Source organism: Nesterenkonia flava (assembly GCF_031432335.1).
In the GTDB taxonomy this organism is placed as follows: Bacteria; Actinomycetota; Actinomycetes; order Actinomycetales; family Micrococcaceae; genus Nesterenkonia; species Nesterenkonia flava.
The window spans coordinates 1-55560 of the sequence record NZ_JAVKGT010000016.1 but is presented as its reverse complement, the minus strand read 5'-3'; the positions used below and the strand labels follow the sequence as shown (position 1 = coordinate 55560).

The window sequence follows — 55560 nt, the reverse complement described above, 5'->3', positions numbered from 1 at the left end:
GCGCCTTCAGGTCATGCTGCTGCAGGGCGAAGACCGCCCCGATGACCGTGGTGATCAGTCCGACGGCGACCAGCACGGTGGTCCACCACCAGAAGTCGGTGAAGGGCTGGGAGAAGCGCATCAGCACATAGATCCCTGCCTTCACCATGGTGGCGGCGTGGAGGTAGGCGCTCACCGGGGTGAGAGCCACCATGGCATCCGGCAGCCAGAAGTGGAAGGGGAACTGGGCGGACTTGGTCATCGCCGCGTAGATGATCAGTCCGCCGATCCACGGGGCGTAGGGGGAGGAGGTGACGGTGCCGGCGTCGTCGAGGATCTCAGTGAGATTGGTGGTGCCGGTGACTTGCCACAGCAGCAGCACCGCGGCCAGCAGCGCCAGCCCGCCGGAAATGGTGATCACGAAGGCCCGGGTGGCCGGCCGGGCCTGATGCAAGCCCTGGGCACCGATAAGGAAGAAGGAGCACAGTGTGGTGATCTCGAAGAAGACGTACAGGGTGATGATGTCCGCAGAGAGGACCATCCCCAGCATGGCGGTGGCGAACAGGCTCAGCAGCATGTAGAGCCTGCCGTGGTCGTATTCCTCGCTGAGGTAGCGGGCGCAGTAGGACATAATCAGCGCACCCACACCCAGGGCGAGGACCGCGAAGACCAGACTCAGCCCGTCCAGATGCAGCCGCAGAGCGATGTCGAAGCTCTCAATCCACATCCACTCACCAGTGATTGTCTCTCCGGCCAGCACCTCGGGCGCATTGCTGAGCACCAGCGCAAGGGAGACTAGGAACAGTCCTGCGATGGGATACCCGGCATTGCGGCCCCACCGATAAGACAACGGCCGCGCAAGAAGCACTGCTGCAATCATCGTGATAAGCCCAAACAGCAGCGTCAACAGCACGTCCTTCCGTCAGGTTCGGCGGGGTGTCGTCCTGGTAGCGCTGCACATTCGCGGCAACGCATCAAAACATCATCCAGGGAATACCAAGCTACAACGGACGGGACAGTTCCTCTATTCCCTCCCGTCCAAATACCCCCGATGTGGTTGAGAGATGGCTAGCAGGAGGGACTGATGCAGGAACAGGTGAAAGCCAATGATGCCGCAACAGTGGAACGCCCTGGCCCGTTGGTGGTGCCCACACATGAGGTCGTTCATCTATACCCGCAACGCCGCACCCAACATCGCACAGCGACACCAGCATTATAAACAGTGCAAGACCATCGCCGAAGAACACCAGCACGAAGTGATCGGCACAGCACACGACGACGGGTGCGAACGCTCAGGACTGGCCACCCTCATCGAAGGGCTCGGGTGACCCTTAGTTCGGGTATCGGTACCTGGCCGATGAAGTATCCGAAGCCGGGTACCCCATGGCCCATCGCACCGCCTGGCGGCTATGCAACACCCAGGGCGTGTTCTCGGTGATCAGCCGCCGCAAGAAGTGCAAGGGCACCCGCCCAGGACCACCGGCCCACGATGATCTGCTGCAGCGTCAGTTCAGCACCGTGAAGGCGCTGAACGAGATCTGGCTGACCGACATCATGCCCAGCCGTGGCGGACCCGAGAGGAGCTGCGGCTGCGGATCGTCCGGTGGATTGAGAGGACCTATCACCGCAGGAGGAAACAGAAGGTTCTGGGGGAGTTGCCCCCGATCTCCTAGAGGAGAAACTGCTCACGCAGGCGCTGACATTAGCGGCCTGACCAGGAAACCCAACCTGTTACCCGTTCTTGCATCAGCCCCCAGCGTCTTGATTGGCTTCCTGGGGTTTGAGAAGTATCTACGAAGGTCCACCAGGTCGTCGTTGATCTGCAGCAGTGCCTCGATGCCCAGTGCTTAGTGAGGCCTTCAGCCGTGTGCTGTTCTCCGTTGCGTGTCAGGAGCTTCTCGCTCGGGTGCTCGCCGAGAGGCCCGCGCCGTAGTCTGGGCCGGTGATCTGACCCCCGAACCAGTACTCGATCAGTGCCCTGGAGATCGAGCCGCGTGGCGGGATGATCACCTCACCGGTGGACACCGCGTGCGCCAGCCCCTGACGAGTGAACCAGCGCACCGAGCGGATCTCGTCGTCGTCGGGTCTCGCCTGTTCCGCGTTCTCTACGCGGGTGAGGAATCCCAGCATGAGCTGAGCAGGAAACGGCCAGGGCTGGGAGCCCAGATACTGGACATCGCGGACGACGACGCCGGCCTCCTCCCGGACTTCGCGGGCTACCGTGTCCTCCAAGGACTCGCCTGCTTCGACGAAACCGGCGAAAGTTGAGAACCTGCGCTCCTCCCACTGGTAGGCGGAGCCCAGAAGGAGCCGGTCCTGACCGTCCACCACCGCGGTGATCATTGCAGGGTTCATTCGTGGGAAGTGGTCCGTCGAGCAGTTCGAGCAAAAGCGCATCCAGCCAGAGGACCTCACCACGGTGCGGTGCCCGCAAGTCCCGCAGAAGGTGGCGGTCGCATGCCAATTGGAGATGGCCACGGCCTGGGTAAACAGGCCCAGATGGAACGGGTCCAACAGTGCCAACGCAGTGCGAAGAGACAGCCAGGAAACCTCGGGATCGTCCTCTGGGCCTTGCCCGGAAGCATCAAGAACAAGATGCACCCGCTCAGACTGATCGTGCCCGGCCCCATAGAGCGTAGACTCTGGCGCCGCGCCGAGATAGACCATGCCCGCCGGAAGGGGGCCACTCGGGCGTTGCAGAATGAGTGCCGATGCGGCACTGGAATGCCGCGCAGGGACCGGCGCTCGCCGGTTCCGCAGAGTAAGAACCAATGTACGGGGAGAGTCCCACACCTGCTGCAACCAGCCAGGTTGCTCCCGGTCACTGATCCGCCGGTCCAACAGATGCTGAGAAGCAGGAAGCTCAAGCTTCGCCTGAGGGCGTCCAGTGGTGGGAGGTGGCGTCGACATAGCCGTCACATTAGCTGTGACGCTTGCGAGAATCCGTAAGTGGTGACCGTTTCCAAGGTGTGGCGTGCCCAGTGGTGCAGGACGAACTCTTCATGGGGAACCACGGGCTCGGGCAGAGCCATCGGGTCTGCCCACTGTAGTGCGGCGGCTTTCTCCGGCTCCTGGATCTGCGGCTCGCCCTGCCATCTGTGCGCCGCGAAGAAAAAGTCAGCCCGCTCGTCAGTCGGTTTGCCGTTTCCCACTGTGCGGTGCATGACGGTCAAGGGGCGCAGGTCCTCTTCGTGGATGATCACGCCGAGCTCTTCCCGGGCTTCGCGTACTGCGGCCTGAAGCACCGACTCTCCGGCCTCCACGTGACCGGCGGCCCCCGCGGACCAGTACCCATCCATGTACCCGGTGCCCTGCCGGCAGGACAGGAGTACCCGATTACCCGATTCTGCTCGTCGACCAGCCATACATAGGCGGCAGGGATGACCTGGAACCGGTGGTGCACTGTGGGCCGGGCGGGCGCGATACTGTCCATTGCGCCACTGTAGAACAGCGAGTTGCTGTCGGCATCGCGGGCCCGTAAGAGCTCGCCCCTAGAGTGGTGCCATGCGTCGTCGTTCCCCCGGGCTTGCTGAGGTTCCGTGGAACGCTCCCTACTACCGACGTCTGGGGTTCGTTGAGCTGCCCCAGGATCAGCTCACGCCCGGGTTGGTGGCGATTCGCCGCAGGGAGGCGGAGCTTGGACTGGATCGATGGCCCCGCTTGTGCATGCGTATGGCGCGGGTCCGCGGAGCTAACGAGGCGGTCACCTACGAAGCGAGTGCCCTGCTATCCCAATTGCTGTTCCTAGAGGAGGTTCAGAGCGCGCAGCTTCGTTTCGACGTCGTCGTTGCTGGGCTCCACGTGATGAGTGGAGTCCGGGTAGACCACCACGGGGATGTTCATCCGCCCGGAAATCTCCTGGGCCACCTGGGCGGCGTCAGGCTCCGCCTCCAGGTCAATGTAGGTGTAGGCCACACCGAGCTCATCCAGCTGCGCCTTGGTGCGGCGGCAGTCCCGGCACCAGTCTGCGCCGAACATGGTGATCCTCTGGTCTGCGTGATCGCTCATGGCACCAGAGTCTATGCCTCTGCGCCGCGAGCCCGGCGCAGACGACTGATGATGAACCAGAGCACCGCCAGCACCAGGGCCGCCAGCACCACGTACTGCAGGACGCTGGCGTAACGCTCCACCACGTGCCAGTTCTCCCCCAGGAAGTACCCGGCCAGGATGAAAATCGCGTTCCAGATGAGGCTTCCGGCCGTGGTCAGCAGACCGAAGCGCCACAGCGGCATCCGCGCGACGCCGGCGGGGATAGAAATCAGGCTGCGGAAGATCGGCAGCATCCGGCCGAAGAACACCGCCCACGGACCATGCCGCTGGAACCACGCCACAGTGCGCTCCACATCGGAACCATCCACCAGAGGCATCCGGTCGGCGATTCGGCGCAGGCGCTCGGCACCCAGCAGGGCCCCCAGGCCGTAGAGCACATAGGCGCCCACCACTGACCCGAGGGTGGTCCACAGCAGCGCCTCCGCCAGGGTGAAGCTGCCCCGACTGGCGGCCAGTCCCGCCAGCGGAAGGATGACCTCACTGGGGATTGGTGGGAAGAGGTTCTCCAGCGCCACCGCTAAACCGGCGCCCGGGGCCCCGATCATCTCCATCAAGGAGACTGCCCAGTCGGAGATGCGGGTCAGGACGGACTCAGATTCGGTCGTGTTCATCACGGTTGCGTTCCTTGGTCAGTCGGCGGTATCGGCATCCCCCGGCGCTGCCCGCAGATCGCCCCCACACTCCCGCGCGCCGCGTGATCTCATCCTGCGGTATGAGCGGAACTCACGCTTACGTACTACATGGGGAGGGGCCCTCCCCATGTCCATAGACCTGACGGGGAGAAATGTCCCTCACACAATACCCCAGAGGGGGGATCGAGAAACCCCCTGAGGCCGATGTGCACGTGGTCCTCGACTGCCAGGCTGTAGCCAGGAAGAAAGGAACACCGTGCACACTCTCACATCATCCGGCAGGTCCGTAAAGCCCTCCGCGTCGCCCCAGGTGTCCGGGGGCGGCCGGCGTATCCTCATTGGCGCCGATACGTTCCCGCCGGATGTCAACGGTGCCGCGAGATTCTCCCGAGACCACGCTGTGCGTCTGGCCCGGAAAGGACACAGCGTGCACATCGTCGCACCGGCCACTGGGCGCCGCGCCTCGGCGGGATACGAGCAGTTCGACGACGTTTGGCTCTTCGTCCACCGTCTCCCCAGTCTGAGATGGCCCCTCCATGACTGGCTGCGGTTTGCGCCCCCTTGGGAGGCGCGCACGCGAGTGCGCAGCATCCTGAAGACGGTCAAGCCCGACGTCGTCCACATTCAGTCTTTCCTGGGGATCGGCCGTGCGCTGGCCATTGAGAGCCACAGCCGGGAGATCCCCACGATCGCGACCAATCACGTCATGCCCGAGAATGTCCTGGAATACAGCGGGCTTCCGCAGCCCATTCACCCGGTGCTCACCCGGTACGGCTGGAGCCTGGCCCGCTCGACCTATGCCCGAGTGGGGGCGGTGACCAGTCCCACCCCCATCGCGGCGCGGTATCTGCAGCAGCACACGGGGCTGGGCCGGGTGGAGCCGATTTCCTGCGGCATCGACACCGGACGCTTCACCCCCAAACGCTGCAGACCCGAGACCAGCAGTGTGCTCTACGTGGGCCGCCTCGACCGGGAGAAGAACCTGCACACTCTTGTGGAGGCCTTCGCCCTGGTGAGACAGAGTCAGCGCGCCACCCTGGACATCGTGGGCAAAGGCTCCGAACGCGAGGGCCTGGAACAGCGCGCACGCTCCCTCGGCATTGCCTCCGACGTCAGGTTCCACGGGCTGGTCTCCGACGATCAACTGGTGCGACTCCATCACCAGGCCAGCGTGTTCGTCATGCCCTCACCCGCCGAACTGCAGAGCCTGGCCACACTGGAGGCGCTGTCCTCAGCCACCCCCGCCGTCGTCGCCGATGCCATGGCCCTCCCGCATCTGGTGACCGACGGTGTCGAGGGGTTCCGCGCCGCAGTCGATGACCCCGCGAGCTTCAGCACCGGCATCACCCGCATCCTTCAGGCCTCGGCCGCCGAGTATGAGCGGTACATGCAGGCTGCACTGCGCAGGGCGGCCCAGCACGACTCCCACCATGTCCTCACTCAGTACGAGCACCTCTATGACCGTACTGCCAGCCTCGTCTGATCGGACCCTGCGTCCCGGAGAGGGGTGTTGATCTCCATGTCGCTCTTCCCGGGTCAGGAATCCCTGCAGAGCCTGCCGCTGCTGGGAGGCCTCGCCGTGGCCATTGGCGGGGCAGTTCTGATGTCCTTGGGCGCGCATTATCAGCACAAGGGCGTGGGCTCCCTGGCAGTACCGGGCGACGACGACGGCAGATCGCTCACAGCTTTGAGCATCCGGCACCTGCTGGGAAGTCGCGTCTGGCTGTTCGGCACGGTGCTGCTGTGCTGCGCGGTGCTGGCTCAAATCCTCGCGCTGGCCCTGGCTCCCCTGGCCGTAGTGCAGCCGTTGGGAGTGCTGGCCCTGGTGGTTTCCACACTGCTTCACGCGCGCACGCACGGGGTCCGCACCTCGCGCGCTGCCGTGTATGCCATGTCCCTGTGTGTTACCGGCGTGGTGGTCTTTGTCATGGTGGCAGTCGCCTTCACTTCGAATCGCCCCGTGACTGGACAGCATTCCCTGACGCTCTCAGTGATGCTGGGCGCAGTGCTGGCCGCGGCGCTGCTCGTCTCACTGGTGCTGCGCCGCATCAGACGAGTCGGGGTGCTCTACTTCGTTGCCGCCGCCGGAGTGATCTATGGCCTGGTGGTCACGCTCGCCAAATCAATGATCAGCACGTTCCAGACCGGGTCGGTTGATGTGAGCATCGTGGTGCACGGCCTGGTCCTCGTGGCGGGAACTGTGGTCGGCGGATACTTCGTCCAAGCAGCCCATGCCGTGGGCCGGCCCCACATTGTGGTGGCGGGGCTGACCGTGATTGACCCAGCGGTAGCGGTCGCCGTCGGCCTGTACCTGTTGGGGGAGGGCAGCGAGCTCCCCGCTTGGGGGTCAGCGGTGTTCGTGGTGGCCGGGGCCTGTGCGGTCTACGGGGTCGTGGAGCTGTCGCGGCACCAGCAGGGACCGCCGACGGAAGAAGCCCGCGAGAAGTGTCCCCAGCGCGACGAGGTCCCCTGCCCTGCGCGGTGATCACGGCACGATGATCAAGTTTCACGTTGCGCCCAGGCTCCCGCCGTAGGGTGGCCGGACAGTCGACTACTTCTAAGGTGCGCCGATGAACGCTGCTCGATGGATCCCGCTGCCTCGCCTGATCGAACCGACTTTCACCCTAGTCGCTCAGCTGCGGTCAGGGCGTGCCGTCCACCGCGGTGGGGAGGTGTTCCAGGGAAAACTCCACCTCGACGACGCCGGCTCGCCCACGGTGCGTGCCTTAGGAGGTCCGGCCGAGCTCCCCGCGCTGGTCCGGCTCTCCAAGGGGCTGGGAACACCTGGCGAAGCCCCCGACATTCTTGGCATCGCCTTGCGGCTGCGCCCAGACAGCGACGATCCGATCGACATTCTCACCTCCACGGTTGGCCGTCGAGGATGGCGACGGATGCTGCCTGCCGCGTCCCGGGGGTGGAGGAGTCAGCCGTACAGCACCGTCCTGCCCTATCGGGCGCAGGGCCAGACAGTGATGCTCGGCCTGCGCCCACGGTTCTATGACGACGCCGGAGCCTCCCCTCAGACCGCCGCCGCGCTCGCCGGCAACGCGGCCCTGGAGCTTCTGCTGGAGGAACGACGCGGTGGCGCCTGGCACGCGGTGGGGCGCCTGCACGTGGGCGCCGTCGTCGAACGTGACCTCGCCTTTGACCCCTACCTGGTCAACCTGCCCGACTTAGCGCCCGTGCCGTTTCTCGCTGCGACCAGGCGACATGCCTATCGCGGATCCCGGCGGGGCCGAGGCGCGGCCCTCGGCATGGCGCGCAGGCCCCGTGCGGCCCGTCGCTGAGAAAAACACCCGAGAGCTCTGCCCAGACCAGGGATCTGCATCCTGAAAGGAGGATCCCGGAAGGAAACCACACTCCGGGGCGTTGAGCCAGACGTGCATGGTGAATACAAAGTCCCCGAGGGCAAGCTCATAGTGGCCGACGTCGACGTCGAGGAGGGGCGCCTCCGCAACGTCAGGCTCTCCGGAGACTTCTTCCTCGAACCTGAAGACGCCCTCGGGCGCATGTCAGACGCGTTGGAAGGGCTCCCCGCGGATGCGCCAGCCGCCACCTTTGAGTACGCCGTGGAGCAGGCCCGGGGTGACGCGGTGATGGTCGGATTCGATGCCCATGCCGTAGCCATCACTGTTCTGCGCGCTCTGAACCGCAGCTCCAGCTGGCATGACCACGACTTCGAACTCGTCGACACCGGCGAGCAGCACCCCGCCATGCAGATGGCCTTGGACGAAGTCATCGCCCGCCAGGTCGGCAGCGGTGAGCGCGACCCCACTCTGCGTGTGTGGGAATGGGCCTCCAACGCCGTGATCATCGGGTCCTTCCAGTCGCTGTCCAACGAGGTAGACCTGGAGGCGGCAGCTCGCCACAACACCACCGTGGTGCGCCGCATCTCCGGGGGCGGGGCCATGTTTGTAGAACCAGGCAACACCATCACCTACTCGCTCTACGTGCCGGGCACGCTGGTCGAAGGCATGAGTTTTGTGGAGTCCTACGCCTATCTGGATGCCTGGATCATCCGCGCCCTGAAGGAGCTGGGCGTCGATGCCTCCTACGTGCCCATCAACGACATCGTCTCCCCGGCGGGAAAAATCGGCGGAGCCGCCCAGAAGAGGTTCTCCAACGGGGCGGTCCTGCACCACGTGACCATGTCCTACGACATGGACGTCTCCAAGATGATGGACATCCTGCGCATCGGCAGGGAGAAGCTCTCCGATAAGGGCCACATCAGTGCCGGTAAGCGGGTGGACCCCATCCGTTCCCAGACCGGGCTGACCCGGGTAAAGGTGGTGGAGGCGATGCTGAAGACCTTCGACGGCAGCTACGGGCTGCGTCATGTGGACCTGGATGAGCCGACTCGACGTGCCGCCGAGGAACTCGCCCGCGAGAAGTATGAGTCTGAGGCCTGGTTGGCGCGAGTGCCCTGATCGGACTCTCCGGGGCCATGGTGATGCTGGTGGCCTGGGCGGGGGTTCTCCTGACATGGGTGGCGCTGCTGGGTCAGGCGATGCTGCGCGACTCCCCCCGGCGTGACGGCTGCACTGGAGCAAGTCCGCAGAAAGAAGGCTCCGGCGCTGCTGGAGGAGGTCCGCTGGGAGCTCCTCCTTGAGGGCACTGCCGTGCAGACCCTGCACATTGGTCCCTACGACGACGAGGCTGAGGTGCTGGCCGCCATGCATCAGAAGGCGATCCCCGCTCGGGGGCTGAGCATGCCTGGCAGGCACCACGAGATCTATCTCAGTGACCCTCGCAGAACGGTCCCGCAGAAGCTGCGGACCATCCTCCGGCAGCCCGTCGCGACGCTCCCGGCGGCCCACGCCGCGTCTTGAGGGTCAGTGCTCCTCGGGGGAGCGTGCCAGGTGAATGATCGAGGCGATCAGGCTGCCCCAAACCGTCACCAGTGCCACAACCATCATCACAATCGCAGGCGTCTCCATCAGACGGTCTCCTTTCCTGCTTCGTCACGGTCGGGGTCTTCCATATGCATGGCGGAACCGCTGCGCCAGGGCACAAAGCTCAGCACCACGGCGACGACAAGCACTGCAGCCAGTGCGCCCCAGCCGAAGGTGGTCACCACCCACGTGTCGAAGCCGCCGTAGCCTTCGCGCACCTTGTCCACAATGTCCATCACCAGCAGGATGCCCAGTACCACCGGCAGCACGATACCGATGAAGAACTTCCAGATCGGCCCCACCTTGAAGGAACCGAAGGCATTCAGCGCATTGGCGAGAGTGTCGAGTTTGCGGTAGACCCAGGTCACCAGCAGCACGGTAAGGAAGGCGCCCATCACAATGCCGATGTTGTTCGAGAAGGCATCGACCACGTCGAGGATCGTCACGCCTGAGACGCCACCGATCAGCACCACCGACAGCACGGCCGCGGCACCGCCGGCCACCGCGACCGAGACGGGGCGGGACCAGCCAGTCTTGTCCTTGACGGAGGAGACGACGACCTCAAGGATGGAGACCAGCGAGGTCAGGCCCGCCAGCGTCAGCGCACCGAAGAAGAGCACGCCCACGAGAGCGGAAGCAGGGGCCTCGGAGATGATCGTGGGGAAGGCGATGAATGCCAGGCCCAGACCGGAGTCGGCGACCTCCCCGACCGCGGTGCTCTGAGCCAGCGCGAGGAAGCCCAGGGCCGCGAAGACGCCGATGGCTGCCAGAAGCTCGAACGAGGAGTTCGCAAAGCCCACGACCAGACCGGAACCGGTGGCATTGGACTTGCGCTTCAGGTACGAGGCGTAGGTGATCATGATGCCGAAGCCCACCGACAGGCTGAAGAAGATCTGGCCGTAGGCCTGAATCCAGACGGTGCCGCTGGTCAGTGCTGACCAGTCGGGAGTGAACAGGGCGTTCAGTCCCGTGGCAGCGCCCTCGAGCGTCAGGGAGTACCCCACCAGCACCACGAACATCAGCACCAGGACCGGAAGCCCGATCATGGAGGCCATGGTGATGCCCTTACGCACACCGGTGGCCAGGGCCACCAGCACCAGGACCCAGACCGCGATGAGCGGCCAGCCCACCTGCGCCACAAAGTCCAGCGAGATACCGGTGCCTCCGGCGCCACCTTCGTCGTACTGCAGGTACTCGCCGAAGAAGAAGCCGGCGGCGTCGTCACCCCAGGCCTGGTTCAGCGAGAACCACGTGTACATGGCCGCCCAGGCAATGATGGCCGCATAGTAGACCGCGATCAGGAAGCAGATGCCTACCTGAAGCCAGCCGATGACCTCGGCACTGGGGTGCAGACGCTTGAAGGCCAGCGGCGGGGAGCCCCGGAACTTGTATCCGATGGCGTAGTCCAGCAGAAGAATGGGGATGCCGGCGGTCAGCAGGGCGATCAGATAGGGGATGAGGAAGGCGCCGCCGCCGTTCTCATAGGTGATGTAGGGGAAGCGCCAGATGTTGCCCAGCCCCACGGCCGAGCCCATGGCCACCAGAATGAACGCGGTGCGTCCCGAGAAGCTCTCGCGGATGCGGAACTTGGGTGCTGCGTCAGTGCTCGCAGACATCTCTTCCTCCAGATCGGGCACCGCCACGGCGCCCCGCACGACGCCGTCAGGCAGGTACGTGGTGGGCAGATCCGATGGGTCCCGGGGTGCGGTCAGCAGTTCAGGGGATCAGCATAGCCCTGTTGTGACGATCACATTAACGGCATCTCACACTCTGGATGCCCAGGTCTTGGACCCCGGAGGGTCTCAGAATCGACGGCGCCCGTTAGCTGATCTCGCCCTGCCCCCGGCGTTCACGATGGAATTCTCGGACTAGGAACTAGCCGGCCCAGGCGTGCAGCTCCTCACCGGAGAGCACCTCCCCGGGGTGCGGGCCCGCTGCCCACATCATCTGCAACTGCTGCTCGGTAAAGCCCCGGCGCGAGAATGCGAAGACCAGATTGCCTTCCTCGCGTGCGGCAAGCACAGAGCCGGGTGCGCTGACCAGCGTGGTGGGCCTGCCGTCGTGGTGCGCGTGGCTGTTCCGCGCAGAGGCTTCCTCGGCCGCGGCGAGCATGGTGCGGGTGATCCCGCGGGCAAAGCCCATATCGGCGTCGTCACCGAAGTTCACCATCATGACTCCCTCCGGGCTCACCGCACTCAGCACGTGGGCAAAGAACTCTCGCGAGGTGAGGGAAGCCGGCGCCTGCGAGGAATTGAACAGATCCACGACGACGACGTCGAACCGTTCCTGGGAGAGCGCGCCACCGGGTGCCAGAACCTCGGCGGCATCAGCGACCACATTGCGCGGATGCGGCTGCATGGGCAGGTGCTCCAGCACGAACTCGACGAGCTCAGGCTCAATATCCACCACGGTCTGGCGCACTGAGGGGCGCCACCACTGGAACCATCGTGGCAGGGTCAGGGCTCCGGCGCCCAGGTGCAGCACGGACTCAGGCCAACCGGGGGCTGCACGGGAGTCGGCTGCCGCCGAAGACCTCAGGGCGGTGAGCACTGAGCGCATCCGGCGCAGATAGTCATGCAGCAGAAACCCGGGATCGGCGATCTCCACGTGGGACTGTTCCGCCATTCCGGCCTCCGGAGTGCCTGTGGTGAGCACCACCCCGGTCTCGGTGAGGGTGTCTCGAGTCAGCTCCGCCGTCATTCCCGACCAGCTCAGACGCGTGCGGCGGGGCAGCTCAGGAAGTGATGACATGCCACCAGCCTACGGCGCACCCCAAGCGCACGAGGACGGCCCCGCTCCGCCGGTGGTCTGTCGCCACGAGCAGAACGGGGGCCGCTGTTTCCTCTATCCAGTGCGTCTTAACACCGTGGGGCGTGAGGCGAGCCTCATGCCGCGAGGCGATGGGGAGGACGCCGGGCCGGGCTCCGGTGCGCTAGTGGGTAGCGCTGGGAGCACGGGTGCCGGCGGGGTAGCGGATCTCCTCCACCATCTCCTGGACCTCCTCCGACGGCGGGGCCGTCAGCTTGGAAACCACGATGGTCACTACGAAGTTCAGCAGCGCACCGATAGTGCCGATGCCCTCCGGGGAGATGCCGAACACGTGGTCGTTGGCGCCGGTGCCGAAAATCTCCAGGGTGTAGATCATGTAGCTTGCGCTGAAGATCAGACCGGAGAGCATGCCGGCTGCTGCACCTGTGGCGTTGGCCTTCTTCCAGAAGATGCCCAGTATGAGGATCGGGAAGAAGGTCGAGGCCGCCAGGCCGAAGGCGAAGGCCACCACCTGGGCCACGAACGCCGGTGGGTTCAGACCGGCGAAGATCGCGATGATCACCGCGCCGGTCATCGCCAGGCGGCCCACCAGCATCTGCGTCTTCTCGGAAGCCTTCTCCTTGGAGATCATCCGGTAGTAGATGTCGTGGGAGGCGGCCGAGGAGATCACCAGCAGCAGGCCGGCTGCGGTCGAGAGCGCCGCAGCCATACCGCCGGCAGCCATCAGGCCGATGATCGGGGCAGGCAGGCCACTGATCTCCGGGGATGCCAGCACCAGAATGTCGTTGGAGACAATCAGGTCGGCGCCGGAGGCGGCCTGGTTGGAGACCGTCTGGATGATACCGTCCTCGGCGTTGAGGGTGACATATCCGGCGTCGGCCCAGGGGGTGATCCAGGCGGGCAGTTCGTCCGCCGTAGAGCCCTCTGCGGTGCGCAGCAGGTTCAGGTTCGTGAAGGCGCCCACGGCGGGAGCCGTGAGGTAGAGCAGGGAGATGAAGAACAGTGCCCAGAACGCGGAGAATCGTGCGCCGCGCACCGTCTTGGTGGTGTAGAAGCGGATGATCACATGCGGCAGGCCCGCCGTGCCCAGCATCAGCGATGCGGTCACGAGGAACACATCCAGCTGGCCGCCGGCGCGTCCGGCAAACGCGTCGGTGAACTCGTGCAGACCGAACTGCGTGCGCAGCTCATCCAGCTCAGCCAGGATGGTGCCGTAGGTGACCTGCGGGATCGGGAATCCGCCGATGGCCTGAGAGACCGCCACGGCGGGGATCAGGTAGGCGATGATGAGCACAATGTACTGCGCCACCTGGGTGTAGGTGATGCCTTTCATGCCGCCGAGCACGGCGTAGAAGAAGATCACCGCCGCCGCAACGACGACGGCCCACTCGGCCGACAGGCCGAGGAAGCGGGCGAAGACCACGCCGCCACCGGTCATCTGGCCCACCACGTAGGTGAAGGAGATGACGATGGCGCAGATGGCTGCGATCACCCGGACGGTGTCGTTGTAGCGGTCGCCCACGAACTCCGGCACCGTGAACTTGCCCCACTTGCGCAGGTAGGGGGCCAGCAGCAAGGCCAGCAGCACGTAGCCGCCGGTCCAGCCCATCAGGTAGACGGAGCCGTCGGATCCCAGGAAAGCGATCATGCCGGCCATGCCGATGAAGGAGGCTGCACTCATCCAGTCGGCGGCTACTGCCATACCGTTGTAGATCGTGGGCACGCCCTGGGAGGCCACGTAGAACTCTTTGGTCTCCTTCACGCGGGAGCGCCACGCGATGAACATGTAGAGACCAAAGGTCAGAATCAGGAAGAAGAACGTCCAGAACTGCATATCGCTCACAGTCGTTCACCATCCCCATTGCGCTCGGAGACTCCGAACTCGTCGTCGATGCGGTCCATCCACAGGGCGTAGACCAGAATCAGAATCACGAAGGTGTAGATCGATCCCTGCTGGGCGAACCACAGGCCCAAGGGGAAGCCGAGAATGACAATGTTGTTCAGCGGCTCGATCAGCAGCACGCCGAATCCGAGCGAAACCACAGCCCAGATGGCCAGGAGGATGACAAGCATCCTCACGTTCTTCTTCCAATAGCGACGACGCCAGCTCAGGTCCTCTCCTGGCGGTCCGCTGGAAGTGCTCTCATGTGCCACGTCGGACATGTGAGGCTCCTATCCACTTCTGATTGCGAGTCACATCCGCGCCCGATGCGCGAATGCCGTGGCGGCATCTCCACCTGATGGGCGTGACATGCCTGTGCACACAGCACACCCTGAATGTGAGCTGCATCACAAGTGAACGGACGCAAGTGGTCCAAATGAGTTGGCGAACGGTCATTTGAAAGGTCTTAGCGGCTAGCTAGACGTTTATCGGCCATTCATCGCGCTATAGCGACCGTTCATCCCCGGAAAACCCGCCGTTGAGTAACGGTTGCCGCTCAGCAATAGATTATGTGACGCAGGTCACCCTAGAATGAGCCGCATGACGACGACCTCGAAAAATTCTGCCCACGCCGTCGAAGACAAAGGCCTCGCGGGCATCGCCGCACGGCTCAAGGCGGGCCGGGCCTCCGGCTGGGGAGTCTTCCACCCCGGCAGCTGGCCCATGATGATCGGCGGGATGATGCTTATCGTCTCCGCCTTCCTGCCCTGGGTCTACCTTCCTTTCATTCAGGACATCACCGGGGAAACGTTCGCTTTCCGCGGCACCGACGGCCCCGGGGTGATCACCCTGTCGGTGGGTTGCCTGGCCTTCGCCGGTGCATTCGTTCCCCGACGCCGACTGGCCATTGCCCACGCCGGCATCCCCGGACTGGTGGTGGCAGCCATTGTGCTGCTGCAGTGCTGGAACCTGGTGGCATTCTCGGCGCAGCTTGATGCCTGGGGTGGACTGCTGCCCGGCATGGGGCTGGTGCTGGCCGGCGGTGGTGCGGTGATCCTGCTGAAAGTCACGTGGCGGATGTGGTCAGCATGGTCACCGCGTTAATCCTGGACCCGGATCCGCTCGCCCGCGGCAAGCTACGCCGCGTGCTGGAGCGGGTCGATGGTGTAGAGGTACTGGGTGAAGTGACCGGTCCGGAGGAGGCCGTGGCGCTGCTCACGCGGCTGGACTCCGAAGGCCATGAGCTGAGCATGAGCTCTGTCTCTGGGGTTCAGTCCACCGGGCTTGATGACGGTAGAGACACGCGCAGCCAGGGCCGTAACTCGGCGACGCGGGAGCAGTCCAACTCCAGGCAGGATGACGACGTCGAACCATTGGTGCGCATTCCCGTGCACAAAGACGGTCGCACGGTCCTGGTCGAGTCGGATGCCATTGTCTACGCCTCAGCCGCGCGGGGTTATTCGTCGCTGAAGCTGGCTGATGAGAAGGTCCTGGTGTCGTTCTCGCTCAACGAGCTCGAGCGCCGTCTGCACGGACACTTCTTCCGTGTGCATCGTTCCTCTTTGGTGAATCTGCGCTACGTCAGGGAACTGGTGCCGGACTTCCGCGGCTCCCTGGTGCTCGTCATGGGGGATAGGCAGCGATCTCGGGTCGAGGTCTCGCGCCGTCAGGCCCGTGAGCTGCGCCGTCGTCTGGGGGTCTGACCTACTCGTCAGGGCGAGGAGGCCGTCGTCGTGCGTGGTGACCGTGTTTGCCGGAAGTTCACCTGCCAGTGCGGAATGAACCCGCAGTCCGGCGAGTTGCTAGACGAGCGGAAGCCTAAGGCTCCCAACTGACTCACCGAGAGGACAAGGCATTCATGACTGCAGTACCCACTGTGAAGCTCAATGACGGTTACGAGATCCCGCAGCTTGGCTTCGGCGTGTGGCAGGTTCCTGCCGAACAGGCCGAAGAAGTTGTGGCCAAGGCGCTGGAGGTCGGGTACCGCCACATCGACACTGCGGCTATCTATGGCAACGAGGAGGGCGTGGGCACGGCGATTGCCAAGTCTGGTATTCCGCGCGAGGAGCTCTACATCACCACCAAGCTCTGGGTGTCGGACTTCAAGGCCGGCACTACCAGGGAGGCGCTGCGCACCTCCCTGGAGAAGCTGGGGCTGGAGTACGTGGACCTCTACCTCATTCACTGGCCCTCTCCGAATGACGAGAAGTACCTCGAGGCCTGGAAAGCCCTGGAGGAGCTGAAGGAGGAGGGGCTGACCCGAAGCATCGGTGTTTCCAACTTCCTGCCTGAGCACCTGGACAAGGTGGCCGAGGTGGGTTCTGTCACCCCGGCGGTCAACCAGATCGAGATCCACCCCCTGTTGCAGCAGCGTGACGTGCAGGCCTCCAATGAGAAGTACGGCATTGCTACCCAGGCCTGGAGCCCGCTAGCCCAGGGGCAGGTCTTTGATGAGGAGCCCGTGAAGGCTGCTGCGCAGGCGCACGGTGTGAATCCGGCGCAGGTGGTGATCCGCTGGCACCTGCAGCAGGGCCGCATCCTCTTCCCCAAGTCTGTGACGCCGGAGCGTATTGCGTCGAACTTCGACGTGTTCGGCTTCGCGCTCACTGACGAGGAGCTTTCCGCGATTGACGCGTTGGAGCGCGACGGTCGCATCGGCGCGAACCCCGCGGAGTTCAACCCCGCCGGATGAGTCCGTCGTTTAAGGACCCCGCCCCTTCAGCCTGCAGCGGGCGGGGTCCTTGTCTGTCCCGGGATCGAATGCATCCGCTGCTGGTGTGGTCGTCGCTTCAGCGCGATATTCCGTCGATAACACCAGCGCTCGTCTCTTATCCAGAGACGAAAGCGCCCCGGTGCCGCTTTCTTGCGGAAGCCACCGGGGCGCTGAGCGTCACTCAGACGATCAGGCGTCGTCGTTCTTCTTGGGCTCGTTCTCCGGCTCCACCACGGGGATGGTACCGGTGGCCAGCGTCTCGTCGAAGAACTCCTCGGACTCCTGCTCCCAGCCCACGTAGGACTCGGAGAACTCGGGAGTCTCGAAGGTGGCCTCCTCGAGCGGGTCGCGCCAGCCCATGGAGCGGTCCCAGCCGAGCACGCCGGTGGACTCATCCACCGTGGTGGCATGAGCAGGCACGTCCTCCACCGCGATCACCAGATCATGGCTGGCCTTGCCCTCAGCCAGCTTCCGCGTGCCGGAGGACGCCGGCAGGCCGGCCAGGGTCGCTGAGGCGCTGCCGAACATGCTGCGCAGCGAGCGGGTCTGACGGTTGAGCAGCTCCAGCAGGTTCTTCTGCACGGCAGCCTCCTCGCCCGTCCCTGCGGCCTCGCGAGCAGTCTCCACCAGCGCTGCCTTGGTCGCGTGGCGACGGACCCGGACGTACCGGTTCATGGTCCGGCCCTCGTACAGGAACAGCCGGATCTGAGAGATCATCGCCAACGCGTAGACGATCGACAGCGGCGCCGCCGCGGCAATGGAGGACACCTGCAGCACCCTCAGGGAGGCCGCCGGGTCCTGCGCCGCAGCCAGCAGCACAATGGCGGTCAGGGCGATCAGTGCGGTCCAGAAGACACGCGTGAGCTTCGGGGTCTCGGTGCGGCCGCCGTAGGCGAGCACGTCGGTGACCAGCGAGCCGGAGTCGCCGGAGGTGATGAAGAAGGTCGTGATCACGATGATGGCGACCACTGCCAGGATCGAAGTCCAGGGCAGGTTCTCCAGCAGGAGGAAGAGGGATTCGTCGTTACCCACGGTGTAGGTCGCGTTTCCGGCCTCGTCGAGGACCACATTGCCGTCGTCGTCGAGCACCTCCACCAGCATGGATTCCTCACCACGGGTGATGAGGTACCACAGGCCAGCGTTGCCGAAGATGGAGAACCACACAATGCCCACCAGGGTGGGGGCAAGCAGCACGCCCAGGACGAACTCGCGGATGGTGCGGCCGCGGGAGATGCGGGCGATGAACATGCCCACGAACGGGGCCCAGGACATCCACCAGCCCCAGTAGTAGATGGTCCAGTCAGCGGACCAGCCGCCCAGCAGGGTCCAGCCGCCCTCCTCGTCCTCGCCGATGCCCGCACCGGTGCCGGCGTAGTCGGCCCCGGTCTCGAAAAGCAGCTGCGGGAAGGCCATGAGGTACTCGCCGATGTTTCCGACGAAGGACTGCAGCAGGAACAGGGTGGGGCCGGCGATCAGGACGAAGAAGGCCATGAGCGCGGCAATCACCATGTTGACGTTCGACAGCCACTTCAGGCCCTTGTGCACGCCCGTGACCACAGAGATGGTGGCGATGGCCATGATGACGACGACCAGGCCGGTGAGCAGCCACTCGTTGTCGGTATCGGCCCAACCCATGAAGCCCAGACCGGCGGCGATCTGCTGTGTGCCCAGGCCCAGCGAGGTCACCACGCCAAAGACCGTGCCGACGATGGCGACAATGTCGATCACGTGACCGACCCAGGACTCGATGAGCTTGCGGCCGAAGATCGGCTCCAGCAGCCAGCGGATGGACAGCGGGCGACCGCGGCGGAAGGTCATGTACGCCAGGCCCAGGCCCACAATCACGTACATGGCCCAGGCGTGAAGACCCCAGTGGAAGATGGTCAGACCCATGGCGTCGCCCATAGCGGCGGACTGCGTAGCGGCGATCGGTTCGCCCGCCTCGTTTACGCCCAGGTCACCGGTGACCTCCGGGGGAGAGGTGAAGTGCCACAGCGGCTCTGCTACACCCCAGAAGACCAGGCCGATGCCCATGCCGGCGGCGAAGAGCATGGTGAACCAGGAGCCCAGGGAGAACTCCGGCTTCTCGTCATCGCGGCCCAGCCGAATGTTGCCGGCCTTGGAGAGTCCAGCCCAGAGAGCGAACGCGACGAAGGCGGCGCCGAGGATCACATACCACCAGCCGATGCTGTTGACGATGGTGGCGTTGAGCTCATCGAAAGCTGCGGCAGCGTCCTCACCTGCGGCGTTGCCGTACAGGGTGGCGGCCACCAGGCCGCCGAGAATCAGAATCACAGAGATGAGAAACACGGGTTTGTTCAACCCGCGCCACACATCCGTGAGGGACCAGTCCCTCAGCTTCGCTTCCGGTTGAGAAGCCATTTACATTCCTCCTGTTGCATACCCAAACTGAAGCGTGTAGCACGTCAGTTCCTCAAGTAGTAAAGCGACACTATTAGTTCAGAGATAGTGCGGGGGCGCAAGCGCTCATGACTAGCGACGGAACTGAGAATCCATGCGTGATAAATGAGAGATCACGCCGTAGCGCGGGTGCGCAGCAGTTGGGTTACGCCTTCATAACTGTTTTCCCTCATGCCGCGACCTGGTTTGACTTGATTGAACTGGCGGTTACGGTAGTGGGCATGCCCAAAGGCTTGATCAAGCCTGCGCACCGGGTGAGGGGAACTCGGCGAACCGGCGTCACCGCCGTCGTCGCCTGTGCTCTCATCCTCACTGGCGCAGCCGGGGCGCATGCTGCGCCCACCAGCTACGAGGCAGGGATCGCCCTGACCTCCAGCTCGGCCTACCCCGCACCCGGCCAGCCCGTGGAGCCCGCCCCGAGTCCTTCCGCTGAGCAGACCACCACGGTAGAGAAGGCGGAAGGTGACCTGCGCGTGGCCACGCTGCACGCCAACCTCACCGCCGAATCCTTAGACGGTCTCGTGGCCTCCTTGGCCACCGGCAACGACCCCCGGGCTCGAGTCCTGGCCGAGACCGTGCAGCTGAACGATCCGGACGTGCTGCTGCTCACGGGCGTAAGCTTCGACGAGAATCACCAGATCGCTCAGGCGCTGCAGCAGCACTTCCACATCGGACAGAACAACCAGTCCGGCGTGGACTACCCCTACTACTTCACCGCTCCCACCAATTCGGGGATGGACTCCGGCGCGGATCTCGATCGCGACGGCGTGATCGGTGGTCCCACCGACGCCATCGGCTACGGAACCTATCCCGGGCAGTACGGGATGATCGTCTTTTCCAAGCACCCGATCCTTGAATCCGAGATCAGGACCTTCCAGAACTTCCTGTGGCGGGACATGCCCTCCAGCTCGATGCCCGCAGAGCGCTACTCCGAGCTGGAGCAGTCGGTGATGCGTCTGGCAGAGACCACCCTGTGGGATGTGCCGGTGCTCCCCGAGGGCAGCGACGAGCCCCTCCACGTGATCGCCAACTCCGTGGCCACACCTCCCGTGGCCGAGGAGATCGACGTGGACCGCGGCAATGACAAGCGACGCATGATCGCCGATTACTTCTCCGGCCGCGGAAGCTACATCTACGACGACGACGGACGCACCGGACCCCTGAGCCCTGACGCCGAGTACGTGGTCGTGGGACAGCCCGCTTCCAAGCAGGGGACGCTCGGGGATGAGGAGGACCTGTCGGTTCTGCTGGACTCCGGGCTGGTGCAGGATCCTGCCCCCGAGGCGGTCACCGAGGCACCCCTGAGCGCTCGTCCCGGCGGCACCGCCATGACCGATGAGACGGCGACGCGCGCGGTGTCCGGCGGCCACGATGTCCGGGCCTCGTTCATCCTGCCCTCCTGGGGGCTGGAGATCAGCGAGTCCGGAGTCTTCTGGCCCAGCGAGGGCGAGGTTGGATACCGCTTGGTGGATCCCTACTCCACGTCCAATCCCGCCGACCGGCTGGTCTGGGTAGACCTCGAGCCGTAGTCGGCCCTCCGGACGGGGAAGTGGCGGGCACGTCGACACCCCGCGCGCCGGACACCTAAAGTGGAGACCATGGCCTCCAAGAGCATTCAGCCCTACGGGGCATCCGACCGTACGTCCCAGGATCTCGCTGTGCCGTCCCCCGGGCCGATGACCGGGCCCGGCGGCGGCAAGGCTCCCAAGAAGGGCAAGAAGGCCTCGGGCGGACAGTCCTCCCTCATGCGTTCGGCAGCCACCAGCTACGTCGCGACCAAGGGCATCTCCCTGGTCTCGAAGCAGGCGTTCAACGAAGACGGCACTCTGACACCGAGCGCGGAGACATTCCTGACCCGCGCCGTGACCGTACAGCGCCCCATCGTGCTGGCGAATCTGCGGCGCCTGCGCAAGGCCCACCCCACCCTGACCAACCGTCAGCTGGCTCACCAGTTGGACAAGGAGTTCAAGCGCTCCATGACTGGGGGAGGGGCGCTCATCGGTGCCACTGCCGCCGTGCCGGCAGTAGGCACCATCGCCTCCCTGGGGATCTCGACCCTGGCCACCAGCAGCTTCTTGGAGCTCTCCGCCCTCTATGCCCAGTCAGTGGCCGAGCTCTCCGGGGTGACCACAGAGAACCCCGACCGGGCCAAACTGCTGGTCATGGGCATCATGCTCGGCGAGGAGGGGCGGAAGCTGCTGGCTGAGCTCTCCGATCAGGCCGGCGGTCGCGGCACCGGCCCCTACGGCTCCCTGGTGCCGATGAACTCTCTGGCCAGCGGCGCAGCCGCGTCCTCCTCCATGGCTGGGCTGATCGTGGATCAACTCAAGCGCCAGTTCATCAAGCGCTTCTTCATCCGGCAGGGCACCTCCATGGTGGGCCGGGCGTTGCCCTACGGCATCGGCGCGGTCGTGGGCGGGACTGCCAACCGGGCCTTGGCCAAGCAGATCATCGCCAGTGCGCACAAGACCTTCGGCGAACTGCCCGAAGAGACGCCGCCCTCCTTGGTGGAGGACTTCAAGCGCGGACTGGAGCGAGAGAAGCAGCGCGCTGACCGCAAGGAGCGGCGCCTGAAGAAGAAGGAGCTGAAGGCGCAGGGCGCTGAAGAGCGCAAAGAGCGCAAAAGGCTCCGCAAGGCCGAGGCTGAGCAGAACAAGGCGTTGAAGCCCTCCGGCTCGGACTCTTAAGGACGTTCACCGAGCGTTCACGCAGTGTTCCACCCGGATTTCGCCTGTTTGTCGCCTGCAGTTCCTCAGGCCTGTCTAGCGTGGGGCTCGTGGCGATCACACACGCACGTCCGCTGGGCCGCATCCCTGCTGCGGCGCTCCACACCATTCCCGAGGACCTGGACCTCGCAACGGGACCGGAGCATAGGCTCCGCCGTCGTCGTCCCCGGGTTTTCGCCCACCGCGGTGCCTCTGGGCTTTTCCCGGAACACAGCCGCGCGGCCTACATGCGAGCCATCGCTGAGGGAGCCGACGGGCTGGAGATCGACCTGCACCTGAGCCGGGACGGTGAGGCGATCTGCCTGCATGATCCTACGGTGAACCGCACCAGCAACGGTCACGGTGCCGTGGCGGATATGACGCTGTCACAGCTCCGGGCGCTGGACGTGGTCTCCTGGAAGACGCCCAGGCTTCCCGCCCACTACGGCAGCACGTCCCAGCAGCTGATGACCCTGCAGGACACCCTGGAACTGCTGGTCGACGCCGGACGGGACATCGGGCTGGCCGTGGAGTTCAAACACCCTTCGCCCTACGGCAACCGACTCGAGGAGCGGGCCCTTCAGGTGCTGCTGAGCTTCGGATGGGACCCTGAAACCTCGACCATCCCCGCTGGGGACCAGGGTCAGTACCGCGTCTACGTGTCCTTTATGAGCTTCTACCCTGGTTCGCTCCGCTACCTGGCCGAGACGGTCTCCACCGAAGCGCTGTGCGCGCTGTTCACCACTGTCACCGAGTCACACGTCACCAAGCGCATCCATCACCTGCGCTTCTCCGCGGCGCTGCGGCCGGTGGTCGCCGCCGTCATGCGCGGCACCGTCAAAGACTCCGAGTCCATGGTCTGGAACCGGCAGGCAGGCCTGGCGGGCCCCTCCGTGGAGTACTCCCTGGAGCATAAGGCCGAGATCAAAGCCTGGGTTGCTCGCGGCACCCGGCTGCGGGTCTGGACCGTGGACTCCGTCAGCGACGCCCAGGCTCTGGTGGAGCTGGGGGTCCAGGAGCTGACCACCAACTACCCCGCACGCATCTTGCGCACCGTCGCCGCCTGAGCCTGGCAGCCCCTCTACGCCTGAGGGGGACGAGCCGCTCTGGCAGAGGGCCTCGTCAAGGTGCCCGCGGCTGGGTACCATGTGGGCACAGCCAAGGGAGGTCAGCATGTCGCAAGCATCGGCAGAGAACAAGCGCTACGGCGTCGTGGTCGGAGTGGATGGTTCGGAACAGTCCCTGCGAGCGGCGCACTGGGCCGCAGCGGAGGCGCACCGGCGCGGACTGGATCTGACGGTGGTCACCGCCTACTCGCTGCCGGCGTTTGCCGCGTCCTCCATGGACGGCGGGTACGCAATGATGGACGACTCCACGCTCCGCTCGGGAGCCGAGAAGGTGCTGGATCAGGCCCGGCAGTTCCTCCGCGACTATCCGGGGCCGGTGAACTACACGATTGAATCCGGTGATCCCGCCGGGGTCCTGCTGGAGTATTCGCAGCGCGCGGAGATTCTGGTGGTGGGCTCCCGGGGCCGCGGAGGGTTCTTCGGCCGGCTTCTGGGATCAGTGTCGGTGAACCTCCCGGCCCACGCCCACTGTCCCACCGTCCTGGTGCCGCTGAAGTTCTCTTCCCAGGAGTCCAACGCGGTGACCACCGCCACCGGAGCGATCCCGGTGGTCTCGGCCCATGACGAGCCGGGTGCGGCTACCCAGGACCTGATCGACCAGGGAGCGCATCCGTTGGGGACCTCCGACACTCGGCCCGTGGTGGCCGGTGTGGATGGTTCGGACTACGGGCGCGTGGCCGCGCTGGTCGCCGCGCAGGAGGCGCAGGACAGGGGCACCACGCTGCGCCTGGTGTGTGCGCTGCCCCCGCTGGGGGCCACGCTGGTGTGGATCCCCACGCACATCGAGGACTCCGGCGCGGTCAACGAGCTCAAGGAGAAGCTTGAGGCAGGCCGGCGCTGGATCAACTCCCACTACCCGGACCTGGCGGTGGAATACGAGGTCATCGACGGCACCGCGGTCGATGTTCTGGTGCGGGAGACGCGCACCGCTCAGCTGACGGTGCTGGGCACTCGGGGCCGGGGCGGATTCGCCGGGATGCTGCTGGGCTCCACCTCACAGGGCGTTATTCAGCACGCTGAGGGTCCCCTGATGGTGGTTCCGGAGAGCGACGACGAGCGTTTGGAGAACCGGGCGGAGTTCCAGCCGGTCCTCTGACGACTCCCGCGGTTGCGGGCCCCGGGCAGGCGTGACGTGGTCCGATGACGCCGGTGGCCAGGTGACGTCGGGTGGCCGGTGGCGCAGTGCAGGCATGAGAAAACGGGTGAGCCCCGGTGACCATCACGGTCACCGGGGCTCACCCGTTGGAGAGACTGGCGTGGATCAGCCCGGCCGCACCGCGGTGGGGTTGAGCTGGTTGGACATCAGGAGCGGTCCCACACGCACGCCTATGGAAGGGTTCAGGGCTTCCACTACCTGGCCGTTGCCCAGGTAGATGCCCACGTGGAAGATGCTTCCGTTGCCGCCCCAGAAGATCAGGTCGCCGCGGCGAGCCTGGCTGAAGGGAATCTGCGTGCCACCGTTGTTGAACTGCTGCTGGGCGGTGCGGGGCAGGTTGATGCCTGCCTGGCGGAAGGCTGCAGAGGTCAGACCGGAGCAGTCGAAGCCGTTGGGGCCGTTACCGCCCCAGCTGTAGAAGCTGTCGCCGCGGTTGACGGTAGCCACGGCCCAGTCGGCTGCCACAGCGCCGCCACCGCCGCCGCTGGAGGCCGGCTGGGGGTTGGGGTTCTGCGCGGGAGCCTGAGTCTGCGTCTGAGTCGGGCTGGGAGCCGGTGCCTGGGTGGTGCGGGTTGCCGTCGGCGTCGGGGAGGGCGCCGGAGCGTGCTGACGCTCCAGGTAGTCCACGTGCCAGCGCAGGGCCTGCTGAGAGACCGTGCCGTCAGCGTTGGTCAGGTCAGGATTGCGCAGCACGGCTCGGTAGTAATCGCCACCAGTCCCGCTGAAGCCGGGCTCAAGTCGCGCGCCCTTGTTGAGCAGATCCTGCACCGACTGGCTCAGCCCGTTCCAGCCAGGAATCGAGGGCGTGGGAGCCGGTGCCGGGGTCGGCGTGGGTGTCGGAGTCCGCGTGGGTGTGGGAGTGGGCGTCGGGGTCGGCGTGGGCGTCGGGGTCGGCGTCGCCGAGGGAGTAGGAGTCGGGGTAGGCGACGCGGTGGGGCTCGGAGTCGGGGTGGGAGTCGCGGTCTCCTCCGGCTCGGCCTGGGAGCGCAGGTAGGACACATGGGAGCTCAGGGCTTCCCAGTTCACGGCACCGGACTCAGTGGTCAGCCCGTCGTTGTCCCGGACCAGGGCGTAGTAGTCGCGCGCCCCGCCGCTGAAGCCGGACTCCAGCTCGGCGCCGTCGGTCAGCAGAGCCTGCTGATCAGAGCTGAGCTCATCGAAGGCTGGCACACTCGCGGTCGGCGTCGGCGTCGGAGTGGGAGTCGGCTCAGCCGACTCGGTCGCCGTCGCGGAGGGCTCCGGCTCGGGGGTGGGCGTCGCGGAAGGAGTCGGAGTCGGCGTGGCCGAGGGGGTGGCCTCGGGCTCTTCGGAAGGTGCGGCTTCCCCTTCCGCGCCTTCCGAAGAGCCTTCAGCGGTCTCGTCCTCCGCCTCGGCGGCTGCCTCTTCAGCGTCCTCATCCGTCACACGTGCCTGCTCAGCCTGAGCACGCAGGTGCTGGATGCGGTAGGCCAGCTGCTCGTGGTCTACCTCGCCGTTTTCGTCAATAAAGTCTGAATTGCCCAGCACATGCTCGAAGAAGGACTGCAGATCGCCTTCCCAGCCCTCGAGCTCCTTGAGTGCCACCAGCAGATCGTAGAGGCGCTCACCGACCTCGTCGACGTCGGTGCTCAGCTCCTCCGCGTTGGAGGCGGCAGCCTGCACGGCACGATCAGCCTCGGCAGCCTCGCGCTCAGCCTGAGCGGCGAGCTCCTCAGCCTCACGGGCTGCCTGCTCGGCTTCGACGGCTTCCTGTTCGGCCTGCTCGTCGAGGTACTGATCGGTGGCATCCTCTGCCAGCACGTCCTCGTCGGAGAGCAGCACATCGGCGGCGGAGGTGTCCTCCTCTCGGTAGCCCTCGGCCGCTGCGGAGGCCTCAACCTGGGCCGCGGCCTCACGGGCCTCCTCGGCCTCGCGGGCGGCTTCGTCGGCAGCCACCTGGCGCTCAACAGCCGCGGCGTGCTCCATTTGGATCTGAACTTCGATCTCCATGGCGCGGTCGCTGGCCTGAGCGATGCGCTCGGAGATATCGGCCATCATCTGATCGGTGGCCTCGGCGGACTCCCGTGCCGTGGAGATTTCCTTGGCGGAGGGGATGTCGGGCAGCTCGGTGACCACCACAGAGTCGGAGAGGTTCTGGTCCTGACTGTCCTGAACGGCGTTGGTGGCGCGGTCAGCGACCAGGTCGGGCAGAGTCGTCCCGACAAGCGCTGTCGTCACGACAACGGCAGTCACGGCCGCCACCGCGAGATTGCGACGGTAGTTCACGGTAGTTCCTCACTTTTCCTCACTTGTGCAGCACGCACACGGTCTGAGCCTTGGGTGCGCAGGCCGTGGCAGTCCTCAGGCAGGCAGACGCTTTCCAGGAGGAATAAAGGTGGGAACCCCTGGTGAAGCGACTAGCGATGGGAAACGCGTAAACCTGATGACCCTTCGTGGTGCTACGCCGGTAACGATAGTTGCGCAATCGCAACCTTGGCAATAGCTCGTGTCGTTTCTGTGACGAAGCTGTGAGGGCTACTTCCGTGTGATTCCGGGGGAGTAAGGTCACAAAACGGTCTCAAGCAACCTTCAACCTACTTTAAGGTTGAGGTTCCGGGACTTCTTTTCCACCCTGTGCTATTAGCCCCATCCCAGCCGGTGCAGGGTGGCGTCGTCGATGCCGAAGAAGTGGGCGACCTCATGAATAACAGTAATGGTCACCTGCTCGACGACGTCCTCGTGGGTCTCGCAGATCGCTTCAATCGCCTCCTTATACAGAGTGATGCGATCCGGCATGGCCCAGGGCTCGGCTCCGCGCTCGGTCAGCGGTATACCCTCGTAGAGTCCCAGCAGAGTGGTGTGGGGGTCTTCCCAGGGCTGAGGGGTGTAGCGGTCCTCAACAAAGATGGCTACGTTATCCAGCTGCGCAGCGAGCTGCTGGGGGATGAGGTCCAGGGCCTCGGCGACGGCGTCGTCGAACTCCTCGTCGCTCATGCGGTAAGCCATGCGCCCCAGTCTGTCATGACCGTGGCGTGTGCAAGCTGGGGGATTTGCCGACTCGCGCGCAGTGCTACTAGACTTTTACAGGTTCCCCCATGGGGCTGCTCGTTCAGCCCTGATGAGGGTTCGGGCCCCCATCGTCTAGCGGCCTAGGACACCGCCCTTTCACGGCGGCGGCACGGGTTCGAATCCCGTTGGGGGTACAGGTTGGGACGATTTGGACCAGCCGGAGGAACTCTGATAGAGTTTCTCCTCGTGCCGAGCGGCACAAAACAGAATAAGGCCCTGTAGCGCAGTTGGTTAGCGCGCCGCCCTGTCACGGCGGAGGTCGCGGGTTCAAGTCCCGTCAGGGTCGCTCGACGCCGGTTCTTAGTCAGGCTCTGTAGCTCAGTTGGTAGAGCGTTCGACTGAAAATCGAAAGGTCACCGGATCGACGCCGGTCGGAGCCACGAACCCGGTGTCACGGAAAGCCTCGGACCATCTGGTCCGGGGCTTTTCTGTTTCCTGGGAGTCCCCCGGAAGGCCATTGACGACGCTTTATTGTGCCTGGGGCGTGGGGTAAGTTGTGAGCAGGCAGAATACCTTGAGTTTCCGCCAGGATACGGACTCTTACAGGAGGGAATACGATGACGCAGCAGCCAGAAGGTGCACCCCAGCAGCCCGGACAGCCGGCTCCCCAGTACCCGCAGCAGGGCTACCCCCAGCAGGGATACCCGCAGCAGGGTGGATACGGCTACTCCCAGCAGCAGCCGGCGCAGAACAAGGGCCCCAACGGCTTCTCCGCCCTCTTCGACTTCAGCTTCAAGACCCTGCACGCCGAGCGCTTCGGCAAGGTTTTCTTCGGCCTCATCGTGGCCCTGGCCGGCATCTGGTGGCTGGCTAACATCATCGACGCGCTCGTGCGCGCCTCGATGGCCAACGACTTCGCCGTGTGGACCTTCCTCGAAGCCGTGCTGCTGAGCTGGATCATCCCGGCGCTGGTGGTCATCTTCGGCCGCCTCCTCACCGAGCTGACGGTGGCAGCCATCCGCACTTCCGAGAAGAAGTAGCCACTTACTTCGTTACGACAGAGCCCGCCGCCCCGGTGAAGGGGTGGCGGGCTCCGTCGTAATTCTGCCGGACCGCTGTTTGCGTGGGCTGGTCTCAGGCCAGATCCACGACGACGGGAGCATGATCGCTTGCGCCCTTGCCGCGGCGTTCGTCCTTGTCGATAAACGCGTTCTCGACCCGCTGCGCCACCGCGGGGGAGCCCAGCAGAAAGTCGATGCGCATGCCCTGGCGCTTCTGGAAGCGCAGACTCGTGTAGTCCCAGTAGGTGTAGACCCCGGGACCCTCGGCGTGAGGACGCACCATATCGGTGTAACCGGCCTCGAGGAACTCCCGGAAGGCACTGCGCTCGGGTTCCGTCACGTGGGTCATCTGGTTCTTCTCGAAGAACTCATTGTCCCAGACGTCCTCATCCTGGGGTGCGATGTTCCAGTCGCCGGCCAGCACAATCTGGGCCTGGGGATCATCAGCCAGCCACGACTGCGCGTGCTCGCGCAGCTGGCGCAGCCAGGCGAGCTTGTAGACCATGTGCTCGTCCTCGCGGGTGCGCCCGTTGGGCACATAGAGGCTCCAGATCCGCACGCCGTCGCATGTGGCCCCGATGGCCCGGGCCTCCTGAACGGGATCCTTCCCGCCCTTGCCGAAGGGCGGCTGGTTCTGGAAGGTCCGCTCGACGTCGGACATCCCCACCCGAGAGGCGATGGCGACGCCGTTCCACTGGCTGAAGCCGAAATGGGCGACGTCATAGCCGTTGTGCTCGAAGACCTCCCACGGGAAGTTGTCGTCCTTGCACTTGGTCTCCTGGATGGCCAGGACGTCGACGTCGGACTTCTCCAGCCATGCCTCCACGCGGTCTGCCCGCGCGCGCATTGAATTCACATTCCATGTTGCAATTCGCACGCGGTCCACCGTATCAATCGCGCCGGTGTACGGCGCCTCAGCGCCACCACTCGTCAAGGATGCTCACCGGCACCGTGCGCTTATGGCGGGTCACCAGGTAGCGCTTCTCCAGCTTCTGCGCCTCGGACTCGGGGATCTCGCGACCCTCCAGGTAGTCATCGATATGGTCGTAGGTGATGCCCAGCTCGGTCTCATCCAGCTGACCGGGGGTCTCGTCCAGCAGGTCCGCGGTCGGAGCCTTCTGCCACAGCTTCTCGTCAGCGCCCAGGTGCTTCAGCAACTGCCGGACCTGGCGCTTGTTCAGAGTGAACAGCGGCAGCACATCGGCGCCGCCGTCGCCGTACTTGGTGAAGAAGCCCGTGATGGACTCGGCCGCGTGGTCGGTGCCGACGACCAAGGCGTCCTTCTCACCGGCCACCGCGTACTGGACGATCATGCGCAGGCGAGCCTTGACGTTGCCCCGGTGGTAGTCCAGGAGGTTCCTGCCGAAGCCCTCGGCGAAGGCCACGTCCACGCCCGTGACGGCCTTCTCGATGTTGAAGGTGTGGGTGAAGTCGGGGGAGATGAACTCCAGTGCCCGGACCGCATCCTGCTCATCGTGCTGGATGCCGTGGGGCAGGCGCATGGCGTGAAAGTGGGCCTCTGCGCCCTCTTCCCGCAGCTGCTCCACCGCAAGCTGGCACAGCTTGCCGGCCAGCGAGGAGTCCACGCCGCCGGAGATGCCCAGCACCAGACCCTTGGCCCCGGTGGACTTCAGGTAGTCCGCCAGGAAGTCCACGCGCCGGGAGACCTCCTCGGCAGGATCGATCTGGGGCTTGACGCCCATTTCTTCGATGATGGTCTTCTGCATCTCACGCATGCCAGCGAGTCTACTCAGCGCCGTGTTGCCGGAAGGTGAATGTTCCCTGAGTATTCCCTGAAGGTGGGACGGCGTGCTGGCGATGCCCGCGGCGGGGTCCGGTCCGGGAACCCTGGCCGGAGGGCACTTAGGATGGTGCCCATGACCTCCACCCCCGCCACCGCAGCCTCTGACCCCGCCGCCGACCGTTCCCGCCTGCAGCAGCTCATCGATGAGCTGGCCGTGGTGCGCGGGAAGGTCACGCTCTCCTCCGGTAAGGAGGCTGATTACTACATCGACCTGCGCCGCATCACGCTTCATCATGAAGCAGCCCCGCTGGTGGGCCGGGTCATGCTGCAGATGCTCGACGACGCCGGGGTGGAGTGTGTGGCCGTGGGCGGCCTGACCATGGGCGCGGACCCGGTGGGTACCGCCATGCTGCACGCGGCCGCGGGCCAGGGACGGTCGCTGGACTCCTTCGTGGTCCGCAAAGCAGCCAAGAGCTACGGCATGGGACGCCAGGTTGAGGGCCCCAGCGTGGAGGGCCGCAAGGTCGTGGTGCTGGAGGACACCTCCACCACCGGAGGCTCGGCGCTGACTGCGGTCGAGGCCGTGCGTGCCGCCGGCGGTGACATTCAGGCCGTGGCCGTCATCGTGGACCGCGACACCGGTGCCAAGGAGCGCATTGAGGCCGAGGCCGGGGTGCCCTACCTCTACGCGTTCTCCAAGTCCGACCTCGGACTGGACTGAGCCCCCGCCGGCCCCGGTACGGGATCAGTCCTCCATGCCCGGAAGCTCGCCGTCGAGCAGCCAGTGATAGCGCACGGTCAGCGCATCCGCGGCTCACCGCCCTCAGGGACGTAGTGGATCCGCTTGAGCCCAATGGTCGTGGTGGCTACCTCAATCACCCCGCCCGGCACAGGAAATACCGCCGGCAGCCGTAAGACGACGTCGCCACCGTCTGAACACGTTCTTCACCTCTTTCGTGAGGAGACCAGGCCCGCTTCGCGGGCACAGATGGCTGCCTGCATCCGTGAACTCAGGTGCAGCTTGGACAGCACGCTGGAGACGTGCGACTTCACGGTGGCCAGGCTGATCACCATCTCTTCGGCGATCTGAGCATTGGACAGGCCACGGCCCAGGGCAGCAAGCACATCCTGCTCGCGCGGTGTCAGATGCTCCTCGATGCGGGACCGCAGCTGCGCGGTGCCGGAAGAGCCGCCGGACGCTGGAGGAGCGGAAGGCCGGGCCGCGGTGCCGCTCGGGCGCGGGGAGTCGTCGGGGGCGTCGTCGTCGGTGGATCCCGCGCTGGCGACGAAGGCGTCCAGGAGCTTGCGCGTGACTTCCGGGGCGATGACGCCGTCACCTGCGGCGACCTGCCGGATGGCTTCAATGAGCCGTGCAGGCTCCACGGACTTCAGCAGGAAGCCGGCGGCGCCGGCACGCAGTGCACCGAAGACGACTTCATCGAGGTCGAAGGTGGTCAGCATCAGCACCTCACACGAGCTCTCCGCCACAATCTGGCGGGTTGCCGTGATGCCGTCGGTGCCGGGCATGCGGGCGTCCATGAGCACGACGTCCGGGGCCAGGGCCCTGACTTGCCGGATCGCGGCGGCACCGTCGGCGGCCTCACCCACCACCTCGATGCCCTCGGCGGTCTCCAGCAGCAGGCGCAGGCCGGCGCGGATGCTGGCATGGTCATCAGCCAGCAGCACCGTGATCCGCGGGGATGGGGATATCGACTGCGGGGATGTCTCTACGCTCACTGTGCGGCCTTTCTCTGATCAGCTGTGCTCTTCCGGTCCGGCAGCTCCACCTCGACGCGCCATGCGGTGGTCCCTGAGCTGGGCGCTCCGGAGTCCGGGAGAGTCACCGGACCTGCGCGAAGCCGGCCCTCCATCAGCTGGACCCGTTCCTGCATGGCCAGCAGTCCGGTCCCCGTGCCCAGAGGTGCCGTGCCGGTGGTCAGGGGCGCGGTGCCGGTGGCAGTGTCGGAGTCGTCTGAGGCAGTGCGGCCGGGTCCGCCGTCGTCGTGCCTGAGCGTGGCGGGCAGGGGCGCTGCGGGCCTCAGGCCCGAGGTGACCTGCAGGCGGATCCTGCGCTGCTTCCGGGAAGCCGGTCCGGCACTCACCTGCACATGGGCGGTGCCGTCTCCGTGCTTGAGCGCGTTGGTCAGCGACTCCTGCAGGACCCTCAGCAGCACGTGGTGCAGCCCGGGGGAGAGGTGCCGGGGCGGATCACCGTCGACCCTAAGCTGCAGCCCCTGCCTCCGGGCCCTTTCCACCACGTCCTCCCAGGTGGCATCGGCCAGCAGCTCGGCATAGTCCTGCTCTCCGGGGTGGTGCTGACCGGCGCGCTCGCCGGGTTCCTCCTCGGCCTGCCTCTGCTGGCTGCGCAGCAGCTGGACCATGTCGCGCAGCTGCTCCAGGGCTTCCACCGAGGTGGTGCGAATGGTCTCCAAAGCGCGGCGGTCGCGATCGGCCTGTGCGGGAGCGTTGAGCACTGCCCCGGAGGTCAGCGCGATCGCCGAGACGTGGGAGGAGACTGAATCGTGCAGCTCCCGGGCCATGCGGCGCCGTTCCTCCTCCACGGCGGTGCGGCGCTTGAGCTCATGCTCACGGGTCAGCGCAGCGTGCCGTTCAGCCTCCAGCTGCGCCCGTGCGTCATTGTCCTGCCACAGGGGATAACCGCGCCTGACCTCGGCCGACCACCACAGCGGCACCATGAAGACCGCGACCCCGATGAGCGCAGCATTGAGCATCGCTGAGGCATCCCCGCCGGTGGCGGCGGTGAGGATGACCGCCCCCACGGTCACCGCCGCGAAGAGCCCCTCCACCACGCGCACCGTCCGCGGCGCCGCACGGATGCCCAGCCCGTAGATCAGATCGGTCAGGCACAGCAGGATCCCAATATTCGGTCCGATACCTAAGTCCAGCAGCACAATGAGCAGACCCAGCCCCAACGCCAGGGCGGGGCGACGAGACCGCAGGGCGATGGCACCTGCCATGAGCGCCAGCGGTCCCAGGTGCCACCACGTCTGCGGGGTCACTCCGAGTGCCTGCCACCAGGGCGCGGTCTCCCAGACTCCAGCCCAGCCCGCAGCCAGGACCAGCACCGCAAGCCCCACGGTGAGGTGCTGCTGCAGCTGACGACGCATGGTGTTCACCTTTGACATTCGACCACATACGTTCCCTGCGAGCCTCCATCCAAGGATGGAGAACGACGACGACACGATGTGCAGGATTCGATCCTTCGGCCGATGTCCGCCCCGGCGGGGACGGGCGAGGCTGGTGGGCATGATCGAGATGCTGCCGCTGAATGGGAACCCGATGAGTGGGAACTTCCTGGGCGGGATGCCCGGCGCAGAGTCGCTGTGGGCGGTGGTGGGTGTGCTGGCGGTGCTGGCGCTGATCGACTCCACCAGCTTCGGGACCCTGCTCATTCCCATCTGGCTGCTGATGGCCCCCGGGCGTCTGCGGGCCGGCCGCGTGCTGCTCTATCTGCTGGTGGTTGCCGGGGCCTATGCCGTCATCGGGCTGGTGCTGCTGGGCAGTCTGCTGCTGGTGGGGGACCAGATGCTGGAGGCCTTCAACCAGGCTCGGGAGTCCTCGCTTTTCCTGGTAGGGCAGGCGGTGCTGGCGGCGGGACTCATCTGGTACAGCCTCCGGCTGGACCCCATGACTCAGGCCGGTAAGGAACGTAAACGCCAGCGCGAGGAGGCCCGCGGCAGCAGTGGCCGCGTCCAGCGGTTCCGGGAACGGGCCGTGGGCGAGGGCGCCGGCGGGGGAGTGGCGGCACTGCTGGCACTGGCTTTGGCCGCGGTGGGTCTGGAGATCGCGACCCTGCTGCCGTACCTGGCCGGTATTGGGTTTGTGGCCGCCGAGGACCCGGGAATGCCGCTCTCCAGTGCCCTGATCCTCTTCTACTGCCTGGTCATGGTGACCCCTGCCCTCGTGCTGCTGGCCGCACGAGTACTGGCTCGCCGGTTGCTGGAGGAGCCGCTGAAGAAGCTCGAGGTGTTCCTGAGCCGGCACGCCAACGGCACCGTGGCCCTGATTCTGTTCCTGGTGGGACTCTTCCTCGGACTCAACGCTCTGGAGGGGCTGCAGGAGGCGGGCCCCTTGGAGGGACTGCTCTGACGAGCGGATCAGCCGACGTCGTCGCCGGCTGCCGGCTGGGGAGCAGACAGCGTGCACTGCATGAGAATCACGCTCAGGGACCGACCGTGCTTGATGCCGACGTCGCGGAGCCGGCCGATCTCGGTGAACCCGAAGCGCTGGTGCAGGGCGTAGGAGGCCCGGGTCGACTCGTCGTCGGTGAGCAGGGCGATCATATGCCGGTGCCCGGCTGCCGCACACCGCTGCATGAGCACCCTCAGAAGCGAGGTTCCCAGACCCCGGCCGCCGGTTCCTGGACGCAGGTAGATGGTGTTCTCCACCGTGTGCCGGTACGCCGACTTCGGGTTCCAGGGGCTGACGTAGGCGAAGCCGAGCACCTCGTCGTCGGCCTCGGCCACTAGGAAGGGGTGGCCGCCGGCCTGTTTGGCGAGCAGCTGCTCCTCCCAGTAGGTCACGCTGGGAGGCTCCTCGCTGAAGGTGATGACGCTGTGCTCCACGTAGTGCGTCATGATCTCGGCGACGGCGGGCATGTCCTGTGGCTCGGCGTCGTGGATGAAGACCTCGGTATCAGTCACGAGAATGGATCATAGCCGGGAGCTCAGCGCTCGGCTCATTCGCTCCAGCGCCTCGGTGAGGATCTCCTGGGAGGTGGCGAAGTTCAGCCGCGCGTGGCGCTGCCCGCCCGTGCCGAACGGGTGCCCCGCGGTCAGTGCCACTTTGGCCTCCTTCAGCAGGAACCGCGCTGGCCCCCGCCGTGCGACCGCCTCGGCGGAGGACTCGGGTGCGGGGGTATCCACGGCGGGGGTTTCGATGCCCGGGGTGGGGGCGTCGTCGAACCCGTATGCGGTGAAGTCCAGCCACGCCAGGTAGGTCGCTTCCGGGGGAGTCCACTCCACGGCGGGCAGCAGCTCCGGCAGACGCGAGGCCAGCAGCTCCCGGTTGGCGGCCAGGCCCTGCAGCAGCGCATCCAGCCACGGCTCCCCGTGGGTGTAGGCCGCTGTCTGGGCGAGCAGTCCCACGTGGCTGGGGCCGTACTGCAGCTCTTTGGGCAGGGCCTGCGCGTACGGGGCGGCCTCCTCGCCGGGGATCAGCAGCGCGGCCTTCAGCCCCGGCAGGTTCCAGGCCTTAGAGGCCGACATCAGTGAGATCCCGTGCGGATCCACGCTCAGGTAGGGCACGAACTCGGGTCCGTCCGCCGCGCCCGTGGGGCCGATCCCGGCTGCCCCCGTTGGCGGAACCAGCGGGGCGTGGATCTCGTCGACCACCACGTGGACACCGTGGCGCCGGGCAAGGGCGGCCACAGCCTCCAGCTCGGAGCGGCTGTGCACCGCGCCGGTGGGATTCTGGGGGCTGCACAGCAGGTAGACCACAGAGGACGACGTCGTCCGCGCCTCAGAGAAGGACCTCTCCAGCCCGTCCAGGTCGAGTCGGCCGGAGGGTGTGAGGGGGGATTCTATGACCCGGCGTCCTTCGGTCTGGGTGTAGACAAAGAACGGCGGGTACACCGGGGAGTTGACGACGACGGCGTCGCCCGGACTGGTGAGAACCTTGATGGCTTCAGCGGCCCCGCGCATCACATCGGGCACCGGGCGCATGAGAGAGGGATCGGGGCTCCAGCCCCACCGACGCGAGGCGAAGCTCGCCAGGGACTCCGCGTAGGCGGTGCCGGCGGGGTACCCCGTGTCGCCGAGCTCGATCACCCGGCGCAGGGCATCGGCCACCGGTTCTGCCAGGGGCACATCCATCTCGGCGACCCACAGCGGCAGGACGTCAGCGGGGTAGGTGCGCCATTTGGCGGAGGTCCGCTGCCGAAGTGTGGCCAGGCTGAGCTGTTCCAGTGGATTGGCGATCTCACCCATGGGCCCACTGTACTGAAGCTCCTGCCGCGGAGTCCCGGTTGTGGCCTCGCCGTCCTGCGAGCGGACTCGGGCGCGCCGGCTGCCCTGGGCTCGGCGTCCCTCGGTCGTCCGCGGCCCTGTTCCCATAGATAGTGTGCTGAAACTGCAGCGTGAGGGCCGATTCAGGGGCCGAAACCGCAGTTTCGGCACACTTTCCGGGCTGGCTCCGGTGCCGGCCGCGCCCGCGCGTGAAGCATCGACGCGACAAGCAGCGCTAGGCTCTTAGGCGATGCAGACTCAGAACACGCCGCCCGAGGAGAGCGCCTCCAGCGGTCCGGCAGGGGAGCCACCGGCGGAGCGCGAAGTGGGGGTGGGCCCCTGGCAAGGCCCCTGGCCGGAGGGCGAGCACTGGGACCCCCGCCTGCTCACCGAGGGCGACCGGCGCAACGTCGTCGACGAGTACCGGTACTGGAAGCACGAGGCGATCGTGGCGGATCTGGATGCGCGCCGCCATGAGTTCCACGTGGCCATCGAGAATTGGCAGCACGACTTCAACATCGGCACCGTGGTGCGCACCGCCAACGCGTTCCTCGCCAAAGAGGTGCACATCATCGGGAAAAAGCGGTGGAACCGCCGCGGTGCAATGGTCACTGACAAGTACCAGCACGTCCGCCACCACCCCAGTGTGGAGGAGTTTGTGGCATGGGCCGACGACGCCGGCGTGCCGGTCCTCGGCGTGGACCTCTTTCCCGACTCCGTTCCGCTGGAGACCTATGATCTGCCGCGCCGGTGCGTGCTGGTCTTCGGTCAGGAGGGGCCGGGGCTGAGCGACGAGGTCCGGGCGGCGGCACAGGCCACGCTGTCCATCGCCCAATTCGGCTCGACCCGCTCCATCAACGCCGGGGTCGCCGCCGGTATTGCCATGCACGCCTGGATCCGCCAGCACGCCCATCTCACCTGAGGCAGGCCGTCATCATCGGGTACGGACCTGATGAGGGGAATCCCCGCTTTGCCTGGAAGTGCTCCGGGTCAGTGGATGGAGAGATCGAAGATACGGGCGATCTCCAGAAGCTCTCTATCTGTCTTGGAGAGCACTTGGGGATTTGAGTTGATGATCTCGGCACCGTCGAATACTGCCCAGCATTCGTAATCGCCGAGGCGGGACTGGTAGCGGATTCCCGCGTAGCACGGGTTGCCATCGTCGTCGGTCTGGGTGAACGCCCATTTGGCGATGGCTCGAGTGAGTAGGCGGTCCTTGCCTCGAAGGGCGGCGATGTCTAGCTCATCGTGTCCGAGGGCGGTGAGTTCGGTGGACAGTGCCCTCATCAGGGCAGTGTGAGTCGCGGGATGATCAACATCGATAAAAGGCAGAGGTGCGTGTAGCGTGAAGTTGACCAACCGGCGTCGCGTCCGCCAGTCCGCCGGTACGGCTCCAGCTTCCATGAGATGTTCGTCCGCCTCATGCCGCAGTTTGCGCATTGCGGCCGATGGCCGGAAACGGGCCAACGTCTCCGCGTAGGCGCCTTGCGGGCGGGTGGCCGCATAGAGGACCCCTCCGCCGGGCACGTCGAAGCGGTTGCCGCCGCGCGGGTTCTCAGCGTCGGTGGCGGTGAGCCTGGAGAAGTTCAGAGGATTCGGGTGACGGCCGACGCGCCAGAGCGTGACGGGCGCGTCGACGAGCTTCGGCTCAGCCACCGTTGACGAAGGAACGAGCTGCAGTGGCGACGTCGCGGAAGCGCTCCTCTGACAGGGCTTCGGCAGGGGATTCGTCATCCAGCTGGGGATTCATGCCCATGAACCATGCTCGGATGGTGTGATCGCTTTCCACTGGATCAAGCAGTGCGAAGACTTGGTAGGCGTTGCGGAGAATCTTCTCCTCGCGATCCTTGGGACTGTGAGTACCGGCCGCCCAGCGGCTCAGACTCTTAGGGTCCTTGCCGACGATGAACGCGAGCAGCTGCCTGCCGAGAACGCGCACCAGCTCAGAGGTGATGTCTTCGGTGCTCAGCTGAACGGAACGATTATGTGCCTTGGTGCGGCTGAGCGCATGCGGATCAATGAGGTTCTGATCGGGCATCTTCCTCACCCCTTGCGGTGTCCTTAGGATGTCCCTGTTCTGTCCACTATACGCCTCTTGCGTTGTGGGGGCGACCGCAGACTGGTGCTAAGGCTGCCACCGGTAGCGGCGCATGTCCACGCGGCTGCCCTCGGCCAGTACTCCCTCAGCGCGGAGCCGTTCCAGCTGCTCGGTGCGCAGATGCGCCGCGGGCACCCCGGTGGCCGGAAGGATCCGGTGCCAGGGCAGATCAAACCCGTCCTCCTTCAGCACCCGGCCCACCAGCCGGGGTGTGGACAGGCCCGCCAGGGCGGCGATGTCGCCGTAGGTGGCCACGCGTCCCGCCGGCACGGAGGCGATGAGCTCGCGGACATGCTCATGGGTCTGCTCGTCCACCGGAACATCCTTTCCGCCTGCCGACATGCGAGGGGACCGCGAAGCGACTACAGTGCTGTGGTCACCGTCACGCCACTGAGGCACCTTGAAGGGGTTTTCTTGTCCGATCAGTCCTACCTCATCCTTGCGCTCATCCTGTACTTCGCAGTGATGGTCGCCATCGGGATCTTCGCCTATCGCCGCACCACGGACCATGAGGGCTACATGCTCGCCGGCCGCAAACTGCCCTCCTGGGCTGCAGCGCTCAGCGCCGGCGCCTCGGATATGTCCGGCTGGCTGATGATGGGTCTGCCGGGTGCGATCTACCTGGCCGGCCTGATCGAGGCGTGGATCGCCGTGGGTCTGACCATCGGCGCCTACCTGAACTGGCGCCTGGTGGCTCCGCGACTGCGCTCCTACACGGAGGTCGCCAAGAACTCGATCACCATTCCCAGCTTCTTCGAGAACCGCCTGCACGACAGCTCCCGCCTGCTGCGCGTGGCCTCCGGCGTGATCGTGCTGGTCTTCTTCACCTTCTACGTCTCCTCCATGATGGTCGCCGGAGGCGAGTTCTTCCGCCTGGCCTTTGACACTCCCTACGTGACCGGCATGCTCATCGTGGCCGGAGTGACCCTGCTCTACACGCTCATCGGCGGCTTCCTCGGCGCCTCCCTGACCGATGTGGTCCAGGGCGGCATGATGCTCTTTGCCCTGCTGATCGTGCCGATCATCGCCCTGTTCTCCCTCGGCGGCGTCGGCGAAGCCGTCACCGTGATCCGCGACGTCGATCCCTCGCGTCTGTCCCTGATCGGCGGCGAGACGCTCACCGCAGCGACCGTCATCGGTCTGGTCTCCGCACTGGCCTGGGGCCTGGGCTACTTCGGTCAGCCCCACGTCATCGTCCGCTTTATGGCTCTGCGCAACCCCGCCTCCGCCACCGCGGCCCGCCGCATCGGCATCGGCTGGATGATCCTCTCCCTGGCCGGCGCCGTGGCGGCCGGTCTGGTGGGCATCGCCTACTTCAACAACACTGAGCACGAGCTGGGCAACCCCGAGCACGTGGTGCTGGCTCTCTCCCAGATCCTGCTGCACCCGCTCATCGTCGGCTTCGTCTTCGCCGCCGTGCTGGCCGCCATCATGAGCACCGTCTCCAGCCAGCTCATCGTCAGCTCCTCGGCCTTCGTGGAGGACCTCTACCAGGTCTTCGGACGCACCACCTCCCAGAAGGCGCTGCTGCTCATGGGTCGTGTCTGCGTGCTCGTCGTCGCGATCATCGCCACCCTGCTGGCGCTGAACCCCGGCGGCACCATCCTGGAGCTCGTGGCCTTTGCCTGGGCCGGATTCGGCGCCTCCTTCGGTCCGGTCATTCTGCTGTCGCTGTTCTGGCGTCGCCTGACCAACTGGGGCGCCCTGGCCGGCATGGTGGTGGGCGCCGCGACCGTGTTCCTGTGGTCCTCCTACGGGCCCGAGATCTTCGGCGCCTCCCTCTACGAGATCATCCCCGGCTTCATCGCCAACGTGGTCGTCGCCGTCGTCGTCAGCCGGTTCACCTACCGGGAGAACGCGGAGATGGAGCGCGAGTTCACCCTGGCCGTGGAAACCGCGCGCCGGAAGAAGGCCGCCGCCTAGGAGCATCGCCCCCGACGGTTTCAACCCCTGCGCCCGCCGACGGTTGTGTTCACTGCGCCGGCGGGCGCAGGCGTGCGTGCTCCAGAATCAGGTCCGCGGCAGGCTGAGGGGTGTTGATCACGGCCTCGTGCCCGCGTCCGGGGATTTCCTCCAGGCGCCCGTGGGGCAGCAGCTCGGTGATCTCCTCCAGCCAGGCGCGCGGACACACCCGGTCCTTCTCGCCGCCGAGCACCAGCACCTCGGCGCTGATGTTCGGGCAGGTTTCCTCAAGCCGGTGGTTCAGCAGTGTCGCATCTTGCGCACAAACGAGCGTGGGCCTGCCTTCAGATAGTGGAGGGTGCCCAGGGCCAGCACCTTGGGGCTTTCCCCGCTGAGGTCCTGAACCATGCGCAGCGCCCGCCGGGCCGCGTGGCGCTCGGCGCGGTTGACCGCGGAAGCGATGAGCACGCCCCCGGCTGCTGAGCTCGGGATGCCTGGCCAGGGCCTCGGCCACGACCTGTCCGCCCATGGAATGGCCCGCCAGCACGGGGTTCTTCAGCGGAGCCCAGCGAATGAACTCCGCGATGAGATCTCCCGTGGTGGCAATATCGGCAGCCGCGCTGGGCTCGGGGGAATCCCCGAATCCTGGAAGGTCTACCGAGTAGACGCTCATGTGACGGCCCAGCTCAGCAGCGAGGTCCGTGTAGACCTTGCGGCCCATGCCGATTCCGTGCACTAGGACCACACCGGGCCCGCTCCGCAGGCCTGTGCGGGAGTACACCATGGTCCAGCCGCGGTGCCGGAACTCCTCGACATGCTCTTCGGCCATACCGGAATCGATTCGGTCCAGCCCCGTGCGCCGGCTCAGCTGCGCGGGGGCTGCTGCGCCTGGAAGTCGATGGGCGCGTGGTTGCCCTGATGCTGGCTGCTCTGGCGGGCCATGTAGGCGGACTGTCCGGTGGCCCCGTTCTCACCCTGGGCCAGCGGAAGCGTCACGGCCGCGGTGCCGTAGGCGCAGATCTGGGTCCAGCCGTTGATCTCGGAGGTCTCAAAGCGCATCCCGAGCACGGCGTTTGCCCCGCGCTGCTGAGCGTCGTAGACCATCCGGCCCACCGCCTCCTGCCGGGCATTGAGCAGCGCTTCGGTGAACTCCGGAACCTCACCGCCAAAGGTGGAGCGGACCCCGGCGGTCCAGTTCGCGAACGCGTTGCGGGCCCGAACCGTCACCCCCGTGACCTCTCCATAGACTGCATCCACCCGGTAGCCAGGGACAGTGTCTGTGGTGACAACGATCATGTCGCGATCATACGTCGCTGAACCGGGGCATCCGCTGAACATGACGTCCGGGGGTGTGCACCCGGCGTCGGGCGGGGAAGGGCAATGGCAGGCCGGCGTGGAACAACACCGGGGCGTGAGCCCTCTGGTCTGCGTCAAGGCCCGCAGATGTTTCACTGAGATGGCCTGAGAGGGGGCCGGTGAAACAACGGCGGGTGTCGAGGGTGGTCGTATGGCCGCCAGGGATGATGAAACCCGTTGGCGGCGTTCAGGAGGGCAGGTCGGCGCCCAGCACCCGCAGAATCTGGGAGGCCACGGCATCGGAGGGCTCCAGCACCGCCACGTGCTCACCCAAGGTTTCCTCCACGCGCAGCTTCAGCCAGTGATAGTGGGTACACGCCAGCACGACGACGTCAGCCCCGTGCTCACGCACCATCTCCCGCAGCGGTTCCAGGTCCACGCTGGCCGAACCCCCGGCCTGGATCGCGGAGGCCCACTCGGAGCAGTCCGGCTCCAGCACCGTCACGCCCTCGGCCCAGGTCTCCTTGAGCCGCCGGTAACGCTCGCTGCGCAGCGTGGCCTCGGTGGCGCAGACGACGACGGCGCCCGTGCGGGTCATCGCGGAGGCGGGCTTGACCATGGGCTCCAGCCCTACGAACGGGGTCTGTGGGTAGTCGCTGCGCAGCTGGTCGATCGCCGCGGCGGTCGCGGTGTTGCAGGCCAGCACGATCACCTCGCACCCCTGTTCCAGCAGCGGCTGGATGGCTGCCCGGGTCAGCCGGTAGACCTCCTGGTCCGTGCGGCTGCCGTAGGGCACGTTCCTGTGGTCATCTGCGGTGATGACCTCGGCCTCTGGAATGAGCTGGCGGAGGGTCGCGGCCACCGCGGCGCCGCCGACTCCGGAATCGAACACCCCGATCTTCATGGAGAGATACGGTAGCCCATACCCCTGAAGGAAAGAGTCCCGCGCGGGGCTAAGGGCGCTCCCACGGGGCGATGTCCCCGACGACGACACGGAAGAGGGGATGGGCCGGCGGGACCTGCGGTGCGGGTCCCGGACTGTGCTGCTCGGGGGAGCGCAGGGCGAGTTTGCTCTGCAGGTGGGCCCACTCGAACCGAAGCTGCCCGTCGGTGACGGAGATCGGCGCGGGCGGCAGGCCGGGGTTGTCGCTGGGGTGAGCTGAAGCGATGCGCCCGGCGTCGAAGCGATATCCGCGGACTGCGCTCTCCTCGTGCAGACCCCAGAGGTAGGCGGCCAGCGCCCCGGCCGGTTCCGGATGCTGGCGGAAGCGTTCGAGCTGAGGATGCCGGGTGTAGCCGCGCGTGCGTCCCAGCAGGACTACCTGGGCCAGAAGGGATTCGCGCCAGCAGGCCACGAGCCCCTGCCGGTCCAGGGTGCGGGGATGCAGGGACCAGAGCCTCACCGCGAAGCCTCCGCCTCAGAGGTCACGCGCGTGGCCATCCGGCGGAAGATCACGGCGTGGAAGGGAATCAGCGCCAGCCAGTAGAGTCTGCCGCTCAAGCCCGCGGGGAAGAAGATGGCCCGCTGGGCATAGCGGGTGCCGTCGTCCTCCGGCTCCACCCGGAACTCCAGCCACGCCTGGCCCGGGACCTTCATCTCCGCTCTCAGGCGCAACAGGCTGTTCTGCTCCAGCGTCTCCACCCGCCACCAATCCAGAGTGTCCCCGAGGGCGAGGCCGGTGCGACGACGTCGTCCGCGGCCCAACCCCACTCCGCCTACTACTTTGTCGGCCAGACCGCGCAGCCGCCATGCTCGGGAGAGGGAGAAGTAGCCCTTCTCTCCACCGATGCTGCTGATCACGTCGAAGACGGCAGCCGGTGCGGCGGTCGTGTGTTTGACGCGTTCGTCCACCAGGACCGCTCTTCCTGACCAGTCGGGGTCTGAAGGCAGCGGCTCCGAAGGGACGGAGACCGGGTGGGAGGCCGCCCACGTGGTCTCCACTCCGTCGGCGGAGATCTTCTCCAGGGCCAGACTGACCGCGCGGGCGTAGCTGGTCAGACCCTCCGGTGGAGGAGCAATGAGCTCGTCGACGGAATGGTCCTGAACCACGCAGTCGTTCTGGAGGGACTCGACCAGGGGGATGGCCAGACTTCGGGGAATGGGCGTGACAAGGTTGACCCACTGGGCGGCCAGGCGTGGAGTCAGCAAGGGAAGCGGCACGACCGTGGGCTCACGCAGGTGAGCCTCCTTGGCGTAGATCTTCATGAGGTCGGCGTAGGTGTGAACCTCCGGACCGCCGATGTCCACGCGTCGGCTCCGGCTCAGGGGCGCCTCCGCGGCGCGGATCAGGTAGTGCAGAGCATCACGCACAGCGATCGGCTGAATCTTGTTCATCACCCATCGCGGTGAGGGCATGAGGGGGAGCACGTCCGTGAGGTGGCGAATCATCTCGAAGCTGGCGGACCCGGAGCCGATGACCAGTCCCGCCTGCAGCGTCAGCGTCGGGACCCCGCTGCCCTCCAGGATCTCACCTACGTGCACGCGAGAGCGCAGATGCTGACTGAGCTTTCCCTGCGGATGCAGTCCTGACAGGTAAACAAGACGGCCCACCTCGGCATCAGCGGCGGCCTGCGCCACCGCCCGGGCGCAGCGCTCATCAGTCGATTCGAAGTCGGAGCCCGATGCCATGGAATGCACCAGGAAGTAGACGACGTCGGCACCCGAGCAGAGACGCTCAGCCGTCTGAACCTCGGTCAGATCTCCCTCGATGATGTCCACGTCCGCACCCCAGGGCACGTCCCGCAGGGCATCGGCGCGTCGGGTCAGCACCCGGACGGTGTAGCCCTCTGCCAGCAGTCGCGGAACCAGCCGGCCCCCGATGTATCCGGTCGCACCCGTCACAGCGATCGTCGTCATTCTATGTCCTCTCGCCGCCGGCGCTGGTCAGGCGTGAGGTTAACAGCGCTGCCTCGGCGCCGCCTGGGATTTCCCGGATTGTTGCTGGAATGGCATGACGGCATGCTGGCGCCCTAGGTGGGCGGGAGGATGGAGGGTATGGAGCACGCCTTCGACAGGGATTACTGGAATCAGCACTGGCAGCGCGACGACCTCCCGCCTGCTCCGGTGTCGTCACCGCCTGACCGCTGGGCCTCCACCAACGCTCTACCGGCCCACCCGGTGCTGGAGCGGATGAAGGACCTGGTGCCTGGAGCAGTGCTGGACGTGGGCTGCGGCGCCGGAGTTGAGGCGCGGTGGCTGGCGGCGCACGACTGGCGGGTCATCGGCGTGGACATCTCCGCCGGAGCGCTGGCCCGCGCCGCCCAGGGCGCCCAGGCGCTCGAGCCGTCGAGGCGTCCGGACTGGGTGGAGGCCGACGCCCTCAGCTTCACCCCGGGGCAGACCTTTGACCTGGTCACCACCTTCTACGCTCACCCCACCATTGCTCAGCTGGACTTCTACGAGCACATCGCCCAGTGGGTGGTGCCCGGGGGCACGCTGCTCATCGTCGGGCACCTCGCCCACGGCGAGGCCCAGCATCACGGCAAGGCCCAGCATCGCGGCGAGGCCCAGCATCACGGTGGAGCCCTCGGCCACGATCACGGGACTGGTCGCGGTCACCCTCGCGACGGCCAGGGGGAGGACCGTGAGCCGCCCGTGGAAGCCACAGCCACCGCGGCAGCGATCACCGCTCGTTTCCCGTCGCCTGCATGGGAGGTCGTCTTCTCCGAAGAGGCCCCGCGCGTGGTGTCCATGCCCCACGGTGGGCAGCGGGAGTTACAGGACGTCGTCGTCCGGCTCAGGCGGGCTGCCAGTACCCCTATCCCCTCCGCCCCCTCGGGCGGTTCTGCCTAAGCGGAGCGGGGTCCTGGTCGCGGCCGTTTGCTGGTGAGCCGCTCAACCCTTGAGTCGCCGCATGGTCTGGTGAGAGAGCAGCCGGCTGACCGCAGGAAGTCGCGCGAGGGTCCCCACGGCAAGGGCCTCGTAGGCTTCGCCGTCGGCCACCTGGACCCGGAGGTAGTAGTCAGGCTGACCGAACATCCGACGCACCTCCGTCACCTCCGGAACGTCCACGGCCGCCGCTTCAAAGTCCTCAATGGTGGTGCCATCGTTGACCGCAATGTCGATGGCGACGATCACTTCAAAGCCCCGCCCGGCGGTTTTGGGGCTGACGGCGGCGTGATAACCCTCGATCACCCCGGAGCGCTCCAGGCGCTGGACGCGGCGCAGGCACGGAGCCGGCGTCAGGCCGACTCGACGCGCGAGCTCCGTGTTACTCAGCCGCGCATCCTCCTGCAGTTCGGCAATGATCGCGCGATCAAGCTCGTCTAACGGATGATCATTGCTCATCAGGGCCTCCAGGCAGGGCAAATAGGCAATACGCTGCGCCAAATATTTCATTAATATTGCGCTGTGAGCAAGCACAACGACGACGGCGCCCTCCGCCGCCTGACACCGGCCACCCGGATGGGACTGTCGATCTCCCTGGCGGTCTCGCTCTACGGGATCTCCTTCGGCGCGCTCGCCGTGGCCTCCGGGCTGACCTTCTGGCAGACCACCGCGCTCAGTGCCCTGATGTTTACGGGAGGCTCGCAGTTCGCCTTCATCGGTGTGCTCGCCTCCGGCGGCTCCGGCGCTGCGGCCTTCAGCGGGGCAACCCTGCTGGGCGTGCGGAACACCATCTACGCCGTCCAGCTCAATGCCCTGCTCAACCCCGCCGGGGCCAAGAAGCTGCTTGCTGCTCAGGTCACGATCGATGAATCCATGGCGACTGCCACGGCTCAGCAGGACCCGGCCGAACAGCGCCGGGGCTTCTGGGTCACGGGCGTGGGCATCTGGATCGGCTGGACGCTTGCCACCGTCATAGGGGCCCTGCTGGGTGACTTCATCGCCAACCCGGAGGCCCTGGGCCTCGACGGCGCGGTGGTCGCCGCGTTCCTGGGGCTGCTGTGGCCGCGGCTGAAGTCCAAGGAGCCCTGGGCCCTGGCGGTGCTGGCCGCCCTGGTCACCACACTTACTCTGCCCCTGGTGCCACCCGGCGTGCCCATCCTGGTGGCAGCCGCCGTCGCCGTGGTCTGGGGGCTGGTCTCCGCCAGGCTCGAGCAGAGCCGGCCGCTCGCTAACCCGGCGCATGCAGCCGAGGCCTCAGGGGTCGAGGGAACGGTTGCCGAGGCGCCCGATGCGGAGGCCGCCTCCCAGCGGCACGCCGTGCACCGCCCTGTTCACAAGGAGGATCGCTCATGAGCGTCTGGACCTGGGTGCTGCTGGCCTGCGCAGCAGCCTTCGCCCTGAAGATCGCCGGCTACCTGGTACCTGCCGCGTGGCTGCAGCATCCGCTAGTTCTGCGGATCTCCGGGGTCATGACCGTCGGTCTGCTCGCCGCACTGGTGGCGATGAACACCTTCTCCGGCGGGGGCGGAGTGACCTTCGATGCCCGCGTGGGAGCACTGGTCGCCGCTGCCATCGCGCTGATGCTGCGCGCACCGTTCATCCTCGTGGTGATTGTGGGTGCCGCCGCCGCGGCGGGGCTGCGCCTGCTCGGCTTCGCCTGAGGCATCGCCGCGACCCACTCATCGCCATCCCTCGGGATCCACTGCCGTTGTTTTCGTCGGAATAACTAGGCATTCCGACGAAAACAGCAGCGCCAGATGGCCACGGTCCCGCTAGCCCAGCTGGGAGGCCCAGCGCGTGAGGAACTCGGCGCCGGCGTCGTCGTGGATCGCCTCAGTTTCTGAGACCAGCACCGGATACGGAGTCTCGGGGACGCCGTCGGCCGGCCGCACATCCACGTGGCTGACCGTATGCCCCTGCTGGTGCAGCCAGTCCGCCATCGCATAGTCGGTGCGGGAATCGCCCATCGTGTACCAGGACTGCGGGGTCACGGAGCGCTCGCCCAGCAGCTTCAGGCTCCGCTCAGCACCCAGGTCTTTGCCCACCCGCACGTGTTCGATGTCGGTGGAGATGATGGTCGGGTCGATCCTGATGTGTGCAAGTCCGTGGCGGCGCAGAAGCTCAGCGACGGCGTCGTCGAACTCTCCTTGGACCGCTAGATAGTCGGCGTTCTCCACGTCCACGTTTTGCTCCACCGAGACCATGGCCCGCTTGGTCTCGTCGAAGAACATCAGGTCGCTGAAGCGCTCGGTCACCAGGGAGCGCACATCCTCGCGCAGGGTTTGGGGCAGGCTCAGGGAGTCATCCACGAAGATCTCACCCAGTCCCTCGCGGGTGATCTCGGCCCAGACCGCGCCCTTCTCGCTGATGGTGAAGACCGGGGTGCCCTCCTCCAGCCCGGCTGCGCGCAGGGGCGGAACCACCTGCTCGGCAATGAAGGCGTCCGAGCGCCCGGTGTTGAAGATGACGGGCACGCCGCGGTTAGCCATCGCGGCAAGATCCCGGGCGATCGACTTCACCGCCACAGTTCGCGACACCGGAGAGGCGATGGGTCCGTCCACATCCAGCAGCAGGCCGAAAGGGGGACGACTGGTGCGGACGGAGGAGGTCTGTGTGCTCATGGCGCCCCACTGTACCGCCGCCCCGGGCGCCCCGGGATGCCGGGCGCTATTGCTTGCGCAGTTCGAGTCACCACGGAAGGCCCAGGACGCGCAAAAGCCGCCTCAGCTGACCTCAACTGCAGAAGCAATGAGGCCGCACCCCCGTGCGGAAGGCATGTGGGCAGCCCTTGCCCTCACCGATAGGATGGCTCACGGACGCATCAAAGAGGCTGCCTATCCCCTTTAAGGATGTCGGAACTGTAAGGAGTTCTCCTGTGGCTATTGCAACACCGGATAAGTACAACGAGATGATCGACGCCGCCAAGGCGGGCGGCTACGCCTACCCGGCTGTGAACGTCACCAGCTCCCAGACTCTCAACGCCGCCATCCGCGGCTTTGCCGAGGCTGAGTCTGACGGCATCATTCAGGTCTCCACCGGCGGCGCCGCCTACTGGTCCGGCGCCTCCGTGAAGGACATGGTGGCCGGCTCGCTGGGATTCGCCGCCTTCGCCAAGCAGGTCGCCAAGAACTACGGCGTGAACATCGCCCTGCACACCGATCACTGCCCCAAGGACAAGCTGGACGGCTTTGTGCTGCCGCTGCTGGAGGCCTCCGAGGCTGAGGTGAAGGCTGGCCGGGACCCCATCTTCAACTCCCATATGTGGGACGGCTCCGCAGAGACGCTGGAGGAGAATCTGCGGATTGCCGCTGAGCTGCTGGAGCGCACTGCCGCTGCCAAGCAGATCCTCGAAGTGGAGATCGGCACCGTCGGCGGTGAAGAGGACGGCGTGGAGAACGAGATCAACGAGAAGCTCTACACCACTGTGGAGGACGCCATCGCCACCATCGAAGCCCTGGGCACCGGCGAGAAGGGCCGCTACATCACCGCCCTGACCTTCGGTAACGTCCACGGCGTCTACAAGCCCGGCAACGTGAAGCTGCGCCCCGAGATCCTCAAGGAGATCCAGGACGCCACCGGCGAGAAGTACGGCAAGGAGAACCCCTTCGATCTGGTCTTCCACGGTGGCTCCGGCTCTACTGAGCAGGAGATCGCCGATGCTGTGAGCTTCGGTGTCATCAAGATGAACATCGACACCGACACCCAGTACGCCTTCACCCGCCCGGTGGCCGGCCACATGTTCTCCAACTACGACGGCGTGCTGAAGGTCGACGGCGAGGTCGGCAACAAGAAGACCTACGACCCGCGCGTCTGGGGTGCCAAGGCCGAGGAGTCCATGGCAGCCCGCATTGTGGAGTCTGCCCAGTGGTTGGGCTCCGCCGGCAAGTCCATCAAGTAACCCGGTGAGGGACAAGCTCCTTCTCCTGGACTTCGACGGCACCGTCTGCCTCGGCGAGGACCCGATCCTCGCCTATGCCGCAGAAGTTGATCACGCTCTCGCGCACCGGGGTCTGGCACATCAGCTGCCGGCCCCGGTGGTCGAGATCGTCACGGAGGCGCTGCACACCGACCAGCTGCTGGTCGAAGCCATCACCTACGACGACGACGGCGTCCCCACCGCAGTCAGCGGTGCCTCCGAACCCACAGACTCCAGCGAGGCCGGCACGTCCAGGGCTCATCCGGTCAGCTGGCCGCTGCAGGACGGCTACCAGCTGACGCAGCTGCTGGCCCGCCAGGCCGGACTCACCGATGAGGAGGCCGGAGCCGCTTACCGAGCCGGCCGGCACGCGATCGTCGCCCGTGGCCTGGGCGCCACGGACCTGCATGCGCCCGAGGGGCTGCAGGCGCTGCTTGACCAGGTGCGCGAGAGTGCCGTCGTCGTGCTGATCACTAACGCCCCGGGCGAGGCCTTTGACCCCTGGCTGAAGACGCTGGGGCTCACCACTGCGTTCGACGCCGTCATCAACGGCGCCCGCAAGCCCCTGGGCATGCCCGCCGCTGTGGAACAGGCCCGCGCCGTGGGCGTTCAGAACATGGATGAGGCGACCATGACCCCCGCCACCCGGATCCTCTCCGTGGGAGACATCTGGGCCAATGACCTGCAGCCGGTCGCCGAGATCGGCGGCGAGACCATTCTTCTGGACCGCTTCTCCACTGGACTGGGCCAGCCGACCCGCCGCGTGAAGGACTTCGCCGAGGCCGCTCCGCTCATCGCCCACTGGGCTTCCAGCAGCGACGCCCGCCTCTGAGCCCCAGGTCAGCGGCTTGAGGGAACCGCACGTTAACTCTGGGTGACGGATTGGCGAACTGGGGCCTCGGAGCTTGGTGCTCATTTATCAACAACCCTAGAGTAATTTCAGCGGCTTCTGTGAGGAGTCCAACACATCACGCACCTGCATCTTGATTGAACTTAAGGAAGTTCCACATGCATATGAAGACTAAGTCTGCGTTCGCGCTGGCCAGCGTCCTGACCCTGACTCTCGTTGGCTGTGTGGGCGACGCGGAGGACGCCGGCGCCGGGGACGCCGAGGATGAGGACACCTCCGAGACCGATACCACCGGCGGTGAGACCAACGGCGGAGACGCTGACGGCGGCGAAGAGGGCGGCATCGCCCCGTCCACGATCGACTTGGAGACCCTCGGGGACGACCCGCTGATCCTGGGCCTGGTTCCCGCGCAGGAAGCTGACACCATGGTCGATGACGCCGAGGTCCTGGGTGACCAGCTCTCCGAGCAGCTCGGCGGACACCCGGTGGAGACCTTCGTTGCTGATGACTACACCGGCCTCGTCGTCGCTATGCAGACCGGCCAGGCACACATCGGCATGTTCGGCCCCATCGTGCTGATGCAGGCCGAGGAGGAGGCCGGCGCGGTGCCCGTGCTGCAGTCCATCCGCCGCGGTGTCGATACCTACGTCACCCAGTGGTTCACCAACGATCCTGACACCTACTGCCTCGACGAGCCCGTTGAGGTCGAGTACGAGTCTGAGGAGGACGGTGCCCTTGAGGGTGAGACCGTCACCATGCTCTTCTGCAACGGCACCGACTCCGCCGACGGCGGCCCGGTGGGCGCCGAAGCTCTTGAGCTGATCGAGGACGGCACCACCATCTCCTTCGTGCAGCCCGGCTCCGCATCCGGTTACTACTACCCCGCCACCCAGCTGCTGGAGCTCGGCGTGGAGGACTTCGACGGTCAGTTCGCCGGCGGTCACCCGCAGTCCGTGCAGAACGTCTACAACGGCTCCATCAGCATCGGCACCAGCTTCGACGATGCGCGCCGCAACCTGGTGAACGAGGACGGCATCGCCGATGTCGGCGAGGAAGTCGTGGTCTTCGCTTGGTCTGAGAACATCCCGAACGACGGAATCGCCGTCTCCGGTGACTTCACTGACGAGGAAGTTGAGGCCATCACCGAGGCCTTCCTCGCCATGGCAGGTGACGGCGAGCTCAGCGCAGGCGATCCGCTCTATGATGTCTACGAGATTGAGGGTCTGGTGCCTGCTGACACCGGCGCTCTGGAAGACGCACGCACCGTGTACCACAACTTCGGTGACGAGTGATCCTCGCCTTCGCTGACTGAGAGGACCACCGCAGCCGCTGCAGACCGGGGCGCGGGCTCGGAGTCGCAGGACTCCGGCCCCGCGCCCCGGCGCAGTGGAGCGGAACCATCCGACATGATTACTTTCGAGAACGTTGACGTGGTGTACCCCAATGGGTTCAAGGGGCTGAAGAACGTCGATCTGAAGATCGCCAAGGGCGAGTTCGTCGCCATCGTCGGGCTCTCCGGCGCGGGAAAGTCCACCCTGATTCGCACCATCAACGGCCTGGTGCCCTACACCTCGGGGACCCTGACCGTGGGAGACACGGTGGTGGATCCGCGCAGCAGGTCGAAGCTGCGTCGGCTGCGGGCGCGCGTCGGCATGATCTTTCAGTCCTTCAACCTGGTCAACCGCATCTCCGTGCTCAACAACGTGCTGGTGGGTCGTTCCTCCATGACCCCCACGTGGCGCTCGGTCCTCGGCTGGTACCGCGCCGAGGACAAGGAGATCGCATTCCAGTCCCTGGAGCGGGTCGGGATCGTAGACAAGGCCTATAACCGTGCTTCAGCCCTCTCGGGCGGTCAGCAACAGCGCGTGGCCATCGCGCGTGTGCTCGCGCAGGACCCGGAGGTCATCCTCGCGGACGAGCCGGTCGCCTCCCTGGATCCGCCCACGGCGCACCAGGTGATGCGGGACATGCGGCGCATTCAGCAGGAGCTGGGCATCACCACAATCGTCAACATGCACCACCTGGACCTGGCGCGCAGCTACGCCGACCGCATCATCGGGATGCGCGCTGGTGAGGTCGTCTTCGACGGTCCCGTGGAGGAGGCGACCGACGCCGTCATCGAGGAGGTCTATCAGCGCTCCCTCACGGCAGAGGATGTGGCTTCTGTCGATGTGCCGGTAAGCCTCGAGTCTCTGCCGGAGACTCCTGCGGGACCCGGTGCCGAAACGAATTCTCCTCACCCGGATGAGAAGGAACGGACCCTCTGACATGGGTGCCGCCGCAGAAACTACCGGCGCAGCGTCCACCAGCTCACCGATGAAGCCGGGCACCGACAGGGCGGGTCAGAGCCGCCGTCCTGCCCCGCCGCGGCCCGGAATCCGTTCCTATGCTGCCGTCTCAGGGGCAGCCATGCTTGGTCTGATCTACTTCTGGACCACCAACGAGTCCGACACGATTGTGTGGGTTCCGCTGGGCGGGTCCAGCTATCTTTATGCCCCGCTGTGGCCGTTGGTCGGTGCGGTGCTGCTGGTCGTTGCCGTGGCTCTGGCGTGGCGAGTGCGTGCCTCGGCGCTGTCGGCCGCGGGAATTGTCGGATTCGTCCTGGTCTCCTGGTGGGCCGGCCGGAACATCGGCTTCGACCTTACGCCCCTCTTCGGGGATGGTCTGCAGAGGGCCATGCCCATCTACCAGCAGTTCCTCAGCCCCAATTGGAGCTACCTGCTCGGAGTCTGGGACGTCTGGGTCATCACCATCGCCATGGCCATCGTCGCCACGGTGCTGGGATGTCTGCTCGGCCTCGGGTTCGCCCTGCTGGCCTCCCCGGTCTCCAGCCCCAACAAGGTCACCTCCCAGATCGTCAAAGCCATCAACTCCGTGGTCCGCGCCATTCCCGACGTCGGGTATGCCTATCTCTTCCTCGCCTTCATCGGCGGCACGGCATTCGGTATGGGCGCTTTGGCCGGCGTGCTGACGCTGCTGCTTTTCAACATCGGCATCATGGCCAAGCTCACGGGCGAGACCATTGACGCCGTTCAACGCGGTCCTCTGGAGGCGGCCGACGCGGCCGGGGCCAACCTCATTCAGCGCAACCGCGTGGCCGTACTGCCCCAGATCATGCCGGGCTTCGTTTCCTACGGCCTCTACGTCTTCGAGCTGAACATCCGTGCTTCTGCTGCGCTGGGCTTGGTGGGCATCGCCGGCGTCGGTCAGGAGATCGGCAATGAGTGGGCACGTCTTTCCCACGGCTACGCCAACCTCTCTGCGCTGATGATCGCGCTGGTCGTGGTGGTGCTGCTGGTGGACCTGCTTTCCCTGACCATTCGGAGGAAGCTGCTGTGAGCACCGCAGAGAACCCGCCGGGCACCGCGCCGCAGTCCCCAGCCCTCTACGGCCTGGCCTCCCTGGTGATCCCAGGTTTGGGACAGCTGCTGCTGAAACAGCGGGCCGTCGGCGTCCGCATTCTGCTGTGGGCGCTGGCTTTGTGGGCCGGCGCGTTGGCCCAGTACTCCGTAGCGGCGAATGCGCTCTGGATGGGACCCCATACTCAGACCACGGAGATGCCCGCCTACTGGTTCTCCTTGCTGTGTCTGCTGGGTGCAGTGGTCCTGACGGCCGCGGCGGCGGCCAACGCCTTCCGCGTTGCGCAGCGACTCCGAGGAGAGACACGTGAGGTGCCTGGGGCGGCGTCCAGGGCACAGCCCAGTCTGCGCTACGCCCCCGACGCACTGGACAGACGACCCGTGGAGCCCTCCAAGCTGGGGCTAGACCTGGGCCTGATTCTGATCGGTGCACTCTTCCTGGGGGCCTTCGCTCGCACGGGCGCCGACCTGGGTTCCATGGAGGCCATCCCCGGCAACTTCCGCCAATACACCGGGTACATGCTTGACGGGCTCTTCCAGCCCCTCACCGACGAGGTGCGGGAGCAATGGGCCAACGCCTTCGAGTACATGTTCCAGTCGGTGGCGATCGCGTGGATCGGCACCGTGGTGGGGGCCATGTTCTCGCTGCCGATGGGGTTCCTCGCTGCCCGCAACATGTCGCCCACAGCCGTTTACGGCGTGGCCCGGCTGATCCTCGCCTTCTTCCGGGCCGTGCCTGAGATCGTCTTTGCGGTACTGCTGATGGTCCCGATCTTCGGCATCGGGCACATCGGCGGTGCCATGGCCGGTGCCATGGCGCTGGGCGTCAGCTCCATCGGCACCCTCTCCAAGCTCATCTCAGAGGCCATCGAAGGAGTAGACGACGGACCGCTGGAATCGGCCCGCGCCTCCGGTGCCTCGCAGGTTCAGGTCATCCGCTGGGCGGTGCTGCCGCAGGTCATGCCCGAGGTCATCGCGATCTGGCTCTACCGCTTTGAGGTGAACATCCGCGCCTCCGCCATCCTCGGTGTGCTGGGTGTGGGCGGCATCGGCACCCTGCTCAAGCGCCTGTTCGACAACGGTCGCTGGCAGGAGATGGGCATTGCCCTGGTGGTGATCATCGCGGTGACCATGGTCATTGACCAGATCTCCGCCTGGATCCGCCACCGGGTCATCCACGGCGCCAAGGTCCGAGCCTCCTCAGATAAGGGCGACGACGGCACCCGCGGCTCCGGGGAGGACCCGCTGACCGGCAGCGACGGCCCCAGCCCCAACCAGGCTCGCGCCGAAGTCACCGCAGCACGCTAGCTCGCGCCCGAATTTTATTTTGAGGTGCAACACTGATTGGTCTGTTCTGATTGTAGGTGTTCGTTGAAGGCTTCTGCGGGTGTGAACCAGCCGAGGCATTTGCGGGGCTGGTTGTTGATCTCGGTGACCGCGGCTTGGAGTTCTGCTTCGCTGATCTGGGTGAAGTCGGTGCCTTTGGGGAAGTAGCGACGTAGCCGGCCGTTGTGGTGTTCGTTGGTGCCGCGTTGCCAGGACGAGTAGGGATCAGCGAAGTAGGTGTCCATCCCGTAGTCGGAGACCAGTTCGGTGTGCAGGTGGAACTCGGTGCCGTTGTCCATGGTGGTCGAGACCCTGGCGTGGGCAGGCAGGGGCCCGAAGAGCCGCTTCTGGGCCTTAACGCCCTCTGCTGAGCTCAGTGCGGAGACTTTGGTAGCCAGCAGTAGCCGGGTGTGTCGTTCGACCTCAGTATGGACCCCGTCGCCGGCGCTTTTGGTGCCCAGGACGCTGTCGCCTTCCCAGTGGCCGAACACACTGCGGGCATTGACCTCTGCGGGGCGGTGGTGGATCGAGACCCGGTGCGGGATACGGGTGGAATGGACCTTCCGCCCGTGGTGTCTCCGGCGTTTCTTATGCCCTCTGGGCAGGTATTCATGGAGGCGGCGGTGCCGGTTCTGCGGTGTGTAGATGAACCGGTAGATCGTCTCAGCGCACATGTGCATAGCTGGGGAGTCGGGGAACTCGATATTGGACCGTCCGGCGATCATTTCGGGGGTCCATCCATCACGCAACTTGCTCATCAGGTAAGTGATTGCCTCATCGGTGGCCAGCCTGGTCCGCTGGTGTGATCGTGCTGCCCGGGTCTCGGCTTTGCGCTGTGCCCGGGCTGCCCGGTACTGCGGTGGGGTCAACTCAACCCCGTGTAGGGCCGGGTCTCGGTAGGGGGTGTAAGCGGCGTTCTG

57 protein-coding genes and 3 tRNA genes (1 of these 60 only partly in view) are annotated in these 55560 nt (G+C 65.9%); 30 read left to right on the top strand and 30 right to left on the bottom strand.

The features are described from left to right. Positions 1 to 886: the beginning of a hydrogen gas-evolving membrane-bound hydrogenase subunit E gene (gene mbhE / locus RH857_RS07580; RefSeq protein WP_310537370.1), read on the bottom strand. 1946 nt of this gene lie to the left of the window's left edge; 886 of the gene's 2832 nt are visible here — the first part of the coding sequence; the start codon lies at positions 884 to 886; the stop codon falls past the left edge of the window. A 247-nt stretch (positions 887 to 1133) separates the two neighbouring features. Here mbhE and RH857_RS07575 point away from each other — a divergent pair, with 247 nt between their 5' ends. After that, on the top strand, positions 1134 to 1307 hold the full coding sequence (locus tag RH857_RS07575; protein WP_310537369.1) for a hypothetical protein: 174 nt from the start codon (positions 1134 to 1136) through the stop codon (positions 1305 to 1307). A 559-nt stretch (positions 1308 to 1866) separates the two neighbouring features. Here the strand turns inward: RH857_RS07575 and nudC are convergent. From nudC to RH857_RS07555, 4 genes are all read right to left on the bottom strand, one after another. After that, positions 1867 to 2889, bottom strand: a complete 1023-nt coding sequence (nudC, locus tag RH857_RS07570; RefSeq protein WP_310537368.1) for an NAD(+) diphosphatase — start codon at positions 2887 to 2889, stop codon at positions 1867 to 1869. 5 nt (positions 2890 to 2894) lie between these two features. Next, positions 2895 to 3278 carry an NUDIX domain-containing protein gene (locus tag RH857_RS07565; RefSeq protein ID WP_310537367.1) on the bottom strand — a complete coding sequence of 128 codons (384 nt, stop codon included), beginning with the start codon at positions 3276 to 3278 and terminating at the stop codon, positions 2895 to 2897. 445 nt (positions 3279 to 3723) lie between these two features. After that, positions 3724 to 3987 (bottom strand): glutaredoxin family protein, encoded by a 264-nt coding sequence (locus tag RH857_RS07560; protein ID WP_310537366.1) that lies wholly within the window; start codon positions 3985 to 3987, stop codon positions 3724 to 3726. An 11-nt stretch (positions 3988 to 3998) separates the two neighbouring features. Continuing rightward, a complete protein-coding gene (locus RH857_RS07555) occupies positions 3999 to 4640 on the bottom strand; it encodes a DedA family protein (RefSeq protein ID WP_310537365.1) in 642 nt (213 codons plus the stop codon). Positions 4641 to 4917: 277 nt separating this feature from the next. On the opposite strand from RH857_RS07555, the gene RH857_RS07550 reads away from it, so the two are divergent. From RH857_RS07550 to RH857_RS07530, 5 genes are all read left to right on the top strand, one after another. After that, positions 4918 to 6144 (top strand): glycosyltransferase, encoded by a 1227-nt coding sequence (locus RH857_RS07550; protein WP_310537364.1) that lies wholly within the window; start codon positions 4918 to 4920, stop codon positions 6142 to 6144. A 36-nt stretch (positions 6145 to 6180) separates the two neighbouring features. After that, complete coding sequence (locus tag RH857_RS07545) at positions 6181 to 7146, top strand: DMT family transporter (protein WP_310537363.1); 966 nt, start codon at positions 6181 to 6183, stop codon at positions 7144 to 7146. Positions 7147 to 7231: 85 nt separating this feature from the next. After that, positions 7232 to 7948, top strand: coding sequence for a hypothetical protein (locus tag RH857_RS07540; RefSeq protein ID WP_310537362.1), 717 nt, complete (start codon positions 7232 to 7234; stop codon positions 7946 to 7948). Positions 7949 to 8041: 93 nt separating this feature from the next. Beyond that, on the top strand, positions 8042 to 9088 hold the full coding sequence (gene lplB / locus RH857_RS07535) for a lipoate-protein ligase small subunit (RefSeq protein WP_310537361.1): 1047 nt from the start codon (positions 8042 to 8044) through the stop codon (positions 9086 to 9088). Positions 9089 to 9190: 102 nt separating this feature from the next. Then, positions 9191 to 9490: a GyrI-like domain-containing protein gene (locus RH857_RS07530; RefSeq protein ID WP_310537360.1), complete on the top strand. Its 300-nt coding sequence runs from the start codon at positions 9191 to 9193 to the stop codon at positions 9488 to 9490. A gap of 3 nt (positions 9491 to 9493) precedes the next feature. On the opposite strand, the gene RH857_RS07525 is transcribed toward RH857_RS07530, so the two are convergent. From RH857_RS07525 to RH857_RS07505, 5 genes are all read right to left on the bottom strand, one after another. Beyond that, positions 9494 to 9598 carry a methionine/alanine import family NSS transporter small subunit gene (locus RH857_RS07525; RefSeq protein ID WP_310537359.1) on the bottom strand — a complete coding sequence of 35 codons (105 nt, stop codon included), beginning with the start codon at positions 9596 to 9598 and terminating at the stop codon, positions 9494 to 9496. Continuing rightward, entirely contained in the window at positions 9598 to 11169 is a 1572-nt protein-coding gene (locus tag RH857_RS07520; RefSeq protein WP_310537358.1) for a sodium-dependent transporter, read from the bottom strand. Before RH857_RS07520 ends, RH857_RS07525 begins: the two co-directional genes overlap by 1 nt. A 259-nt stretch (positions 11170 to 11428) precedes the next feature. Beyond that, positions 11429 to 12304 (bottom strand): spermidine synthase, encoded by an 876-nt coding sequence (locus RH857_RS07515; protein ID WP_310537357.1) that lies wholly within the window; start codon positions 12302 to 12304, stop codon positions 11429 to 11431. Positions 12305 to 12485: 181 nt separating this feature from the next. Further along, entirely contained in the window at positions 12486 to 14156 is a 1671-nt protein-coding gene (locus tag RH857_RS07510; RefSeq protein ID WP_310537384.1) for a sodium:solute symporter family protein, read from the bottom strand. A 5-nt stretch (positions 14157 to 14161) separates the two neighbouring features. Continuing rightward, positions 14162 to 14485, bottom strand: a complete 324-nt coding sequence (locus tag RH857_RS07505) for a DUF4212 domain-containing protein (protein ID WP_310537356.1) — start codon at positions 14483 to 14485, stop codon at positions 14162 to 14164. A 319-nt stretch (positions 14486 to 14804) separates the two neighbouring features. Between RH857_RS07505 and RH857_RS07500 the strand changes: the two genes are divergently transcribed. The 3 genes from RH857_RS07500 (at position 14805) to RH857_RS07490 (ending at position 16896) form a co-directional block, all read left to right on the top strand. Further along, positions 14805 to 15308, top strand: a complete 504-nt coding sequence (locus RH857_RS07500; protein WP_310537355.1) for a hypothetical protein — start codon at positions 14805 to 14807, stop codon at positions 15306 to 15308. Continuing rightward, the gene (locus RH857_RS07495; protein WP_310537354.1) at positions 15293 to 15907 is read left to right on the top strand and encodes a LytR/AlgR family response regulator transcription factor; all 615 of its coding nucleotides are present in this window, start codon (positions 15293 to 15295) and stop codon (positions 15905 to 15907) included. The genes RH857_RS07500 and RH857_RS07495 overlap by 16 nt, the downstream gene beginning before the upstream one ends. A gap of 155 nt (positions 15908 to 16062) precedes the next feature. Beyond that, positions 16063 to 16896 (top strand): aldo/keto reductase, encoded by an 834-nt coding sequence (locus RH857_RS07490; RefSeq protein WP_310537353.1) that lies wholly within the window; start codon positions 16063 to 16065, stop codon positions 16894 to 16896. 210 nt (positions 16897 to 17106) lie between these two features. On the opposite strand, the gene RH857_RS07485 is transcribed toward RH857_RS07490, so the two are convergent. Next, positions 17107 to 19299: a BCCT family transporter gene (locus tag RH857_RS07485; RefSeq protein ID WP_310537352.1), complete on the bottom strand. Its 2193-nt coding sequence runs from the start codon at positions 19297 to 19299 to the stop codon at positions 17107 to 17109. 260 nt (positions 19300 to 19559) lie between these two features. Between RH857_RS07485 and RH857_RS07480 the strand changes: the two genes are divergently transcribed. From RH857_RS07480 to RH857_RS07465, 4 genes are all read left to right on the top strand, one after another. Further along, the gene (locus RH857_RS07480; RefSeq protein ID WP_310537351.1) at positions 19560 to 20867 is read left to right on the top strand and encodes an endonuclease/exonuclease/phosphatase family protein; all 1308 of its coding nucleotides are present in this window, start codon (positions 19560 to 19562) and stop codon (positions 20865 to 20867) included. 69 nt (positions 20868 to 20936) lie between these two features. Further along, the gene (locus RH857_RS07475) at positions 20937 to 22025 is read left to right on the top strand and encodes a hypothetical protein (protein WP_310537350.1); all 1089 of its coding nucleotides are present in this window, start codon (positions 20937 to 20939) and stop codon (positions 22023 to 22025) included. Between the two features lie 89 nt (positions 22026 to 22114). Then, on the top strand, positions 22115 to 23110 hold the full coding sequence (locus RH857_RS07470) for a glycerophosphodiester phosphodiesterase (RefSeq protein ID WP_310537349.1): 996 nt from the start codon (positions 22115 to 22117) through the stop codon (positions 23108 to 23110). Between the two features lie 106 nt (positions 23111 to 23216). Next, a complete protein-coding gene (locus tag RH857_RS07465; protein WP_310537348.1) occupies positions 23217 to 24266 on the top strand; it encodes a universal stress protein in 1050 nt (349 codons plus the stop codon). Positions 24267 to 24431: 165 nt separating this feature from the next. Here the strand turns inward: RH857_RS07465 and RH857_RS07460 are convergent, their stop codons facing one another. Together RH857_RS07460 and RH857_RS07455 are read right to left on the bottom strand one after the other, a co-directional pair. Next, a complete protein-coding gene (locus RH857_RS07460) occupies positions 24432 to 26570 on the bottom strand; it encodes a C40 family peptidase (protein WP_310537347.1) in 2139 nt (712 codons plus the stop codon). Positions 26571 to 26924: 354 nt separating this feature from the next. Beyond that, positions 26925 to 27290, bottom strand: a complete 366-nt coding sequence (locus RH857_RS07455; RefSeq protein ID WP_310537346.1) for a metallopeptidase family protein — start codon at positions 27288 to 27290, stop codon at positions 26925 to 26927. 124 nt (positions 27291 to 27414) lie between these two features. Between RH857_RS07455 and RH857_RS07450 the strand changes: the two genes are divergently transcribed. The 4 genes from RH857_RS07450 (at position 27415) to RH857_RS07435 (ending at position 28333) form a co-directional block, all read left to right on the top strand. Beyond that, positions 27415 to 27487: transfer RNA gene (locus RH857_RS07450), tRNA-Glu, on the top strand. 78 nt (positions 27488 to 27565) lie between these two features. Next, a tRNA-Asp gene (locus RH857_RS07445) sits at positions 27566 to 27639 on the top strand. A 21-nt stretch (positions 27640 to 27660) separates the two neighbouring features. Then, positions 27661 to 27733: transfer RNA gene (locus RH857_RS07440), tRNA-Phe, on the top strand. Between the two features lie 177 nt (positions 27734 to 27910). Further along, positions 27911 to 28333, top strand: coding sequence for a DUF4282 domain-containing protein (locus tag RH857_RS07435; RefSeq protein ID WP_310537345.1), 423 nt, complete (start codon positions 27911 to 27913; stop codon positions 28331 to 28333). Positions 28334 to 28427: 94 nt separating this feature from the next. On the opposite strand, the gene RH857_RS07430 is transcribed toward RH857_RS07435, so the two are convergent. Both RH857_RS07430 and nadE read right to left on the bottom strand, forming a co-directional pair. Beyond that, complete coding sequence (locus tag RH857_RS07430) at positions 28428 to 29231, bottom strand: exodeoxyribonuclease III (RefSeq protein WP_310537344.1); 804 nt, start codon at positions 29229 to 29231, stop codon at positions 28428 to 28430. Between the two features lie 37 nt (positions 29232 to 29268). Then, positions 29269 to 30090 carry an NAD(+) synthase gene (gene nadE, locus RH857_RS07425; RefSeq protein WP_310537343.1) on the bottom strand — a complete coding sequence of 274 codons (822 nt, stop codon included), beginning with the start codon at positions 30088 to 30090 and terminating at the stop codon, positions 29269 to 29271. Positions 30091 to 30231: 141 nt separating this feature from the next. On the opposite strand from nadE, the gene pyrE reads away from it, so the two are divergent. Then, complete coding sequence (gene pyrE / locus RH857_RS07420; RefSeq protein WP_310537342.1) at positions 30232 to 30819, top strand: orotate phosphoribosyltransferase; 588 nt, start codon at positions 30232 to 30234, stop codon at positions 30817 to 30819. Positions 30820 to 31043: 224 nt separating this feature from the next. Here the strand turns inward: pyrE and RH857_RS07415 are convergent, their stop codons facing one another. Together RH857_RS07415 and RH857_RS07410 are read right to left on the bottom strand one after the other, a co-directional pair. Further along, positions 31044 to 31835 (bottom strand): response regulator, encoded by a 792-nt coding sequence (locus RH857_RS07415; RefSeq protein ID WP_310537341.1) that lies wholly within the window; start codon positions 31833 to 31835, stop codon positions 31044 to 31046. Beyond that, positions 31832 to 33226 (bottom strand): sensor histidine kinase, encoded by a 1395-nt coding sequence (locus RH857_RS07410; protein ID WP_310537340.1) that lies wholly within the window; start codon positions 33224 to 33226, stop codon positions 31832 to 31834. The genes RH857_RS07415 and RH857_RS07410 overlap by 4 nt, the downstream gene beginning before the upstream one ends. A 139-nt stretch (positions 33227 to 33365) precedes the next feature. On the opposite strand from RH857_RS07410, the gene RH857_RS07405 reads away from it, so the two are divergent. After that, positions 33366 to 34208, top strand: a complete 843-nt coding sequence (locus RH857_RS07405; RefSeq protein WP_310537339.1) for a GAP family protein — start codon at positions 33366 to 33368, stop codon at positions 34206 to 34208. Between the two features lie 8 nt (positions 34209 to 34216). Here the strand turns inward: RH857_RS07405 and RH857_RS07400 are convergent, their stop codons facing one another. Both RH857_RS07400 and RH857_RS07395 read right to left on the bottom strand, forming a co-directional pair. After that, positions 34217 to 34762, bottom strand: coding sequence for a GNAT family N-acetyltransferase (locus RH857_RS07400; protein ID WP_310537338.1), 546 nt, complete (start codon positions 34760 to 34762; stop codon positions 34217 to 34219). A 9-nt stretch (positions 34763 to 34771) separates the two neighbouring features. After that, the gene (locus RH857_RS07395; protein ID WP_310537337.1) at positions 34772 to 36046 is read right to left on the bottom strand and encodes a MalY/PatB family protein; all 1275 of its coding nucleotides are present in this window, start codon (positions 36044 to 36046) and stop codon (positions 34772 to 34774) included. A gap of 268 nt (positions 36047 to 36314) precedes the next feature. Here RH857_RS07395 and RH857_RS07390 point away from each other — a divergent pair, with 268 nt between their 5' ends. Further along, entirely contained in the window at positions 36315 to 36986 is a 672-nt protein-coding gene (locus tag RH857_RS07390; protein WP_310537336.1) for a TrmH family RNA methyltransferase, read from the top strand. Between the two features lie 68 nt (positions 36987 to 37054). Here RH857_RS07390 and RH857_RS07385 read toward each other — a convergent pair whose 3' ends face one another. The 3 genes from RH857_RS07385 to RH857_RS07375 form a co-directional block, all read right to left on the bottom strand. After that, on the bottom strand, positions 37055 to 37720 hold the full coding sequence (locus RH857_RS07385) for an RES family NAD+ phosphorylase (RefSeq protein WP_310537335.1): 666 nt from the start codon (positions 37718 to 37720) through the stop codon (positions 37055 to 37057). Next, a complete protein-coding gene (locus tag RH857_RS07380) occupies positions 37713 to 38102 on the bottom strand; it encodes a hypothetical protein (RefSeq protein WP_310537334.1) in 390 nt (129 codons plus the stop codon). The genes RH857_RS07385 and RH857_RS07380 overlap by 8 nt, the downstream gene beginning before the upstream one ends. A gap of 87 nt (positions 38103 to 38189) precedes the next feature. Further along, a complete protein-coding gene (locus tag RH857_RS07375; protein WP_310537333.1) occupies positions 38190 to 38477 on the bottom strand; it encodes an MGMT family protein in 288 nt (95 codons plus the stop codon). Between the two features lie 99 nt (positions 38478 to 38576). On the opposite strand from RH857_RS07375, the gene putP reads away from it, so the two are divergent. Further along, the gene (putP, locus tag RH857_RS07370) at positions 38577 to 40085 is read left to right on the top strand and encodes a sodium/proline symporter PutP (protein ID WP_310537332.1); all 1509 of its coding nucleotides are present in this window, start codon (positions 38577 to 38579) and stop codon (positions 40083 to 40085) included. Positions 40086 to 40134: 49 nt separating this feature from the next. On the opposite strand, the gene RH857_RS07365 is transcribed toward putP, so the two are convergent. The 5 genes from RH857_RS07365 to RH857_RS07345 form a co-directional block, all read right to left on the bottom strand. After that, positions 40135 to 40893: an alpha/beta fold hydrolase gene (locus tag RH857_RS07365; RefSeq protein WP_310537331.1), complete on the bottom strand. Its 759-nt coding sequence runs from the start codon at positions 40891 to 40893 to the stop codon at positions 40135 to 40137. 35 nt (positions 40894 to 40928) lie between these two features. Continuing rightward, positions 40929 to 41360 (bottom strand): YbjQ family protein, encoded by a 432-nt coding sequence (locus tag RH857_RS07360; RefSeq protein ID WP_310537330.1) that lies wholly within the window; start codon positions 41358 to 41360, stop codon positions 40929 to 40931. Between the two features lie 247 nt (positions 41361 to 41607). Then, positions 41608 to 42264 carry a glutamate racemase gene (locus RH857_RS07355; RefSeq protein ID WP_310537329.1) on the bottom strand — a complete coding sequence of 219 codons (657 nt, stop codon included), beginning with the start codon at positions 42262 to 42264 and terminating at the stop codon, positions 41608 to 41610. Positions 42265 to 42313: 49 nt separating this feature from the next. Further along, positions 42314 to 42763 (bottom strand): pyrimidine dimer DNA glycosylase/endonuclease V, encoded by a 450-nt coding sequence (locus RH857_RS07350; protein ID WP_310537328.1) that lies wholly within the window; start codon positions 42761 to 42763, stop codon positions 42314 to 42316. Then, a complete protein-coding gene (locus RH857_RS07345) occupies positions 42760 to 44217 on the bottom strand; it encodes an SDR family oxidoreductase (protein WP_310537327.1) in 1458 nt (485 codons plus the stop codon). Before RH857_RS07345 ends, RH857_RS07350 begins: the two co-directional genes overlap by 4 nt. Positions 44218 to 44355: 138 nt before the next feature. Here RH857_RS07345 and RH857_RS07340 point away from each other — a divergent pair, with 138 nt between their 5' ends. Continuing rightward, complete coding sequence (locus tag RH857_RS07340; RefSeq protein ID WP_310537326.1) at positions 44356 to 45153, top strand: methyltransferase domain-containing protein; 798 nt, start codon at positions 44356 to 44358, stop codon at positions 45151 to 45153. A gap of 42 nt (positions 45154 to 45195) precedes the next feature. On the opposite strand, the gene RH857_RS07335 is transcribed toward RH857_RS07340, so the two are convergent. Further along, complete coding sequence (locus tag RH857_RS07335; RefSeq protein ID WP_310537325.1) at positions 45196 to 45648, bottom strand: Lrp/AsnC family transcriptional regulator; 453 nt, start codon at positions 45646 to 45648, stop codon at positions 45196 to 45198. A gap of 117 nt (positions 45649 to 45765) precedes the next feature. On the opposite strand from RH857_RS07335, the gene RH857_RS07330 reads away from it, so the two are divergent. Both RH857_RS07330 and RH857_RS07325 read left to right on the top strand, forming a co-directional pair. Next, positions 45766 to 46542, top strand: a complete 777-nt coding sequence (locus RH857_RS07330) for an AzlC family ABC transporter permease (RefSeq protein ID WP_310537383.1) — start codon at positions 45766 to 45768, stop codon at positions 46540 to 46542. Next, entirely contained in the window at positions 46539 to 46850 is a 312-nt protein-coding gene (locus RH857_RS07325) for an AzlD domain-containing protein (protein WP_310537324.1), read from the top strand. The genes RH857_RS07330 and RH857_RS07325 overlap by 4 nt, the downstream gene beginning before the upstream one ends. Before the next feature lie 111 nt (positions 46851 to 46961). On the opposite strand, the gene RH857_RS07320 is transcribed toward RH857_RS07325, so the two are convergent. Next, positions 46962 to 47810 carry a Cof-type HAD-IIB family hydrolase gene (locus RH857_RS07320; RefSeq protein ID WP_310537323.1) on the bottom strand — a complete coding sequence of 283 codons (849 nt, stop codon included), beginning with the start codon at positions 47808 to 47810 and terminating at the stop codon, positions 46962 to 46964. A gap of 254 nt (positions 47811 to 48064) precedes the next feature. Here RH857_RS07320 and fbaA point away from each other — a divergent pair, with 254 nt between their 5' ends. The 6 genes from fbaA to phnE all read left to right on the top strand — a co-directional run bounded on the left by fbaA (position 48065) and on the right by phnE (position 54622). Then, the gene (gene fbaA / locus RH857_RS07315; protein WP_310537322.1) at positions 48065 to 49087 is read left to right on the top strand and encodes a class II fructose-bisphosphate aldolase; all 1023 of its coding nucleotides are present in this window, start codon (positions 48065 to 48067) and stop codon (positions 49085 to 49087) included. A 4-nt stretch (positions 49088 to 49091) separates the two neighbouring features. Beyond that, positions 49092 to 49937 carry an HAD family hydrolase gene (locus RH857_RS07310; protein ID WP_310537321.1) on the top strand — a complete coding sequence of 282 codons (846 nt, stop codon included), beginning with the start codon at positions 49092 to 49094 and terminating at the stop codon, positions 49935 to 49937. Between the two features lie 176 nt (positions 49938 to 50113). Further along, on the top strand, positions 50114 to 51247 hold the full coding sequence (locus RH857_RS07305) for a PhnD/SsuA/transferrin family substrate-binding protein (RefSeq protein ID WP_310537320.1): 1134 nt from the start codon (positions 50114 to 50116) through the stop codon (positions 51245 to 51247). 114 nt (positions 51248 to 51361) lie between these two features. Continuing rightward, positions 51362 to 52222 (top strand): phosphonate ABC transporter ATP-binding protein, encoded by an 861-nt coding sequence (gene phnC, locus RH857_RS07300; protein WP_310537319.1) that lies wholly within the window; start codon positions 51362 to 51364, stop codon positions 52220 to 52222. Positions 52223 to 52364: 142 nt separating this feature from the next. After that, on the top strand, positions 52365 to 53294 hold the full coding sequence (locus RH857_RS07295) for a PhnE/PtxC family ABC transporter permease (protein WP_310537318.1): 930 nt from the start codon (positions 52365 to 52367) through the stop codon (positions 53292 to 53294). Beyond that, positions 53291 to 54622 carry a phosphonate ABC transporter, permease protein PhnE gene (phnE, locus tag RH857_RS07290; protein WP_310537317.1) on the top strand — a complete coding sequence of 444 codons (1332 nt, stop codon included), beginning with the start codon at positions 53291 to 53293 and terminating at the stop codon, positions 54620 to 54622. The genes RH857_RS07295 and phnE overlap by 4 nt, the downstream gene beginning before the upstream one ends. Before the next feature lie 14 nt (positions 54623 to 54636). Here phnE and RH857_RS07285 read toward each other — a convergent pair. Further along, positions 54637 to 55560, bottom strand: a 924-nt coding sequence (locus RH857_RS07285) for an IS30 family transposase (protein WP_310537316.1), incomplete at its 5' end; no start/stop codon positions are given.

Excerpts from the sequence above, each read along its gene's own strand:
- RH857_RS07545 (WP_310537363.1), top strand. The coding sequence starts at position 6,181 with ATGTCGCTCTTCCCGGGTCAGGAATCCCTGCAGAGCCTGCCGCTGCTG.
- RH857_RS07435 (WP_310537345.1), top strand. The coding sequence starts at position 27,911 with ATGACGCAGCAGCCAGAAGGTGCACCCCAGCAGCCCGGACAGCCGGCT.
- RH857_RS07560 (WP_310537366.1), bottom strand. The coding sequence starts at position 3,987 with ATGAGCGATCACGCAGACCAGAGGATCACCATGTTCGGCGCAGACTGG.
- RH857_RS07455 (WP_310537346.1), bottom strand. The coding sequence starts at position 27,290 with ATGGCTTACCGCATGAGCGACGAGGAGTTCGACGACGCCGTCGCCGAG.
- RH857_RS07365 (WP_310537331.1), bottom strand. The coding sequence starts at position 40,893 with ATGGCCGAAGAGCATGTCGAGGAGTTCCGGCACCGCGGCTGGACCATG.
- RH857_RS07510 (WP_310537384.1), bottom strand. The coding sequence starts at position 14,156 with ATGCAGTTCTGGACGTTCTTCTTCCTGATTCTGACCTTTGGTCTCTAC.
- RH857_RS07475 (WP_310537350.1), top strand. The coding sequence starts at position 20,937 with ATGGCCTCCAAGAGCATTCAGCCCTACGGGGCATCCGACCGTACGTCC.
- RH857_RS07500 (WP_310537355.1), top strand. The coding sequence starts at position 14,805 with ATGACGACGACCTCGAAAAATTCTGCCCACGCCGTCGAAGACAAAGGC.
- RH857_RS07325 (WP_310537324.1), top strand. The coding sequence starts at position 46,539 with ATGAGCGTCTGGACCTGGGTGCTGCTGGCCTGCGCAGCAGCCTTCGCC.
- RH857_RS07410 (WP_310537340.1), bottom strand. The coding sequence starts at position 33,226 with ATGCGTCGTCAGCTGCAGCAGCACCTCACCGTGGGGCTTGCGGTGCTG.
- RH857_RS07355 (WP_310537329.1), bottom strand. The coding sequence starts at position 42,264 with ATGAAGATCGGGGTGTTCGATTCCGGAGTCGGCGGCGCCGCGGTGGCC.
- RH857_RS07565 (WP_310537367.1), bottom strand. The coding sequence starts at position 3,278 with ATGGATGGGTACTGGTCCGCGGGGGCCGCCGGTCACGTGGAGGCCGGA.
- RH857_RS07485 (WP_310537352.1), bottom strand. The coding sequence starts at position 19,299 with ATGGCTTCTCAACCGGAAGCGAAGCTGAGGGACTGGTCCCTCACGGAT.
- RH857_RS07495 (WP_310537354.1), top strand. The coding sequence starts at position 15,293 with ATGGTCACCGCGTTAATCCTGGACCCGGATCCGCTCGCCCGCGGCAAG.
- RH857_RS07520 (WP_310537358.1), bottom strand. The coding sequence starts at position 11,169 with ATGTCTGCGAGCACTGACGCAGCACCCAAGTTCCGCATCCGCGAGAGC.
- RH857_RS07515 (WP_310537357.1), bottom strand. The coding sequence starts at position 12,304 with ATGTCATCACTTCCTGAGCTGCCCCGCCGCACGCGTCTGAGCTGGTCG.
- phnC (WP_310537319.1), top strand. The coding sequence starts at position 51,362 with ATGATTACTTTCGAGAACGTTGACGTGGTGTACCCCAATGGGTTCAAG.
- RH857_RS07555 (WP_310537365.1), bottom strand. The coding sequence starts at position 4,640 with ATGAACACGACCGAATCTGAGTCCGTCCTGACCCGCATCTCCGACTGG.
- pyrE (WP_310537342.1), top strand. The coding sequence starts at position 30,232 with ATGACCTCCACCCCCGCCACCGCAGCCTCTGACCCCGCCGCCGACCGT.
- RH857_RS07490 (WP_310537353.1), top strand. The coding sequence starts at position 16,063 with ATGACTGCAGTACCCACTGTGAAGCTCAATGACGGTTACGAGATCCCG.
- RH857_RS07395 (WP_310537337.1), bottom strand. The coding sequence starts at position 36,046 with ATGGGTGAGATCGCCAATCCACTGGAACAGCTCAGCCTGGCCACACTT.
- RH857_RS07575 (WP_310537369.1), top strand. The coding sequence starts at position 1,134 with ATGAGGTCGTTCATCTATACCCGCAACGCCGCACCCAACATCGCACAG.
- RH857_RS07320 (WP_310537323.1), bottom strand. The coding sequence starts at position 47,810 with ATGAGCACACAGACCTCCTCCGTCCGCACCAGTCGTCCCCCTTTCGGC.
- nudC (WP_310537368.1), bottom strand. The coding sequence starts at position 2,889 with ATGTCGACGCCACCTCCCACCACTGGACGCCCTCAGGCGAAGCTTGAG.
- RH857_RS07380 (WP_310537334.1), bottom strand. The coding sequence starts at position 38,102 with ATGCCCGATCAGAACCTCATTGATCCGCATGCGCTCAGCCGCACCAAG.
- RH857_RS07345 (WP_310537327.1), bottom strand. The coding sequence starts at position 44,217 with ATGACGACGATCGCTGTGACGGGTGCGACCGGATACATCGGGGGCCGG.
- RH857_RS07525 (WP_310537359.1), bottom strand. The coding sequence starts at position 9,598 with ATGGAGACGCCTGCGATTGTGATGATGGTTGTGGCACTGGTGACGGTT.
- RH857_RS07390 (WP_310537336.1), top strand. The coding sequence starts at position 36,315 with ATGCAGACTCAGAACACGCCGCCCGAGGAGAGCGCCTCCAGCGGTCCG.
- RH857_RS07305 (WP_310537320.1), top strand. The coding sequence starts at position 50,114 with ATGCATATGAAGACTAAGTCTGCGTTCGCGCTGGCCAGCGTCCTGACC.
- nadE (WP_310537343.1), bottom strand. The coding sequence starts at position 30,090 with ATGCGTGAGATGCAGAAGACCATCATCGAAGAAATGGGCGTCAAGCCC.
- RH857_RS07405 (WP_310537339.1), top strand. The coding sequence starts at position 33,366 with ATGATCGAGATGCTGCCGCTGAATGGGAACCCGATGAGTGGGAACTTC.
- RH857_RS07505 (WP_310537356.1), bottom strand. The coding sequence starts at position 14,485 with ATGTCCGACGTGGCACATGAGAGCACTTCCAGCGGACCGCCAGGAGAG.
- RH857_RS07360 (WP_310537330.1), bottom strand. The coding sequence starts at position 41,360 with ATGATCGTTGTCACCACAGACACTGTCCCTGGCTACCGGGTGGATGCA.
- RH857_RS07465 (WP_310537348.1), top strand. The coding sequence starts at position 23,217 with ATGTCGCAAGCATCGGCAGAGAACAAGCGCTACGGCGTCGTGGTCGGA.
- RH857_RS07335 (WP_310537325.1), bottom strand. The coding sequence starts at position 45,648 with ATGAGCAATGATCATCCGTTAGACGAGCTTGATCGCGCGATCATTGCC.
- RH857_RS07340 (WP_310537326.1), top strand. The coding sequence starts at position 44,356 with ATGGAGCACGCCTTCGACAGGGATTACTGGAATCAGCACTGGCAGCGC.
- RH857_RS07480 (WP_310537351.1), top strand. The coding sequence starts at position 19,560 with ATGCCCAAAGGCTTGATCAAGCCTGCGCACCGGGTGAGGGGAACTCGG.
- RH857_RS07330 (WP_310537383.1), top strand. The coding sequence starts at position 45,766 with ATGGGACTGTCGATCTCCCTGGCGGTCTCGCTCTACGGGATCTCCTTC.
- RH857_RS07295 (WP_310537318.1), top strand. The coding sequence starts at position 52,365 with ATGCTTGGTCTGATCTACTTCTGGACCACCAACGAGTCCGACACGATT.
- RH857_RS07540 (WP_310537362.1), top strand. The coding sequence starts at position 7,232 with ATGAACGCTGCTCGATGGATCCCGCTGCCTCGCCTGATCGAACCGACT.